This window comes from Nonomuraea sp. NPDC005692 (assembly GCF_040631115.1).
Lineage (GTDB): Bacteria > Actinomycetota > Actinomycetes > Streptosporangiales > Streptosporangiaceae > Nonomuraea.
Map to the genome: position 1 here is coordinate 1 of NZ_JBEXYU010000019.1, position 54,656 is coordinate 54,656.

The 54,656-nt window shown below is 70.7% G+C and carries 57 protein-coding genes, 1 tRNA gene and 1 pseudogene (1 of these 59 running past the window's edge); 34 read left to right on the forward strand and 25 right to left on the reverse strand.

From position 1 onward, the window contains the following. Positions 1-317: 317 nt before the first annotated feature. A pseudogene (locus ABZ459_RS31680) lies at positions 318-563 on the forward strand (site-specific integrase); the annotation flags it as partial. A gap of 919 nt (positions 564-1,482) precedes the next feature. Then, on the forward strand, positions 1,483-1,653 hold the full coding sequence (locus tag ABZ459_RS31685; RefSeq protein WP_357978669.1) for a hypothetical protein: 171 nt from the start codon (positions 1,483-1,485) through the stop codon (positions 1,651-1,653). A 494-nt stretch (positions 1,654-2,147) separates the two neighbouring features. Here the strand turns inward: ABZ459_RS31685 and ABZ459_RS31690 are convergent, their stop codons facing one another. Next, a complete protein-coding gene (locus tag ABZ459_RS31690) occupies positions 2,148-2,402 on the reverse strand; it encodes a hypothetical protein (RefSeq protein ID WP_357978144.1) in 255 nt (84 codons plus the stop codon). A 219-nt stretch (positions 2,403-2,621) separates the two neighbouring features. Here ABZ459_RS31690 and ABZ459_RS31695 point away from each other — a divergent pair, with 219 nt between their 5' ends. From ABZ459_RS31695 to ABZ459_RS31705, 3 genes are all read left to right on the forward strand, one after another. Continuing rightward, positions 2,622-2,888 (forward strand): hypothetical protein, encoded by a 267-nt coding sequence (locus ABZ459_RS31695; RefSeq protein WP_357978147.1) that lies wholly within the window; start codon positions 2,622-2,624, stop codon positions 2,886-2,888. A 213-nt stretch (positions 2,889-3,101) separates the two neighbouring features. After that, a complete protein-coding gene (locus ABZ459_RS31700; RefSeq protein ID WP_357978150.1) occupies positions 3,102-3,413 on the forward strand; it encodes an immunity 53 family protein in 312 nt (103 codons plus the stop codon). Positions 3,414-3,852: 439 nt separating this feature from the next. After that, entirely contained in the window at positions 3,853-4,047 is a 195-nt protein-coding gene (locus ABZ459_RS31705; protein ID WP_357978153.1) for a hypothetical protein, read from the forward strand. Between the two features lie 380 nt (positions 4,048-4,427). Here ABZ459_RS31705 and ABZ459_RS31710 read toward each other — a convergent pair whose 3' ends face one another. Next, a complete protein-coding gene (locus tag ABZ459_RS31710) occupies positions 4,428-5,717 on the reverse strand; it encodes a hypothetical protein (RefSeq protein ID WP_357978156.1) in 1,290 nt (429 codons plus the stop codon). A 345-nt stretch (positions 5,718-6,062) separates the two neighbouring features. Between ABZ459_RS31710 and ABZ459_RS31715 the strand changes: the two genes are divergently transcribed. Together ABZ459_RS31715 and ABZ459_RS31720 are read left to right on the forward strand one after the other, a co-directional pair. Then, positions 6,063-6,347 carry a hypothetical protein gene (locus tag ABZ459_RS31715; protein WP_357978159.1) on the forward strand — a complete coding sequence of 95 codons (285 nt, stop codon included), beginning with the start codon at positions 6,063-6,065 and terminating at the stop codon, positions 6,345-6,347. A gap of 287 nt (positions 6,348-6,634) precedes the next feature. Next, positions 6,635-7,327, forward strand: a complete 693-nt coding sequence (locus ABZ459_RS31720; protein ID WP_357978162.1) for a GntR family transcriptional regulator — start codon at positions 6,635-6,637, stop codon at positions 7,325-7,327. On the opposite strand, the gene ABZ459_RS31725 is transcribed toward ABZ459_RS31720, so the two are convergent. After that, positions 7,324-7,713, reverse strand: a complete 390-nt coding sequence (locus ABZ459_RS31725) for a hypothetical protein (protein WP_357978165.1) — start codon at positions 7,711-7,713, stop codon at positions 7,324-7,326. The genes ABZ459_RS31720 and ABZ459_RS31725 overlap by 4 nt on opposite strands. A gap of 164 nt (positions 7,714-7,877) precedes the next feature. Here ABZ459_RS31725 and ABZ459_RS31730 point away from each other — a divergent pair, with 164 nt between their 5' ends. From ABZ459_RS31730 to ABZ459_RS31765, 8 genes are all read left to right on the forward strand, one after another. After that, a complete protein-coding gene (locus ABZ459_RS31730) occupies positions 7,878-8,300 on the forward strand; it encodes a plasmid replication, integration and excision activator (protein WP_357978168.1) in 423 nt (140 codons plus the stop codon). After that, a complete protein-coding gene (locus ABZ459_RS31735) occupies positions 8,301-8,567 on the forward strand; it encodes a hypothetical protein (protein WP_357978171.1) in 267 nt (88 codons plus the stop codon). It abuts the gene before it with no gap. Beyond that, positions 8,564-8,875: a hypothetical protein gene (locus ABZ459_RS31740; RefSeq protein ID WP_357978174.1), complete on the forward strand. Its 312-nt coding sequence runs from the start codon at positions 8,564-8,566 to the stop codon at positions 8,873-8,875. Before ABZ459_RS31735 ends, ABZ459_RS31740 begins: the two co-directional genes overlap by 4 nt. 84 nt (positions 8,876-8,959) lie before the next feature. Continuing rightward, positions 8,960-10,378: an FtsK/SpoIIIE domain-containing protein gene (locus ABZ459_RS31745; RefSeq protein ID WP_357978177.1), complete on the forward strand. Its 1,419-nt coding sequence runs from the start codon at positions 8,960-8,962 to the stop codon at positions 10,376-10,378. Then, entirely contained in the window at positions 10,375-10,530 is a 156-nt protein-coding gene (locus tag ABZ459_RS31750; protein ID WP_357978180.1) for a hypothetical protein, read from the forward strand. Before ABZ459_RS31745 ends, ABZ459_RS31750 begins: the two co-directional genes overlap by 4 nt. After that, positions 10,527-12,140 carry a replication initiator gene (locus ABZ459_RS31755; protein ID WP_357978183.1) on the forward strand — a complete coding sequence of 538 codons (1,614 nt, stop codon included), beginning with the start codon at positions 10,527-10,529 and terminating at the stop codon, positions 12,138-12,140. The genes ABZ459_RS31750 and ABZ459_RS31755 overlap by 4 nt, the downstream gene beginning before the upstream one ends. Continuing rightward, entirely contained in the window at positions 12,137-12,328 is a 192-nt protein-coding gene (locus ABZ459_RS31760) for a helix-turn-helix domain-containing protein (RefSeq protein ID WP_357629188.1), read from the forward strand. Before ABZ459_RS31755 ends, ABZ459_RS31760 begins: the two co-directional genes overlap by 4 nt. Next, on the forward strand, positions 12,325-13,707 hold the full coding sequence (locus ABZ459_RS31765) for a tyrosine-type recombinase/integrase (protein WP_357978186.1): 1,383 nt from the start codon (positions 12,325-12,327) through the stop codon (positions 13,705-13,707). Before ABZ459_RS31760 ends, ABZ459_RS31765 begins: the two co-directional genes overlap by 4 nt. A gap of 222 nt (positions 13,708-13,929) precedes the next feature. On the opposite strand, the gene ABZ459_RS31770 is transcribed toward ABZ459_RS31765, so the two are convergent. Both ABZ459_RS31770 and ABZ459_RS31775 read right to left on the reverse strand, forming a co-directional pair. Continuing rightward, positions 13,930-14,003 (reverse strand) — tRNA-Arg (locus ABZ459_RS31770). 54 nt (positions 14,004-14,057) lie between these two features. Next, positions 14,058-14,792, reverse strand: a complete 735-nt coding sequence (locus tag ABZ459_RS31775; protein WP_357978189.1) for a ZIP family metal transporter — start codon at positions 14,790-14,792, stop codon at positions 14,058-14,060. Positions 14,793-15,288: 496 nt separating this feature from the next. On the opposite strand from ABZ459_RS31775, the gene ABZ459_RS31780 reads away from it, so the two are divergent. Together ABZ459_RS31780 and ABZ459_RS31785 are read left to right on the forward strand one after the other, a co-directional pair. Next, positions 15,289-16,089: a phosphotransferase gene (locus ABZ459_RS31780; protein WP_357978191.1), complete on the forward strand. Its 801-nt coding sequence runs from the start codon at positions 15,289-15,291 to the stop codon at positions 16,087-16,089. Then, positions 16,073-17,008: a cobalamin biosynthesis protein gene (locus ABZ459_RS31785; RefSeq protein ID WP_357978194.1), complete on the forward strand. Its 936-nt coding sequence runs from the start codon at positions 16,073-16,075 to the stop codon at positions 17,006-17,008. Before ABZ459_RS31780 ends, ABZ459_RS31785 begins: the two co-directional genes overlap by 17 nt. A 23-nt stretch (positions 17,009-17,031) precedes the next feature. On the opposite strand, the gene ABZ459_RS31790 is transcribed toward ABZ459_RS31785, so the two are convergent. The 4 genes from ABZ459_RS31790 to ABZ459_RS31805 form a co-directional block, all read right to left on the reverse strand. Beyond that, positions 17,032-17,268 (reverse strand): hypothetical protein, encoded by a 237-nt coding sequence (locus ABZ459_RS31790; protein WP_357978197.1) that lies wholly within the window; start codon positions 17,266-17,268, stop codon positions 17,032-17,034. 88 nt (positions 17,269-17,356) lie between these two features. Beyond that, a complete protein-coding gene (locus ABZ459_RS31795; RefSeq protein ID WP_357978200.1) occupies positions 17,357-18,157 on the reverse strand; it encodes an exodeoxyribonuclease III in 801 nt (266 codons plus the stop codon). Between the two features lie 37 nt (positions 18,158-18,194). After that, on the reverse strand, positions 18,195-19,166 hold the full coding sequence (locus tag ABZ459_RS31800; protein WP_357978203.1) for an inositol-3-phosphate synthase: 972 nt from the start codon (positions 19,164-19,166) through the stop codon (positions 18,195-18,197). 8 nt (positions 19,167-19,174) lie between these two features. Next, the gene (locus ABZ459_RS31805) at positions 19,175-21,661 is read right to left on the reverse strand and encodes an AAA family ATPase (RefSeq protein ID WP_357978206.1); all 2,487 of its coding nucleotides are present in this window, start codon (positions 21,659-21,661) and stop codon (positions 19,175-19,177) included. Positions 21,662-21,735: 74 nt separating this feature from the next. On the opposite strand from ABZ459_RS31805, the gene ABZ459_RS31810 reads away from it, so the two are divergent. After that, a complete protein-coding gene (locus ABZ459_RS31810; protein ID WP_357978209.1) occupies positions 21,736-22,839 on the forward strand; it encodes an MFS transporter in 1,104 nt (367 codons plus the stop codon). On the opposite strand, the gene ABZ459_RS31815 is transcribed toward ABZ459_RS31810, so the two are convergent. Then, complete coding sequence (locus ABZ459_RS31815) at positions 22,808-23,431, reverse strand: hypothetical protein (RefSeq protein WP_357978671.1); 624 nt, start codon at positions 23,429-23,431, stop codon at positions 22,808-22,810. The genes ABZ459_RS31810 and ABZ459_RS31815 overlap by 32 nt on opposite strands. A gap of 20 nt (positions 23,432-23,451) precedes the next feature. On the opposite strand from ABZ459_RS31815, the gene ABZ459_RS31820 reads away from it, so the two are divergent. After that, a complete protein-coding gene (locus ABZ459_RS31820) occupies positions 23,452-23,631 on the forward strand; it encodes a hypothetical protein (protein ID WP_357978675.1) in 180 nt (59 codons plus the stop codon). On the opposite strand, the gene ABZ459_RS31825 is transcribed toward ABZ459_RS31820, so the two are convergent. Further along, positions 23,607-25,166, reverse strand: a complete 1,560-nt coding sequence (locus tag ABZ459_RS31825) for an ABC transporter substrate-binding protein (RefSeq protein WP_357978212.1) — start codon at positions 25,164-25,166, stop codon at positions 23,607-23,609. The two genes, ABZ459_RS31820 and ABZ459_RS31825, sit on opposite strands and share 25 nt — an antisense overlap. Before the next feature lie 208 nt (positions 25,167-25,374). Here ABZ459_RS31825 and ABZ459_RS31830 point away from each other — a divergent pair, with 208 nt between their 5' ends. Both ABZ459_RS31830 and ABZ459_RS31835 read left to right on the forward strand, forming a co-directional pair. Next, the gene (locus tag ABZ459_RS31830) at positions 25,375-27,219 is read left to right on the forward strand and encodes a nitrate- and nitrite sensing domain-containing protein (RefSeq protein WP_357978215.1); all 1,845 of its coding nucleotides are present in this window, start codon (positions 25,375-25,377) and stop codon (positions 27,217-27,219) included. Beyond that, entirely contained in the window at positions 27,212-27,568 is a 357-nt protein-coding gene (locus ABZ459_RS31835) for a DUF742 domain-containing protein (RefSeq protein WP_352328721.1), read from the forward strand. The genes ABZ459_RS31830 and ABZ459_RS31835 overlap by 8 nt, the downstream gene beginning before the upstream one ends. On the opposite strand, the gene ABZ459_RS31840 is transcribed toward ABZ459_RS31835, so the two are convergent. Then, on the reverse strand, positions 27,546-28,952 hold the full coding sequence (locus ABZ459_RS31840) for an MFS transporter (RefSeq protein WP_357978218.1): 1,407 nt from the start codon (positions 28,950-28,952) through the stop codon (positions 27,546-27,548). The two genes, ABZ459_RS31835 and ABZ459_RS31840, sit on opposite strands and share 23 nt — an antisense overlap. Before the next feature lie 73 nt (positions 28,953-29,025). Between ABZ459_RS31840 and ABZ459_RS31845 the strand changes: the two genes are divergently transcribed. The 6 genes from ABZ459_RS31845 (at position 29,026) to ABZ459_RS31870 (ending at position 35,351) form a co-directional block, all read left to right on the forward strand. Then, positions 29,026-29,487, forward strand: a complete 462-nt coding sequence (locus tag ABZ459_RS31845; RefSeq protein WP_357978221.1) for a MarR family transcriptional regulator — start codon at positions 29,026-29,028, stop codon at positions 29,485-29,487. A 120-nt stretch (positions 29,488-29,607) separates the two neighbouring features. Next, positions 29,608-30,042 (forward strand): RpiB/LacA/LacB family sugar-phosphate isomerase, encoded by a 435-nt coding sequence (locus ABZ459_RS31850; RefSeq protein WP_357978224.1) that lies wholly within the window; start codon positions 29,608-29,610, stop codon positions 30,040-30,042. A gap of 10 nt (positions 30,043-30,052) precedes the next feature. Further along, entirely contained in the window at positions 30,053-30,277 is a 225-nt protein-coding gene (locus ABZ459_RS31855) for a hypothetical protein (protein WP_357978227.1), read from the forward strand. Positions 30,278-30,360: 83 nt separating this feature from the next. Continuing rightward, positions 30,361-31,524, forward strand: a complete 1,164-nt coding sequence (locus ABZ459_RS31860) for an amidohydrolase (protein WP_357978230.1) — start codon at positions 30,361-30,363, stop codon at positions 31,522-31,524. A gap of 27 nt (positions 31,525-31,551) precedes the next feature. Further along, on the forward strand, positions 31,552-34,104 hold the full coding sequence (locus ABZ459_RS31865; RefSeq protein ID WP_357978233.1) for a Tex family protein: 2,553 nt from the start codon (positions 31,552-31,554) through the stop codon (positions 34,102-34,104). Between the two features lie 557 nt (positions 34,105-34,661). Further along, positions 34,662-35,351: a hypothetical protein gene (locus ABZ459_RS31870; protein WP_357978236.1), complete on the forward strand. Its 690-nt coding sequence runs from the start codon at positions 34,662-34,664 to the stop codon at positions 35,349-35,351. A 1,101-nt stretch (positions 35,352-36,452) separates the two neighbouring features. On the opposite strand, the gene ABZ459_RS31875 is transcribed toward ABZ459_RS31870, so the two are convergent. The 8 genes from ABZ459_RS31875 to ABZ459_RS31910 all read right to left on the reverse strand — a co-directional run bounded on the left by ABZ459_RS31875 (position 36,453) and on the right by ABZ459_RS31910 (position 43,549). After that, positions 36,453-37,346, reverse strand: coding sequence for a sigma-70 family RNA polymerase sigma factor (locus ABZ459_RS31875; RefSeq protein WP_357978239.1), 894 nt, complete (start codon positions 37,344-37,346; stop codon positions 36,453-36,455). Positions 37,347-37,356: 10 nt separating this feature from the next. After that, the gene (locus ABZ459_RS31880) at positions 37,357-37,743 is read right to left on the reverse strand and encodes an STAS domain-containing protein (protein ID WP_352327166.1); all 387 of its coding nucleotides are present in this window, start codon (positions 37,741-37,743) and stop codon (positions 37,357-37,359) included. 52 nt (positions 37,744-37,795) lie between these two features. Next, positions 37,796-38,773 carry a phosphotriesterase-related protein gene (locus tag ABZ459_RS31885; protein WP_357978242.1) on the reverse strand — a complete coding sequence of 326 codons (978 nt, stop codon included), beginning with the start codon at positions 38,771-38,773 and terminating at the stop codon, positions 37,796-37,798. Between the two features lie 109 nt (positions 38,774-38,882). Then, the gene (locus ABZ459_RS31890) at positions 38,883-40,280 is read right to left on the reverse strand and encodes a methionine--tRNA ligase (protein WP_357978245.1); all 1,398 of its coding nucleotides are present in this window, start codon (positions 40,278-40,280) and stop codon (positions 38,883-38,885) included. Between the two features lie 135 nt (positions 40,281-40,415). Beyond that, positions 40,416-40,817 carry a TrmH family RNA methyltransferase gene (locus tag ABZ459_RS31895; protein WP_357978673.1) on the reverse strand — a complete coding sequence of 134 codons (402 nt, stop codon included), beginning with the start codon at positions 40,815-40,817 and terminating at the stop codon, positions 40,416-40,418. Positions 40,818-41,011: 194 nt separating this feature from the next. After that, the gene (locus ABZ459_RS31900; protein ID WP_357978248.1) at positions 41,012-42,259 is read right to left on the reverse strand and encodes an APC family permease; all 1,248 of its coding nucleotides are present in this window, start codon (positions 42,257-42,259) and stop codon (positions 41,012-41,014) included. A 103-nt stretch (positions 42,260-42,362) separates the two neighbouring features. Continuing rightward, the gene (locus ABZ459_RS31905) at positions 42,363-42,821 is read right to left on the reverse strand and encodes a universal stress protein (RefSeq protein WP_357699338.1); all 459 of its coding nucleotides are present in this window, start codon (positions 42,819-42,821) and stop codon (positions 42,363-42,365) included. A 110-nt stretch (positions 42,822-42,931) separates the two neighbouring features. Next, positions 42,932-43,549 (reverse strand): DUF998 domain-containing protein, encoded by a 618-nt coding sequence (locus ABZ459_RS31910; RefSeq protein ID WP_357978250.1) that lies wholly within the window; start codon positions 43,547-43,549, stop codon positions 42,932-42,934. 216 nt (positions 43,550-43,765) lie between these two features. Between ABZ459_RS31910 and ABZ459_RS31915 the strand changes: the two genes are divergently transcribed. Both ABZ459_RS31915 and ABZ459_RS31920 read left to right on the forward strand, forming a co-directional pair. Next, the gene (locus ABZ459_RS31915; RefSeq protein WP_357978253.1) at positions 43,766-44,116 is read left to right on the forward strand and encodes a MerR family transcriptional regulator; all 351 of its coding nucleotides are present in this window, start codon (positions 43,766-43,768) and stop codon (positions 44,114-44,116) included. After that, complete coding sequence (locus ABZ459_RS31920; RefSeq protein ID WP_357978256.1) at positions 44,113-45,087, forward strand: aldo/keto reductase; 975 nt, start codon at positions 44,113-44,115, stop codon at positions 45,085-45,087. The genes ABZ459_RS31915 and ABZ459_RS31920 overlap by 4 nt, the downstream gene beginning before the upstream one ends. On the opposite strand, the gene ABZ459_RS31925 is transcribed toward ABZ459_RS31920, so the two are convergent. After that, a complete protein-coding gene (locus ABZ459_RS31925) occupies positions 45,084-46,223 on the reverse strand; it encodes a low temperature requirement protein A (protein ID WP_357978259.1) in 1,140 nt (379 codons plus the stop codon). The two genes, ABZ459_RS31920 and ABZ459_RS31925, sit on opposite strands and share 4 nt — an antisense overlap. A 10-nt stretch (positions 46,224-46,233) precedes the next feature. After that, positions 46,234-47,166 (reverse strand): anti-sigma factor RsbA family regulatory protein, encoded by a 933-nt coding sequence (locus ABZ459_RS31930; protein WP_357978261.1) that lies wholly within the window; start codon positions 47,164-47,166, stop codon positions 46,234-46,236. Between the two features lie 179 nt (positions 47,167-47,345). Here ABZ459_RS31930 and ABZ459_RS31935 point away from each other — a divergent pair, with 179 nt between their 5' ends. Continuing rightward, complete coding sequence (locus tag ABZ459_RS31935) at positions 47,346-47,900, forward strand: DUF1707 domain-containing protein (protein ID WP_357978264.1); 555 nt, start codon at positions 47,346-47,348, stop codon at positions 47,898-47,900. Here the strand turns inward: ABZ459_RS31935 and ABZ459_RS31940 are convergent. Next, positions 47,870-48,982: an aromatic ring-hydroxylating dioxygenase subunit alpha gene (locus ABZ459_RS31940; protein WP_357978267.1), complete on the reverse strand. Its 1,113-nt coding sequence runs from the start codon at positions 48,980-48,982 to the stop codon at positions 47,870-47,872. The genes ABZ459_RS31935 and ABZ459_RS31940 overlap by 31 nt on opposite strands. Positions 48,983-49,045: 63 nt before the next feature. Continuing rightward, positions 49,046-50,140: an NAD(P)/FAD-dependent oxidoreductase gene (locus ABZ459_RS31945; RefSeq protein ID WP_357978270.1), complete on the reverse strand. Its 1,095-nt coding sequence runs from the start codon at positions 50,138-50,140 to the stop codon at positions 49,046-49,048. A gap of 50 nt (positions 50,141-50,190) precedes the next feature. Between ABZ459_RS31945 and ABZ459_RS31950 the strand changes: the two genes are divergently transcribed. The 4 genes from ABZ459_RS31950 to ABZ459_RS31965 all read left to right on the forward strand — a co-directional run bounded on the left by ABZ459_RS31950 (position 50,191) and on the right by ABZ459_RS31965 (position 53,617). Then, positions 50,191-50,754: a TetR/AcrR family transcriptional regulator gene (locus ABZ459_RS31950; protein WP_357978273.1), complete on the forward strand. Its 564-nt coding sequence runs from the start codon at positions 50,191-50,193 to the stop codon at positions 50,752-50,754. 89 nt (positions 50,755-50,843) lie between these two features. Then, positions 50,844-51,215, forward strand: coding sequence for a hypothetical protein (locus tag ABZ459_RS31955; protein ID WP_357978278.1), 372 nt, complete (start codon positions 50,844-50,846; stop codon positions 51,213-51,215). A 115-nt stretch (positions 51,216-51,330) separates the two neighbouring features. After that, on the forward strand, positions 51,331-52,794 hold the full coding sequence (locus tag ABZ459_RS31960) for a DUF2079 domain-containing protein (protein ID WP_357978281.1): 1,464 nt from the start codon (positions 51,331-51,333) through the stop codon (positions 52,792-52,794). 31 nt (positions 52,795-52,825) lie between these two features. Beyond that, on the forward strand, positions 52,826-53,617 hold the full coding sequence (locus tag ABZ459_RS31965; RefSeq protein WP_357978284.1) for an NAD(P)-dependent oxidoreductase: 792 nt from the start codon (positions 52,826-52,828) through the stop codon (positions 53,615-53,617). Here the strand turns inward: ABZ459_RS31965 and ABZ459_RS31970 are convergent. Continuing rightward, positions 53,614-54,656: the 3' portion of a glycosyltransferase gene (locus tag ABZ459_RS31970; RefSeq protein WP_357978286.1), read on the reverse strand. 40 nt of this gene lie beyond the right edge of the window; only the last 1,043 of its 1,083 coding nucleotides appear in the window; the start codon falls outside the window, past its right edge; the stop codon is at positions 53,614-53,616. The genes ABZ459_RS31965 and ABZ459_RS31970 overlap by 4 nt on opposite strands.

Sequence of the window (54,656 nt, forward strand, 5' to 3'; positions counted from 1 at the left end):
TGCTACTCGAAGGATCACGCGATGGCCGTCTTCATTTCACGGCCGCCACGCTTGTGACCAGGTCAAACTCGTACACCACTCCCGTGGACGCAACCGAGGGACGTACGTTCAAACGCTGCTCCTGCCGTGACAATGATGGCAAGGCGTTCGGGCAGAAATGCCCCAAGCTGCGCCGTCCCGGCGGAGGGTGGAGCTACCGGCACGGCATCTGGAACTACCAGATCGAACTCCCACCTACCGCGGACGGTAAGCGGCGCGGGCCGCTGCGCCGTGGCGGCTTCGCCTCGCAAGATGCCGCCGAGGTCGAGCTTGGTCAGGTGCGTGACCTGCTGGCGCTGGCCGATCCGAGCGAGCCCGCCACTCGCACCCAGATCGCCGACCTGATCAAGCGGACGCTGGCCGAGACCGACACGCTTCCGACTCTGGAGACGGTCCGCCGCAAGGTCAAGACCGGGCAGCATCTGACCCAGGAGATCACCGTTGAGCAGTGGCTGACCGAGTTCCTGCACCGTAAGCGAAGGATCGAGGAGACCACCCGCCGTTCCTACGAAAGCCACATCCGCCTCTACCTCACCCCGTACCTGGGGCGGTTGCGGTTGGATCAGCTCAAGGTCAGCGACATCGCGTTGATGTTCGAGCAGATCGAGGAGTTCAACAACACCATCGCCGAACGCCGCACCGACCCCGACCCGCAGGTGCGTCAGAGCGTCAAGTTCCGGCGGCCGATCAGCATCGCCACCATGCACCGCATCCGCGCCACCCTCCGCCACGCGCTAAACATGGCGATGCGCCAGGACCGGCTGATCGACTTCAACCCCGCCGCCGTGCTGGAGATGCCCACGCATGTCCGGCCCAAGCCATTGGTGTGGATCGAGGACCGGGTGCGTGCGTGGCAAGCCGACTTCGCCCAGCACCGGGAGGCGGAAAAGCAGCGCCGGAGCGGGCAGCGAGTGAACCCGATCGACGCCTACACCAGCGCTCCGCGCCCCTCTCATGTCATGGTGTGGACGCCCGCTCAGACCCGTGTGTTCCTCGACCATGCCCGCCGCCACCGCCTGTTCGCCCTGTATCAGCTGATCGCGCTGCGCGGGCTACGCCGGGGCGAGGCGTGCGGGCTACGGTGGAAGGAGGTCGACCTCGACGGCCACAGTCTGACGGTGAACTGGCAGCTGGTGCAGCTGGCTTGGCAGGTCCACGAGGGCACCCCGAAGACCGACGCCTCGGTACGTACCATCGCGCTGGACACCGACACCGCCCAGGTCCTGCGCGCCCACCGACAGCAGCAACTGCAGGAACGCCTGGCCGTGGGCGAGGCATGGGTCGACACCGGGTTCGTTTTCACCCAGCCTGACGGCACTCGCCTGCACCCCCAGCACGTCTCCGACCAGTTCCTGTGGCTGGCCTACCTGGCCGGCCTGGCCCATCCGGCTGCACGACCTCCGGCATGGCGCGGCCTCGCTGATGCTGGCGGCCGGGGTGGAGATGAAGGTGGTGCAGGAAACGCTGGGCCACACCTCCAGCGCGTTCACCGCCGACACCTACACCTCCGTCTACCCGCAGGTGGCCACCGCGGCAGCCGAGAAGACCGCGGCCCTGCTGTTCGGCAAGGGAGAGCAGAGCGAGACCGGGAGAGTCGTCTCATTGAGGAGCTGACAGTCGGATTAAGCATCCGGCCCCCCGCATGCGCCGCCTGCTCGCGGCCAGGCGGGGCCGCTACTCTTCCCGGGCCGGCCCGGGGTGGCGGATGATCATGGTGTGTGCAGGGTTGGTGCAACCGAGCACGCACGGAGCACGCAACCGCTAGACGAAAATTCTAGAACGCATCCGATCCCGCATAGCCGTAGGTCAGGCCATGATCAAAGCGCGCCCTGCAGGATTCGAACCTGCGACCGTCGGATTAGAAGTGGAGCGACAGTTCAAGGGAACATCTGGCTCTGACCTCGCACGATGAGCGTTGCATGGTTCAGCCAGGAGAAGATCGTTCCGCATATAGTCCGGATCTCGGTAGCTTCCTCAAATCTGCGCCACCGAAATGCCGACGGTTTACAGGAGGCCGACATTGCTACCCAGACCAGGTCCCTGACCTCTGTATACGGCTCCCGCTCCTCCTCCATCAGAGGAGATCACCCGCGCATATCCCGTAGGGCCTATTGATCGGCCTCGGCGTGATCGGTGCGTTCCCGCAACCGACGTAGACGCCGGTCATACTGACCTGCGTACGACCGCTCAGCCTTGTCGACCAACCGGATCTGCGGGTCTGAGAAGCGCTCGTAAAGCTCGGTCTCGAACGGATCGCTGTCGTACTCGATCAGCCGGGCCAGCGTCTTGCGGTCCTGTTCGACAGAACCGCGACTCCGAACTTGAGCGCGCCACCCTTCGGCGCTCGTCATGGCCTCGTCCACACCTGACCCTAACCGCAATGCCAGGCGATAGAGCACCAACCAAAACCGCATTTAGCAGCTCGGAGCGTGATCGTCCTAGGGCGTTCAACCTGGACCGCTGTGTCTGGGTGGTCGTCCTGGAGCCTGCTGATACGGCTTGGAACTGCAACCCAAACTGCAACCCATGGCGATCAAATCCAGGAGCCTTCGAGGCGGCAGGGATGACCATATGATCATTTTGTGTCCGATCTCACGCTTCCTGAAATTATCGGCCTAGTTGTCCCTGGACTGTTCGTCTGCGTCCTCGTCTTGTGGGCGGTGGGCGTGATCCGGATCTTCAGACAGCGTCGCGTACTCCGATGGACCGACCGGTTCAGAGCCGAGGAGCTCACCGGGCGTGTCCGTCAGCTCAAGGTCCGCGGGTACGAGGAACAAGCAATCCAACTCGTTCAGCACGAACTCGGGATGCCAGCGAGGAAGGCCCGCTCCTGGGTGAAGTCCATCTGAGGCGACCAGGGCATGGCGATCTGGGCATCACGCGCGTCCGCCGTTACTTGACCCAAGCTACCGACATCTTGCTTGCAAAGACACATGCCGATCTTTCTCCACCAGCGAAGACGCAGCTCACGACGCTGATCGTATTCCCCGTGACTCCCCGCTGTTCCCCCTCGCCTCCCACCTCATCGGGCACGCGACGGGCACGGCTGCCAGACTCACCATGTGATCACGGATGCACTCATCTTCCTTCAGTCTTGGTACGCCTCCTGCTGCAATGACGAGTGGGAGCACAGCTACGGCGTGACAATCGACACCTTGGACAATCCGGGATGGCGCGTGAAGATCGACCTCGTCGACACACCTCTTACCGGGGTCTTGCTGGACCTCTCAATGGTGGAACGTACCGATGACGACTGGGTACAGGTCTGGAGCAACGGGATCCGCTTCGAAGGAGCATGTGGGCCCGAGAACCTCGGGGAGCTGTTGGAAGCATTTCGAGACTTCGTCGGTAATGCCGTCTCACTCGCTGACTGATGCTCTCACCTGGGGACCTGAGGGCTGGCTGCCCCAGGAAGCCTAGCGACGACATCCAGCAGAGCCGACGGTTTTACAGCGGGTCGACGTTCCTGGCCGCATCAGGCCCCTGACCTCCGGATACGAGTCTCGTCTTCCCCTTTACATGGGAGACCATCCCGTATAAATCCCGCGAGCAGAGCCAGCCACCGATCCCCCGAAGTCTGTCCATCAAGGCCGCTCGGTCAACCTGCGAGACACCGGCAACCAACCCGGCTTTTCTGCAGATCTGGGCTGTCCTAGTATGTAGGTGCCTCGTCCATGAGACGAGCAGCGCGACTACTGCAGTCGCACGCTGAAGCGCCTTCTCGGCGCCCGCTTTGAAACTCCCCAGGCGGAGCTATGTCCTGATCGAGGCGGTCAAGGGCTCCTGGGTAGTCAGAGCCGAGAAGAGGAAAGCGTGACCGACATTTCCCGCAGGGCGCTTCTGATCTTTATTGCCGCGCTTGTCGGCATCATCGTCGGAGAGACTACGGGCATCCTGGTCGCTATCGACGGCGGAAGCATCTCCCAGTGCTTCATGGCGGGAGGCGGCGCCTTCGCAGGATCTGTAGCCCTGTTCCTTGCCGTGTTCCACGCGCTGAAGGTGCTCTGATCCTCGCGCTGTCGCCCAGCCCTACAGGGTTTCCACTACGACGATAAGCCACCCCACTCAGTGAGCCAGGGTGAGGAACGAACCCTGGATCGTCGATCGCCCCCAACCACTTACGGAGGCCGGCCATGCAGGGGCGATCGTAGGGCTGCATCTGTGCGGCGGCGCGGCAACCCGGGTCGGCGCGTTCGGTCCGTACGGCGGGGCCGGCGTGCGGTGCCCGGCCCGGTGTCCCGCCGCCGTCCGGGACCGGCCCCCAGGCCGCACGCCCGGACGGCGGGCGGGCGGAGGGCCGGAGGTACGGCGGCGCGCCGCGCCGCCGCTTGATACCTAAGAGAACAACTCGGCAATTCGGCAGCCCCACGTGAACGACCTCGTTGCGCTCAGTCGAGTAGGTCAGGACGGCGGCTGGTCAGGGCTCTGCGGGCGGTTACGAAGCGTTCGTGGAACTCTTCGGCAAGCGCTTCGCGTCGGTAGCGCTGTCGCAGTACGCGGTCAAGGTCTCCGGCGCGGTTCACGAGGTCCGTGAGGGATCGGCGGTCAATGTCGAACGCGGCGATGCCTTCCTCAACCGCTGCGTCGAGTTCACCTCGGCGGGCGTGGACGATACCAAGGTCTATGTGTGCGTCGGCGACACGCATGGGGGCGTTAGAGGTGCCGTCCGGGCGGGTGTGCATCTGGATGGTTTCGCGGGCGTGTTCTTCGGCGCGGTCGTCGTCGGCGAGCCAGGTGTAGCAGGTGGCGGCGTAGAAGACCCACTTGGCGTGGTCGAAGACGAAGTGGTGGTCTGGGTGATCGGGCATGGGGAGGCTGCTGAGGACTTCGGCTCCGCGCGTCAGGGCGCGGTCGGCTTCGCGGCGGTCGCCGATTCGAGCTAGGCCGCGGGCTTCTTGGAGGGTGAGTTGCACCATGGCGCTGCTGGTGCCGGCGACGGCTTGGCCCATGCGGGCAGAGGTGACGACGTCTTCGTAGCGGCCTTCGACGAGGGCGAACCATGCGGACATCTCGTGTGCCCAGCCCATGAGTTCGCCGTGTCCGACCTGGCGGCCCATCTCGAAGGCGGCGCGTCGGGCGGTCTCGGCCTCCTCCCTCTCCCCCAGGTCGTAGTGGACGCATCCCAGCAGAGCGGTGAGCCATCCCGTGATCACGAGCAGTTCGCGATGCTGATCAAGGGTGAGGCGTCCGGCGAGCAGGCGGTTGATCTGCGCCAGGCGCTTCTGGGTGCGGTCCCTAAGCGTGCTCGCGGGCACGACGGGATAGGCGCGGCACAACAGATCGACGGCCTCGGCGAGGGCTTCCAAGGTGCCGGTTCCGACGTCGGACGCCTGGAGTTGCTGGGCGAGTTCCATCGTCCCGTAGAGGTCGGCTTCGGCTTGTAGCGCGTCGGCTGGGATGATGCGAGCTTCGATGAGGCGGCTGTCGTTCTGCCTTCCCTGGTAGAACCCAAGCGCCTCCGGTTCCAGGCCAGTCAGTTGTGTCAGGGCGAGCCGGTACGGCGTGCGGGGCCATCGGACTTCGCCGGCCTCCCAGCGTCGGACGCGTTCCTCGTCGCAGGCCAAGCGTTCGGCGATGCCGATGGGGGTGGCGTTGATCTGGTCGGCCATCTGGACGCGAGACAGGTGCTTTTCGTTGCGCCAGGCGCGAAGTCGCACGTTCGGGATGTAGGCGGACATCTGCGGGTCTTCCTCCCGGCTGGGGGCTCGAAAGGGGGAACAAGGGGGCCGTTCAGGGGTCCTGCAGAAACGCGGTTGCCGGTGGACTTGTCATCAAGCAACCACGGTACGTCACGCGGCCTCCCGCCACAGGGAACGCCGGATGAACGAGGAGATGGCGACGGTGACCCGGCCAGACGAGACAAGCAAGACGTCGTGCTGCCCCGCCTGCCGGGGACGCGGGATCAAGCTGCGTGACTCACGCCGTGCGCTCCTCATCGGCGACGACGACGGAGATCAGACCTTGAGTGGGGAGCGGGAGTGTCTCGACTGCCTCGGAAGCGGCCGGGCCGAAGGGAGCGTGAAATGAATTCGATCATTCAGGCGGTGGAGGCGGGTTTCCCGCAGCGCGAGGCCGAGGGCATCATGCTCGTCCGGCTGCGTGACCGGCTCACGGGCCTCGGCGTCAATGCCGAGCTGCGCGACAACAACAGCGTGCTTCTAGTGCACAGGCCGGCGGGAGGGTTGCCGGTGTGGGTGTTCGTCGGGTACGGCGGCGCCTATTACTCCTGGCAGAACGCCGAGAAGCGGCATCCGACCAGCGACCCGGAAGGCGCGGCAAACGTCCTGGCTGAGTACGTCGCCAGGTGATGACGGGCACGGCAAGGCAGAGGTGATCCCTTCCAAAGGGGGGTGAGGGTCATCGTCTGGTCTCGCCGTGCCTCCCCGGCAGGCAGTCGCAGTGGCGTCCCCCGCGGCACCCTTCCCAGCCCGGTCGCTGCGCTGCCTGCCGGTTCTTCATGTACGGCTCCCGCTTCGGCGAACCACGTGGACAGTCGGCGGCAAGCCGGTTACGCTCAAACTTGGTAAAACAACCTGTCGGCTGTTGGACGGTCATGATGTCGCTAGAGTCCGTGCCGCCTAAGTATGCGCAGCTTGTGCAGACTCTCCAAAGGCGCATCGAGTCGGGAGAGTACCCGCCTGGCACGCTCCTGCCGAGCGAGAACCAGCTCATCCAGGAGTTCAGCGTCTCCCGTCCTACCGTTGTCGCCGCCCTGCGGGTGCTGCGCGAGCAGGGATGGATCGAGTCCCAGCAGGGCAAGGGCCGCTTCGTGCGCGGTCGTCCGGCGATGGCCTCTGTGGAGCAGAAGCGGCCTGGGCAGGCGTACCTGACCAAGCCGGAGACCGACTCCGCGGGTGAGGTCGTCGAATTGGGCGCGCTGACCGCCCCCAATCGGATCAGCGCTCTGCTCGACCTCCAGCCCAAGAGCAAGACGTTCGTACGGCGGCGTCTGATCACACGCGATGGTGAGCCGACCGAGTTGGTGTCGCTCTGGCTGCCGTTGGAGCTCTCCGAGGGAACAGATCTCACCAGCGGGGAACCCCTGAGGCAGGGCTTCCGGGAACACCTCCAGGCGCGCAAGGGCGTCCGTTTCGATCACATCGTGGAGCAGATCACCGCTCGCATGCCCTCCGCTGACGAGGCCAAGCAGCTCGCGATGCCGAAGAACCAGCCACTCCTGGCCGTCTTCGGCGCCGTCCGCGACGCCTCTGGCCGGCCCATGATGGTCGTGGAGGTCCTGCTCCCGGCGGACAGGCATGAACTAGAGGACGCCTACCCCGTCTCCTAGCATCCGGGCACTCCCTGTGCCCTTTCCGGGGGTGCCGTGCAGACCGGCGGATCTTCCTTATAAATATGGTTGCTGCGGCTCTTGTACTGATACGCGGCGAAGATGACGAAGAGCACCATGGCGAGCACGACAAGCCCGTAGAACCAGGTGCCGCCCTTGTTGTTCAGCAGCCTGGCGGCGATCAGTCCCACGACGGGTGCCCCGCCTCCCAGCCCGAGCGCCACATAGATCAGCATCTGGGCCAGATCGCCGTCTCTCGACGGCCCCATGAAGGCCATCCCGTAGTAGAGGCCCATGTATCCCAGGACTAGCGTGCCGAAGAACCAGACGAGGCCAAGCAGGGTGAGCGCCAGGCTGCCTCTCGATTTGCTGTGTTCCGGCTCCATGATCGAAAGTATTCGTCCCGGATTGTCCGGGAAGCAGCACGGCTGGTTCACGATTCCGCACCGAACATTCTCTTAGGCACTTGACCTAGCAAGTTTGAGCTGCGTAATCTCGGAGCATCAACTTGATAGGTTAAGTGCCTGTCAGTCAAGAGAGGAAAGCTGTCATGGCTCTGCAAGGCCCCATCCCCGTCACCTTCGCCATGGTCTTCCCGCACGGCTGCTACATCGTCGGCGAGGTCGAGCCCGTCAAGGACTTCGACGCCTCATCCAACGGCCGGTTCGTGCAGGCCCGCGACAAGCAGACCCAAGAGCTGGTCTGGCAGGTCGCGGTCATGGACGGTGACCCGACCCTCAAGCCCGCCCAGAAGACGGTCGCGGTCAAGATCCTCGCGCCGGTCCAGCCGGTGCCGCCGCAGCCGATGCCAGGGCTGCCGTTCACGCCCGTCGAGTTCGACGGCATGTCCGTCACGCCCTACGTCAACGGCAACGGACGCCTGGCCTACTCGATCAAGGTCCAGCAGATGCACGCGCCCCGCCAGAACGCCCAGCCCGCCCCGACGACCAAGACCGGAAAGGAAGCCGCCTAAATGACCCGACGCCGTACGCCGCGCAACAGCGTGATCCGGCTGACCACCGGGCACGCCGCCCGCACTATGAACCCCCCGTTCGCCCGCCGTGAGCCCGTCCTGGCGCTCGACTTCGGCGCTACCTCCGTCCTGGTCACCACAAACGGACCGGTCACGGCGGAGGACCTGGAGTTCGCCCGCCAGCTCGCTCACGCAGCCAACCGCTTCGCCCGATCCGTCGAGCGCAACTTCTACGGCGTGCCCGACGGCAAGGGGATCGCGGCATGAGTGACCGCCCGTACACCTACGTCACCCTGTCCATGGAACCGGAGGCCACGCCGCACGTCGGCGTCTCCTTCCACATGCCCAGCCTCAAGGTCCGCGCCGGGCTCCTACTCAGCAGCCCGCGCCCGTACCTGGAGCTCTACTCCCACGAGGCGAACGTGCATATCTCCACCACGGGGGCCGGGCCGGTCACCGACGCCGACCTGAACATCGCCCGCGAGATCTTCACCGCCGCTGCCCGCTACCTGGCCGACTGCGAGCAGTTGCACGCCGAACAGGCCGACAAGGACGCCACCGACCCGGCGGCCTGACATGAGGCGGGGCCGCTGGAAGCGGCAACTTCCGGCGGCCCCTCGGTTCTCCCCTGACTCCACATCACGAGAGGTTCCCAGCTTATGTTCAAGCGGCTGCCTGGCGACGAGGCGCGCAACCTCGTCTCCACCACGCCCGACACGGCCGTCGTTTTCCGACCGGCGGTACTCAAGACTCCCGCCGTCGTCACCTTCCTCGTGTACGGCTGGCGTTTCCTGTCCGCCCTCGTCCGCACGACCTGGCGGCACCCGATCGCCGTTGCCCTGCCGGTCGCCCTCGGCGTCTTCTGGCACTGGTACGGCTGGCCCGCCACCGCATCCATGCTCGGCTTCGCCGTCCTGTCCCTGCTCGCCTGGGCCTTCACCGAACCCGACTCCTTCTCCCGCCTCGTCGGGTTCCGCCTGCTGGCCTGGTGGAGGCTGATGTCGGTCTACCGCCGACACTGGCAATCAGTCATGGACGTCTCCGGCCTGGCCAGACGCGTCAACGGCCGCGTCTACATGCCACGTCTGCTGCGCGTCACCTGCGACGGCTGGGCCGACCGCGTCATCGTCGGGATGCTCTCCGGTCAGGCGGCCAAGGACTGGTCCGACCGCACCGACAACCTCGCCCATGGCTTCGGCACCACCTCGTGCCGGGTCGCGCTCGTCAAGGGCGGCCGACTGCTCCTGACGTTTCCGCGCAGCGATCCACTGGCCGCGCCCATGCCCGCCCTTCCCATCCCGGACGAACCATCCGTCGGCCCAGTCGAGATCGGCAAGCAGGAGGACGGCCGGCCTCTCCGACTCAAGGTCCACGGAACCCACGTCCTGATCGCCGGAGCGACCGGGGCCGGCAAGGGCTCCTTCCTGTGGGCCACCATCCGCGGCCTGCTCCCGGCCATGCGCGCGGGCCTGGCCGAAGTCTGGGCACTCGACCCCAAACTGATGGAACTGTCCTACGGCCAAGAGCTCTTCCAAGGCCGATACGCCGCCGACCCATCCGACTGCGCCGACCTACTGGACGAGGCCGTCAGCGTCATGCAGAAACGCGCGTCCCGCTTCGCCGGTCTCCAGCGCTCCCACACGCCGACCATCGAGGACCCGTTCGTCCTGGTGCTCGTTGACGAGGTGGCGTTCCTGACCGCCTACCAGCCCGACAAGCACCTCCGGCAGCGCATCTCCGCTGCTCTGGCCACGCTGGCGACCCAAGGCCGCTCGGTCGGCGTCGGCGTCATGGCCGCCCTCCAAGACCCACGCAAGGAAGTCATGAACATCCGCAATCTGTTCCCCGACAAGATCGCTCTCCGCCTGGACGAGTCCGAACAGGTGGACATGGTCCTCGGCGACGGCGCACGCGACCGGGGCGCACTCGCCGACCACATCTCACCGATTCCCGAACTGGGCGCAGGTGTGGCGTACATGCGGTTGGAGACCTCACCCGAACCGATCCGAGTCCGCGCCGCCTACGTCTCCGACGCCGACATCCGCGACATGGTCGCCTACTACCGGCAGGCCGCATGACGCTCTCTCACCTGCTCGACGGTCTTCGCTGCGCCACCTGTCTCACCCTGAACGTTCTCCGCCTCGACCCGGTCCGCGCCTTGGTCGAGTGCACCGAGTGCGGCCAGACCGCGCTCACCGTCCCCGACCCCGACGAGGGGAGGACCGCATGACCCATGCGCAAGACCGCGCACTCCCCCGAGTCATCCGCCAAGCCATGCCGATGGCCCGCGACGTACTGGTAGAAGTCGCCAAGCAACACGGCGTCTGCATCCGCCCTATCCCGCTCAAGCGCCTCGACATCGTCACCGGCAAGTCCGAGATCATCGACGTACCGTGCGGGGCCACCCTCGACAGCGAGTGCCCGCCCTGCGCCAAGCGCAACAAGCAGCTCCGCAAGGCTCAGTGCCGCGAGGGCTGGCACCTGGAGACCGAACCCACCATCACACCTGACAAGCCCAACGAGGAACAGCGCTGGCTGGTGGAGTTCCGCGCCGACTACCAAGCCCAGCGCGACGCCGCCGAAAAGGCCGGCGACGACACCACCGAACTCGACGCGATCATCACCGGCCTCGACGAGGAGATCAAGGCCGCAGGAATGCGCGGCAACATCCTCGGCCGTACGACCACCAAGCGCTCCCGCTCCACCAGACGCCGCCAGGACGCGCCCGACCTGCCCAAGCGCAGGATGACCAACACCGCCCTGGGACGCACTTTCCAAGCACCGGACGGCAAGACCTACCGCCCGTCTCTGTTCGTCACGCTCACCTTGCCCTCGTACGGCAAGGTCCGCGACGGCGCACCCATCGACCCCGACACCTACGACTACCGCCGCGCCGCACGCGACGCCCTGCACTTCTCCAAGCTCGTCGATCGCTTCGTCCAGAACCTTCGCCGCGTCGCAGGCTACGACGTGCAGTACTTCGCCTCGGTCGAGCCTCAGAAGCGGCTCGCCCCGCACCTGCACATGGCCATCCGTGGAACGCTCCCACGCGCCGAGATCAAGCAGATAGCCGCCGCCACCTACCACCAGGTCTGGTGGCCACAGGCCGATGAAGTCATCTTCGACGGCGACCACCTACCGGTCTGGGAAGACGGCACCGGCTACCTCAACCCGGCCACCGGAGAGGTCCTGCCCACTTGGGACGAAGCCCTCGACACCCTCGACGAGGACGCCGAACCCCTCCACGTCATCCGCTTCGGCGGCCAAGTAGACGTCCAAGGCGTGCTCGCCGGCACCCCGGACGCCGACCAGTGCATCCGCTACCTGTCCAAGTACCTCACCAAGTCCATCGGCGACGCCCTCGACGGCGGCCAGGCCCAGCAACAGCACGCCACCCGCATGCTGGACGCCCTCCGCTACGAACCCTGCTCACCCACCTGCCCGAACTGGCTCCGCTACGGTGTCCAGCCCAAGGGCGCCAAGCCCGGCATGCTCCCCGGCCGATGCCGTGGCAAGGCCCACAAGCCCGAACACCTCGGCTACGCCGGACGCCGCATCCTCGTCTCCCGCAAGTGGAGCAACAAGACCCTGGCCGAACACAAGCAGGACCGCCGTACCTGGGTCCTGGAAGCCCTCGGCCAGACCGATCAGCCCACCGACCCGCACCGCTACGTCTGGCGCCCCGTCCCGGCCGGAGACGCCAACGTCCCGCCACCCGCCGTCCGGCTCCTTCGAGCCGTGGCTGAACGCCAACGCTGGCGAGCCCACCTCCGCGAACTGGAAGCCAGAGCAGCCGGACAAGACCTTTCGGCAACCGAGGACACCGGGAGGGCGGCATGAGCAGGCGAGACGAACTTCTCACCGTCGCCCAGGTCCTCGACGAACTCGGCGGAGTCTCCCGCCGCACCTTCTACCGCTGGCGCGAGATCGGCAAGGCACCGAAGGGCATCCGCCTGCCCAACGGCGAACTGCGCATCTACCGCAGCGACCTCGACGCCTGGCTCGAATCCCTCAGGAGTGCAGCATGACTACCTCCTACAAGGTCAAGTTCTGGGACATCCGTACCAACACCAGAGCGGACAAGCCTGGCAAGAAACCTCGGATCGTCTCCCACACCGTGCGCTGGACGGTCGGCCACCGTGAGAAGTCGCAAACGTTCAAGACGAAGGGCCTGGCCGAGAGCTTCCTGTCCGACCTACGGCAGGCGGCCAAGAAGGGCGAAGCCTTCGACGTGGACAGCGGTCTTCCCGCTTCGATGGTCAAGGCCAAGGATGCCCGGACCTGGTACACCTTCGCCGTCGCGTACGTCCACGCGTGGTGGCCTCACGCGGCGGCGAAGTCTCGTGAAGGCATGACCGACACTCTCGCCACCGTCACTCGCGTTCTGGTCGGCGACGTACCTGGCCGCCCGTCTGACGAGATCATCCGGCGGGCACTGCGCGAGCACTCCTTCCTGCCCGAGGACCGCCGGCGGGAGCCGACACCGGAAATCGCCCGCGCTGTCCGCTGGTTGGAAGGTGCTTCGCTCCCGCTCAGCGCTCTGGAAGAGACCAAGCACGCCCGTGCAGCGCTGGAAGCCCTCGCGCTGTGCCTGGACGGCACGCCTGCGGCCACCTCGACGTACCGCCGCAAGCGGGCCGTCTTCCATCACGCGCTTGAGTACGCCGTGGAGCTGGAGGAGCTGTCGGCGAATCCGCTGCATAAGGTCAAGTTCCGCAAGGCCAAGGTGAGCGGCGAGATCGATCGGCGCTCGGTGGTCAGCCCAAGGCAGGCGCGTGAACTGCTCACCGCGGTGACTTACGTGGGGCGGTCGCGAGGGCCGATGCTGGCCGCCATGTTCGCCTGTATGTACTTCGGCGGCCTTCGCCCGGCAGAAGCGGCGGGACTGCGGCAGAAGGACTGTCAGCTCCCGGAGAAGGGCTGGGGGCTGCTGACGCTGGAGAAGACCAGGCCGCAGAGCAACAGGCGGTTCACCGACTCCGGGCAAGCCCACGACGAGCGCGGCCTGAAGCATCGGGATGTTAAGCACACGCGCACCGTGCCCGTCCCGCCTGAGCTGGTGGCCATCCTGCGGGATCACATCGCGGCGTTCGGAGTCGGCAAAGACGGCCGGCTCTTCCGTACGCGCACGGGCGGCGTGATCTCGGGCTCGGCGTACGCGAAGGTCTGGCAGGAGGCCCGGACGTACGCTTTCACACCTGACCAGGTCGCCTCTCCCCTGGCAGGCAGGCCGTACGACCTACGGCACGCGGCGGTGTCGCTCTGGCTCAACGCGGGCGTGCACGCCCCGGAAGCGGCCGAGAGAGCGGGGCACGGTGTGGACGTGATGCTCCGCGTGTACGCCAAGTGCATCGACGGCCAACGGGAGATCGCCAACCAGCGCATCTTGGAAGCGCTCGCGGCGTGACACAGGAGCTACGGCAGGACCCCGAGACACCTCGGGGTCCTTTCGCCGTTCCGGGCCTCGAAACTCCCCCGCCGACCTGGGGAAACGTGGCTGCGGGCATTCCGCGTATGTTCCGCGAAGAGTGGCACAGGGCTGCTTCGGGCCGCCTCCCGCTGCCTACGGGGCAACCGGGGCAATTAGGCAAAAGACCAGGTCAACCCACAGATCGCCTGGTCCTGGTTGCGCGCCCTGCAGGATTCGAACCTGCGACCGTCGGATTAGAAGTCCGGTGCTCTATCCAGCTGAGCTAAGGGCGCTCCTGCCTTATTGTGCATGATCCGGCGACTTGTCACGCACACGTTCTGGTCGTGTCAGGCCGACAGGGCGATCACCAGCCACATGAACAGGGTTCCCGTGACCGTGGCGGCCAGGGTCCAGCCGGTGGCGCGTCTGGTTGTGTGGGCCTCCGGGAGGATGTCGGAGATGGCCAGGTAGAGGAGGAATCCGGCGAAAAGGCCCAGGTAGGCGGTCAGGATGTGGGCCGGGATGGCGATGAGGAACGTCAGGGTGGCGCCGAGCACGGGGGCGACGGCGTCCAGGGCCAGGAGGGTGAGGGCGCGGCGGCGGGCGTTTCCGTACAGCGACGTGATCGTGTACGTGTTGAAGCCGTCGGTGAAGTCGTGGGCGATGACGCCGATGGCCACGGCGACGGCGAGCGAGGCGTCCGTCTGGTAGGAGGCTCCGATGGCGGCGCCGTCCAGGAGGCTGTGGATGACCAGGGCTGATCCCGCCGTGACGCCTACGCCGGCTCGGGCGTGGCGATGGGCGGCGTAGTCGCCTTCGTGCGCGTCGTGCATGCCCATGGAGCGTTCGACGATGTGGATGCCGAGGAACGCCAGGGCGAACATGAGCATCGGGAGCGGGACGCCGAGCACGTCGACGACGTCCCGGGTGAGGGCTTCGGGGAGGAGGTCGAAGGCCACCACGCCGAGCATCACGCCCGCGGCGGCGCCGAGCACGAGGTGGCGGTTGTTCTTGACGCGGTCGGCGACCAGCCCGCCCAGCAGCGTCATGAGGAAGGCCGCCAAGGAGAGCAGGATGGGCACGGTTCCTCAGGCTAGGGGGTGGCTGGGGGGCGGGGGCGGTACGACACTCGGCCGCGGGATGCGAGGGGCACCGCGCCTTCGGGGACAGGCTCGCGAGGGGCACGGGTTCGGGGACAGGCTCGCGAGAACAACGGGCTCGGAGACAGGCTCGCCAGAGGCACGGCGGGTCCGGGGACACGCTCGCCAGACGCGCTGCATCGGGGACAGGTTCGGGAATCTTGCGCGGCGAGGCGTCCGTCGGTCGCGAAGGCGCCGAGGTGCCGGGTTCGGGACAGGTCGAAGGGGATGATCCCGGTACAGGGGGCCAGGACGGCCCGCCGTACCGGGAGAAGGACGTCCCGAAAGCAGGGCAAGGACGGCCCGAAAGTAGGGGGAGGGCGGCCCGGAATCGGGAGAAGGGCGGCCAGGTGGCAGGGGAAGGGGAGGACGGCGGGGCGGGAGGGGGTGGGGTAAAGGGCAGGCGGCGGTGGGGCAAATGGGGCTAAGCTGTTGTGGCATGGTCGCGACGCTCCTGCATGAGATTCCCCTGCAGGGCGGGGACGTGACAGACGGGGTGGTGCGCGTCGGTGACACGGTGCGCAGGCCGGTCGGTCCGGCCACGCCCGCCGTGCACGCCCTGCTCAGACACCTTGAGGCAGCCGGGTTCGGGGGTGCGCCGCGGGTCCTGGGAACGGACGGCTTAGGGCGCGAGATCATCACGTACGTCCCTGGGCGGAGCGGGTTGTGCCGGGCCGGTTCGACGGACGGGTTCCTGGTCGACCTGGCGCGACTGGTCAGGGAGTTCCACGACGCGACCGCCGGGTTCCCGCTCGACGCCGGCGGATGGGAAGGCGGGTCGAACGACGACCGCGCGCCGGAGGTCATCGGGCATTGCGACCTGACGCCGGACAACGTGATCTTCCGTCACGACACCGGCACCGGCGCGGCCACCCCCGTCGCGCTGATCGACTTCGACCTGGCCCGGCCCACCACCCGGCTGTTCGACATCGTCACCACCCTCCGCCACTGGGCCCCGATCGCCGACCCCGTCGACCGTCACCCTCTCCAGCGCGACGCCGACGTGGGAGCCAGGATCCGCCTGTTCTGCGACGCCTACGGCCTCGCGCCCCGCGAACGCCGGCGGTTGCTCGAACTGTCCAGGCTCCGCTTCCACCGGTCCTACGACGTCATGCGCACCCGCGCCCGGGCCGGCGGTAACTGGGCCAGGATGTGGACCGGCGGCGCCGGGGAACGCATCCGCCGGGCGGCAGCCTGGCTGGATGTGCACGAAGATGAGCTTCATGCCCATTTGGTATGACCCGCTAGGTCTCGCGCTCGGTGTCGCACTCGACCAGGTTCTCGGTGATCCGCGCAGCTCAGCCCACCCCGTCGCCCTGTTCGGACGGGCGGCGGCGAAGCTGGAGGAGTCGTCGTACGGCGACACGAGGTGGCGTGGGGTGGTCCATGTCGGGATCTGCGTCGGAGGCGCGGCCGCCCTGGGCGTGCTGGCCCAGAGGAGCGGCGACCGGGCCGTCCGTACGGCGGTGACGGCGTTCGCCACGTGGGCCGTGCTCGGCGGCACGACCCTCGCCCGCGAAGGCGTGCACATGGCCGAGGCCCTGGAGCAGGACGATCTCCGGCGGGCCCGGGCCAGGCTCCCCCACCTGTGCGGCCGCGACCCCGCGGGGCTGGAGGCGCCCGAGCTGGCCAGGGCGACCGTGGAGTCGCTGGCGGAGAACACCTCCGACGCCGTGGTCGCCCCGCTGTTCTGGGGCGCGGTGGCGGGCGTGCCGGGGCTGCTGGCCTACCGGGCGGTCAACACGCTGGACGCCATGATCGGCCACCACTCCCCCCGCTACGAACGGTTCGGCTGGGCCGCGGCCCGGCTCGACGACGTGGCGAACTACGTACCGGCACGCGTGACGGGACTGCTGACGGCGGCGCTGGCCGACGACCCCGTCCGGGCGCTGCGGGTGCTACGTAGGGACGGCCACCGCCACCCCAGCCCGAACGCGGGCAGGTGCGAGGCCGCCTTCGCCGGCGCGCTCGGCGTCACCCTCGGCGGCACGAACGTGTACGGCGGCAGGACGGAACACCGCCCCACGATGGGCGACGGCCCCAAGCCGGACGTCAAGGACATCCGGCGCGCCGCCCGGCTCACCCGCGCGGTCGGAGTGGCGGCGGCGGGGCTGGCCGTGCTCACCGCATGGGGCCTGCGCCGCCGCCATTCCGGATAATCGCGGTAATCAGTTGACGGCGGTCAACTCATTATCCGATTGAGATTGATCGCGAGCCAGATGACGAATGCCGCGACGGCGGTGACGGCGACCAGACCCTTCACCGCGTGGTGCGCGGTCTCCCGCCGCACCGTCACCTGCCGCTGCGTCTGCTTCCAGACCTGCCTGAGCATGATCATGTTCTGGAAGCGGCGTCCGAGCGCGAACAGGGCAAGCCCGATGAGGACGAACAGGATGACACGACCATCGGCAGGTTCCACGACACGGCCCCCTTTTTCGGTCTTGAAGAAGAAGCGTGCCCCCGCACATTTGGTTACTCACGATACTCGTCTGGCAGCTGTTTGTTGATTAATTTATCGGGGCGAGATCCACCACGATGGGAGCGTGATCCGAGGGGCCCTTCCCCTTGCGCGCCTCGCGGTCGACGTACGCCGCCCGCACCCGTTCGGCGACGTCGGCGCTGGCGTAGACCAGGTCGATCCGCATGCCCTTGTTCTGGTGGAACATCCCGGCCCGGTAGTCCCAGTACGTGTACGGGTGCGGCCCCTTCATCGGCGTCGGCACCACGTCGCGCAGGCCGAGGTCGAGCAGCTCGGCGAGCGCGCGGCGTTCGGCGGGGGTGACGTGCGTGGAGCCGGCGAACAGCGCGGGGTCCCAGACGTCGGCGTCGGTCGGCGCGACGTTGTAGTCGCCGCAGGCCACCAGCGGCGAGCCCGCCTCCTCGGCCAGCGCGTCCCGCAGCGCGGCGAACCACTGCAGCTTGTAGGCGTAGTGCGGCGAGTCGAGCGCGCGGCCGTTCGGCGCGTACAGGGACCAGACCCGCAGGCCGCCGCAGGTCGCGCCCAGCGCGCGGGCCTCGGGACGGGCGGCGCCCACCCCGTCGAGCTCGGCGAAGCCCGGTTCGCCGGGGAAGCTCCGCGTCACCTCCTCCAGCCCGACCCTGGACAGCACGGCGACGCCGTTCCACCGGCCGTCGCCGTGGGCGGCGGCGGCGTAGCCGAGCTCGCCCACCTCCGCCACGGGGAACGACTCCGCGGGACACTTGGTCTCCTGCAGGCAGACGATGTCGGGCTCGGTCGCGGCCAGCCAGTCGAGCAGGCGCGGCAGCCGTGCCTTGACCGAGTTCACGTTCCAGGTCGCCAGGCGCATCCTCCTAGCCTGCCACGGCCGGGCCCGGCACCCGAGGTCAGACCGCCTTCATGAGGGCGGCCGAGGTCTCCCGCAGGAAGCCGCCCGTGCCCGCGTCGAGCGCGGCCTTGGCCTGGCGCACGGCGTCGAGGACGTTCCCCGCCGCGCTCGGCGAGTCCTCCACCACCATGCGCAGCTCGATCTCCAGCGGGGAGCCGCCGAACCCCTCGCCCTCCAGCCGGATGAACGCGATCTTGCGGTCGTCGAGGAAGGGCAGGTACTGGGCGCCGACGTGGGTGGAGGTGCCGGCGCCGGTCGCCTTGGTGGCCCGCTTGCCGGCCATCCTGGCCGGGTCCTGGAGGTTGACGAAGTCCATGTTGCCCCCGGCCAGGAGCTGGTGGCCGTCGCGCAGCCGCACCCCGCTCGCGGTCAGGGCGTCGACCAGCGCCCGGTGCACGAGCGTGGCGCCGAAGGAGCTCTTCAGGTCGTCGCCGAGCAGCGGCAGCCCGGCAGCGGCGAATCGGTCGCGCCAGCGCTCGGAGCGGGCGAGCACGGCGGGCATGCAGTTGACGAACGCGCAGCCGGCCTCGATCGCGGCCTCGGCGTACAGCTCGGCGGCGCGCTGGGCGCCGGTGGGCAGGAAGTTCACCACGACCTGGGAGCCGGTCTCACGCAGGTGGGCGGCCACGTCGGCGACGGTCGCGGCGCCGCTCGGCTCGACCAGCTCGGCCGAGCCCTCCCCCACGCCGTCGGCCAGGATGCCCTCGCGCACGGGCACGTCCAGGTGGGGCACGTCGGCGAAGCGGCGGGAGTTGTTCGGCCGCGCCCAGATCGCCTGCGACAGGTCCAGGCCGAGCTTGGCCCGGCCGACGTCGAAGGCGGCGGTGAACCGCACGTCGGAGACGGCGTATCCGGCGCACACGGGGTTGAGCAGGCCGGGAGCCTCGCCGTCGCGGTAGTACTCGACGCCCTGCACGAGGGACGACACGCAGTTGCCCACGCCGATGAGGGCGACGTTCACGGTGGTCATGCCGGAGTTCATATCAGGCCGGTCCGGCGGGCGACGGCGGCGGCCTCCACGCGGGAGGCGGCGCCGAGCTTGGCCATGATGTTCGACACGTGCACGCCGGAGGTCCTGGCCGAGATGTACAGCCGCTCGGCGATCTGCCTGTTGCTCAGGCCCTCGGCGACCAGGCCGAGCACCTCCAGCTCGCGGGCCGACAGCCCCGGCGTCGCCGACAGCGTCACCCGGGCGGTGGCCGCCGCCGCCTCCGCCTGCCGGCGCAGCGGCTCCGCGCCGAGCGCGGCGGCGATGGCCAGGGCCTCGCGCAGCGGCTCGCGGGCCCGCGCCGGGTCCCGCTCGGCCGCGCCGACCAGCGCCCGCCCCAGCCCGTACGGCTGCCCCACGGCCCGCCAGGCGGCCACCGCGTCCGCCCACGAGCCGCCGAGCTCGGCCTCGAAGGTGGCCCGGTACGCCTCCTGCAGCCGCCCGACGGTGGGCAGGCCGGCCGGCGCGGCGCGCACCCGTCCGATGCGGGCCGCGAGGGCCAGCAGCGGCCAGGCGTAGCGGCGGCTGCGGGTCAGGTCGTGCTCCGACAGCACGTGGTCGACCAGCCGGCGCGCCCGGTCCAGGTCTCCCCCGGCCTCGGCGAGGCGGCATTCGAGCAGGTCGGGCTCCAGGCAGGAGTCGTAGCCGCGCGAACGCCCGCGCATGAGCGGTCTGACCTGCGCGAGCAGCGCGCCGGCCGTGGACAGCGAGCCCTCCCACACTTCGACCGTGCCGAGCACGAGCAGGATCCAGGCGCGGTAGATCGGCGGCGGGTCGAGCGCGAGCGCGGGGGCGGCGACCTCGCGGGCCTCCTTCCAGCGGCCCAGCGAGGCGAGCGGCTCGGCCAGGTTGGCGGCCAGGTGGGCGCCGCGCGAGCGGGCCAGGCCCAGCCGGGCGGCCTCGGCTATGCCGCGCCGCGCGACCGCCTCGGCCCTGGCGTGCTCGCCGGCGGCCTCCAGCGCGTCGGCCTCGCCGGCGTAGGAGACGAGCAGCGTGTCGTCGTCGGGCGCGCTGATCCGGGCGCGGGCGTACAGGGCGGAGGCGGTGGCGAGGTCGCCGTCGAGCGCGGCGAGCGCGGCCAGGGTGACCAGCGACCTGGCGTCGCCCAGCGCGTACGCCTCCTCGGCGCGGGCGCGGGCCTCGTCGTCCTGGCCGTGCCAGGCCAGCGTGCAGGCCAGGGCGCCGAGCAGCCTGGACTCGCGGGGGGCCAGCCGGACGGCCTCGCGCAGGTCGTCCAGGCCCTCCTCGCCGTGCAGGTCGCGGATGGCGACGCGCAGCTCCAGCAGGTGGGCCGCGCGCAGCGGGTCGGCGACCTCGGCGAGCGCCCGGCCGGCCAGGTCGTCGGCGCGGTGGGCGTCGCCGTCGCGCAGGGCGTCCCTGGCGGCGTCCTCGAGCACCTGGGCGTGGTCCTGGCCGTCCGCGTGCGCCCACAGCTCCAGCACCAGGTCCCATCTGCGGGCCCGCCAGGCGGCCTCGAAGGCGCGCGGCCCGTCGCCGGCGGCGTGCCAGTGGTCGGCGGCCAGCTCGGGCTGGGCCGGGGCGCAGCGGGCGTGCAGGCGGCGGCGTTCGCCGGGGAGCAGGTCGTCGTAGACGGCCTCGCGGATGAGCGCGTGCCGGAAGACGTAGGCGTCGCCGTCCACGAGCAGCAGCCGAGCCCGTACGACCGGCCGCAGCGCCTCGTCGAGCGCGAGGTCGTCGAGCCCGGCGACCTGGCGCAGCACCTCGTGGGGCGTCCTGCGCCCGGCCACGGCGGCGATCCGCAGCACGTCGAGACCGGGCCCCGGCAGCTTCTCGGCCCCGGCGAGCAGCAGCTCGCGCAGCGAGGCGGGGGTCGTGTCACCCGCCTCGGCCAGCGCCTCGGCGAACAGCGGGTTGCCCTCGCTGCGCGCCACGATCACGTCGACGTCGTCGCGGCCGAGCAGGCGGGCCACCTCGTCGCGGCCGAGCGGCGGCACCCTGACCACCTCGGCGCCGGGCAGCCGCAGCGGCTCGCGCGAGGTCGCGACGACCATCGCGCCGGGCCGCGTCAGGTTGCGCAGCAGGTACGCCAGCAGGTCGCGGGCGGCCTGGTCGGCCCAGTGCAGATCCTCCAGCACGATCACCAGCGGACGGCGCTCGGCGGCCCGCTCGACCAGCAGCAGCACCTCCTCGAACAGCCGGGCCCGGCCCAGGTCGGGCGTGTCGTCCAGCTCCCCCAGCTCGGGCAGCAGGCACGCCAGCCCCTTGCGTCCGCCGCCCGGCACGAGCCCGGCGCCGTACTCCCTGACCAGGCGGCGCAGCACGGGCACGAACGGCGCGTACGCCGGCCCGCCCGGATCGGCCCCGCCCTCGGCCACCAGCGCGTCCACCTCGCCGGCGAACCGCCCGACCAGTCTGGTCTTGCCGATCCCAGCCTCGCCCACGACCAGCACCGCACTCGGGGTACGGGCCCACGCGGCGGTCAGCCGGCCCAGCTCGGCCTCACGTCCCACGAACACACCCCTCATTATGAAGAGGCGGCTACGCATCATGCCCGATCCCGTCCAAGGCGGGATTCGTCATCGTCGAAGGCATGATGTCGCGTTCGTTGAGCCTGATGATGGCCGCCTCGGTGACCGGGATGCTCGGTTTCTTCCTGCTGTTCTCCACCGTCCCCCTGTACGCGGCGACCGGCGGCTCCGGCGCGTCCGGCGCGGGCCTGGCGACCGGCGCGATGATGGCGTCCACCGTCCTCGCCGAGCTGGCCGTCCCCTGGCTGCTGTCGCGGCACGGCTACCGCGCGGCGATGGCGCTCGGCCTGGTCCTGCTCGGCCTGCCCGCCCTGCTGCTCCCGCTGTCGGCGGAGCTGCCCGTGGTGCTGGCCGTGTCGCTGCTGCGCGGCGCGGGCCTCGGCGTGCTCGTGGTCGCCGGCACCGCGCTCACCGCCGACCTGGTGCCCGCCGAGCGCCGCGGCGAGGGGCTCGGACTGTACGGCCTGGCCGTCGGCGTGCCCTCGGTCGCCGGGCTGCCGCTGGGCCTGTGGGCGGCCGACGTGCTCGGGTTCGCGCCCGTCCTCGTGGTCGCCGGGCTGCTGCCCCTGGCCGGGCTCGTGGCGGTGACGGGCCTGCCCGCGGGCAGGCCCGCCACGGCCGGCGCGGGCGGCCGGACGGGCGGGCTGGCCGCGCCGATGCTGGTCTTCGCCTCGGTCACGGTCTCCGTCGGCGTCCTGGTGACGTTCCTGCCGCTGGCGGGCTCGCCAGGACTGGCCTCGGCGGCCCTGCTCGCCCAGTCGCTCGCCACGCCGGCGGCCCGCTGGTGGGCGGGCCGGTTCGGCGACCGGCACGGCCCGGCCGGACTGCTCGTGCCGGGCCTGCTCGCCGCCGCCGCGGGCACCGCGCTGCAGGCGTGGACGACCGCTCCCGTAGCGGTCGTGGCCGGGATGGCGCTGTTCGGGGCGGGGTTCGGGGTGCTGCAGAACGCGACGCTGACGATGATGCTCCAGCGCGGCGAGCCGGCCCGCGTCAGCGCCCTGTGGAACCTGGCCTACGACGCGGGGATGGGCGTGGGCGCGACGGGGTTCGGGCTGGTGCTCGGGCACACCGGCTACCGGCTGGGGTTCGTGCTGGTGGCCGCGCTCGTCGTGGTGACGATCCCGCTGGCCAGGGTCAGGCCCGCGTACGCGGCACTCCCACGGTGATCTCGTGGCCGAGGCGGCGGCCGGCCAGCAGCTCCAGGTCGTCGCCGCTCCAGAACCTGCCCGGGTCGTACCAGTTGGGACGCCGGCCGCCGGGCAGCAGGCCCATCTCCTCGTAGGTGACGGCCACGACCTCCGCGCAGTACGCGCTCTCCAGCGTGGCCTCCTTCCTGGCCCGCCGCGGGACCCGGCCCCTGGCCCAGCGGGCGGCCAGCCGGGCGGTGGACGGGAACGGGGTGCCGTCGAGCCGGGCGACCACCCGCAGCGCGGCGTCCTCCATCTCGGGCGTGGCCTGCGGTTCGAGCTGGCGCAGCCAGGGACGCTGGCCGTAGCGGTCGGCCCAGACGGTGACCGCGTCGCGCAGGTCGTGCAGCTGGACCCCGCGCTGGTGGGTGCCCGCCCACAGGTCGAGCAGCGACTTGCCCAGCTCGGCGTGCCACATCATGGGCGGCAGGTCCTCGATCACGATCGCCATGCCCACGTGGTTGACCGGGCTGTTGGTCATCGTCTGGATGGCCCGGTCGGGCACGGACCTCCCGCGGAAGATCCACAGATCGCCGGTTCTGGTCACCTTGACGGCCTCGTCGAGAGTCAACACATCGCTAGCCTAGGCACATGCGCTGGTGGAAGATGCTCGGTCTGGCGGGAATCGCGGGGGTCGCGGCCACGGGGGTGGTGATCGCGCGCGCCGAACGTCGCCGGCGGGCGTACACGCCCGAGGAGATCAGGACGCGGCTGCGTGAGCGGGTCGAGGCGGCGTCGGAGGCGGCTCAGCCGGACGGGCGCAGCTCGTAGGCGAAGACCACGTCGGGGTAGGCCGGGTTGTCGTCGTAGCCCTGGACGCCGCCCAGGTAGGCCCGCTGGTACCGCACCACCCAGGGCAGCGCCGCGGCGGCCCGCACGTCGAGCACGCGTCCGGTGGCCTGCTCGTACGCCGCCTGCGCGGCCTCCTTGTCGGTCACGCTGAGCTCGGGCAGCCCTTCGAGCAGCTCGTCCAGGGTCCTGTCACGCAGGTAGGCCAGGTTGAACACCGGCGGGTTGCCGCTGCGGAAGACGTTGCCGAACCACGAGTAGCCGTCGGGGTAGTCGGGCCACCAGTACATGACGAAGATGTCCTGGCCGCGTTTCCTGCCCTGCTGCCACTGGGCGTTCCAGGGCATGGCGCGGGCGTCGAGCGTGACGTTCAGCGGCTTCAGCTCCGCCGCCAGGCTGGTGGCCAGCAGCCGCTGGTCGTGGTCTCCCTGCGCGTAGGTGAGCCGCAGCCGCAGCGGCCGGCCCGCGGGCCCGTACCCGGCGCGGCCCAGCAGGGCCGCCGCGCCCGCCAGGTCCTGCCGGGGCGCGCGGCCGGCGACGTGGCCGGTCAGCCCCTCCGGGACGATTCCGGCGGCCGGCGCGACCGCGCCCCGCAGCGCCCTGACCAGGCCGCGGTAGTCGACGGCCTTCTGCACCGCGCGGCGCACCCGCACGTCCTTCATCGGGCCGCTCGCGGTGTTGAACAGCAGCATGGCCGTCTGGTACGAGTCCCGCTCGCTGGTGCGCACCCCGGGCGTGACCGCGGCCCTGGCGAACAGCCGGGGGCTGAGCCGGTCCACGAAGCTCACCTCGCCGCGGGCCAGCATCCGCCACGCGCGGTCGGGGTCGGGCACGACGCGGTACTTGACCGTGCTGTAGTGCGGCTTGTCCCATCCGCCCCAGTATTTGGGGTACGCCTTGAGCGTCAGCTCCTCCTCCTGGCCCGGATGCCAGGCCGCCACCGTGTACGGCCCCGACCCGGCGTCCCTGCCCGCGCCGAGCCATGAACGCAGGTCGGGCGCCGCCTGCGTGTCGTAGATGTAGGCCGCGTACCCGGAGGAGGCCACCAGGTCGAGCGGCACGGCGTACTTCAGGGCGAACGTGACCGTGCTCGCGTCCTCGGCCTTGACGGAGGAGACGGCGTCCCAGATGTAGGACGCGCCCGCGCCGGTCTTCATCGTGCGCTCGATCGACGCCTTGACCGCCGCGGCGTCCACCGGCCGGCCGGTGTGGAAGGTCGCGCCCTGGCGCAGCGTGAACGTCCAGGTGCGGCCGTCGGGCGTCGAGCGCCAGGAGGTGGCCAGGCGGGGGGCCGACTTCTTGGTGAAGGGGTTCCAGAGGGTCAGGGTCTCGTAGACGTTCTGGAAGGCGATGAGCTCGTTGGAGTAGGAGCTCGCGGGGTCCCAGTCGGAGATGACGTCCAGGTTCTGCGCGTACACGAAGACCGACTCGGCGGCGGGGGGCCGGGGGACCTCCGTGGGCCCGGAACAGGCCGACAGAAGCGCCAGCGCGGCGGCCGCTGTGAGACGACGGCGCAACGCAGCTCCCTCTGTAACCGATTTGGGGGAAACCTACTGCAAGATCACGGACACATGTCCAAAAGTCCCGAAAAATTGGGCAATTGGGTGATCGAATTGCTATCCTCTGGGCTTGTCCCGTCCGGGGTTGCCAGCAGGGGACCGACCGGAGTGAGGTGCCATGGGTCGTAGCCGGACGATCCGCATGAAGATCATCGGACTACTACTCGTGCCTCTGACCTCCATGGTCGTGTTGTGGGGCGTGATCACCGCCGTCACCGCCGGCGAGAGCCTGGAGCTGCGTCAGTACAAGACACTCTGGACGAACCTCCGCCATCCGGCGTACAAGTTGATCAGCGAGCTCCAGCACGAGCGTCTCTCCTCGGCCAAGCTGCTGCGCCGGGCCGCCTCCCAGAAGGACGTGGCCGACCAGCGCACCCGCACCGACGCCGCCAGGGACGAGTTCAGAAAGCTCTCCAGCAACTCCAAGGACCGATCGGAAGAGATCCGTACGCAGGTGGACGCGGTGTACACGCAGCTCGGCAGGCTCGACGCGATCAGGGGTGAGATCGACGACGGCCTGTCCGACCGTCTGCTCGCCGGCGAGGCGTACAACACCGTGATCGACTCCCTCTACGGCCTGCACCGGCGCGTCGCGCTCATCGACGACATCCCGATCTACGAGCAGTCCCGCGTGATCATCGAGCTGGGCTACGCCAAGGAGCTGCTGACCAGGGAGCAGGCCATCGCGCTCGGGCCGGTCACGCCGTCCGAACGCCGGCAGTTCACCCAGATCGTCGGCAACCGGCGCTTCCTCATCGACCAGGGGCTCGGCGAGCTGGACGCGAGCCTGCGCGACACCCAGGTCTCCCTCGTCACCTCCCCCGTCTACCAGCGCATGCGGCTGATGGAGGACCGGATCATCGCCGGCGCCACGCCGCCGCGCGGCTGGCTGAGCACCACCGAGTCGATCTCCAAGACGTACGGGGAGTCGCTCATGCGGGCCAGCAAGCTGCTCAACGCGCGCGCCGACCCCGTGGCCGACCAGGTGCTGTCGCGGGCGTTCATCCTGGCCGGCACGTGTTTCCTGCTGGTCATCGTGTCGATCGTGTTCTCGCTGCGGATGGGCAACCGGCTGTCGAAGGAGCTGGGCGCGCTCAGGCTCGCCGCGCTGGAGGTGGCCCAGGAGCGGCTGCCGCACGTGGTGGCCAAGCTGCGCAAGGGCGAGAGGGTGGAGATGCCGGAGTTGTCGGTGGCCACCAGCACGGTCGAGATCGGCGACGTCGGCCAGGCCTTCTCCACCGTCCAGCAGACCGCCGTCGAGGCCGCGATCGGCCAGGCGCAGCTCAGCGAGGGCGTCGGGCACGTCTTCCGCAACCTGGCCAGGCGTTCCCAGGCCCTGCTGCACCGCCAGCGCATCCAGCTGGAGGACATGCAGCACCGCGCCACCGACCCGGAGGCCCTGGACGACCTGTTCCGCCTCGACCACCTGACCACCCGCATGCGCCGCCACGCCGAGGGCCTGATCATCCTGTCGGGCGCCACCCCGGGCCGCGGCTGGAGCAAGCCGGTGCCGCTGCTCGACGTGGCCCGCGGCGCGACGGCCGAGGTGGAGGACTACCGCCGGGTCACCGTCGAGCCGATGTCCGGCCAGCGCCTGGCCGGGCCGGTGGTCGGCGACGTGATCCACCTGGTCGCCGAGCTCATCGAGAACGCGACCGTCTACTCGCCGCCGCACACGCAGGTCATCGTGCGCGGCGAGGAGACCGCCCGCGGCTTCGCCTTCGAGGTCGAGGACCGCGGGCTCGGGCTGAGCGCCCAGGAGCTGGCCGAACTCAACGAGCGGCTGGCCAGCCCCCCCGAGTTCGACCTGGCCGACAGCGACAAGCTGGGGCTTTTCGTCGTCTCCCGCCTGGCCGCCAGGCACGACATCCGCGTGACGCTACGCGGTTCACCATATGGAGGGACCACCGCGATCGTGTTGATCCCGGCTGAGCACGTCGCCGATCCGGAACCGGAGGCCGACGTGAAGGAGCCCGCCCGTCCTGTGATGCGGGTGGTGCCAAGTGAGTGACGAGCGCTGGCTGGACGAGGACGCCGGTCCGATCGTCCCGGCCTATCTGCTGACCAGGGGCCGTACGGTGCCCGCGAGCGAGGCCATCGACCTCATCGCGGTCATCGTCACCGCCGGTGGGCTGACGCCCCCGGTCGGGCTCGGGCCCGAGCACCTGATCATCATGCAGAAGTGCACCAAGCCGACCCGGCTGGTGGACGTGGCCGCCGAGCTGAACCTGCCCATCGGCGTGGTCCGGGTGCTGGTCGGCGACCTGCACGCGCGGCAGCTCGTCCAGGTCGAGCTGCCGCCCCCCGCGCCGGACGCCAAGGTGCTGCTGGAAGTGATCAGTGGGCTGAAGGCGCTGTGACGGCCCGGCTGTTCAACCTTCCGTAGACGGTGGCGAACACCGCCGCGACCAGCCCGGCCGCCGCGGCGGTGCCGAACACCCACTGGAAGCCCACGACGCCGGGGCGCGCGGCCAGGATCGCGGCGATGGCCGCGCCCGCCACGCTGCCGCCGACGATGCGCACCAGCGCGTTGACGCCCGCCGCCAGCGCGGTCCTGGACGGCTCGACGTGCTCGACGGCCATCGTGCCCAGCGCGGCGTAGCCGATGCCGAGGCCGATGCCCATGAGGGAGGAGGCCACGTACAGGGTGGCCGGGCTGCCGTGCTCGAACGCCAGCCACGCCCCCGCGAGCCCGGTCACGCCCGCGCCCGTCGCCACCATGAACGAGGCGGCGAACCGGCGCATGATCCGCCCCGCGAACAACGAGATGACCAGCATGAACAGGGTGCTCGGCAGCAGGAACAGCCCGACCTGGAGGGTGGAGGCGCCGAAGCCGAAGCCGGTCGCCTTCGGGACCTGGGCGAACTGCGACATGCCGGTCAGCATCGTGAAGAACGAGAACCCGAGCAGCATCGAGGAGACCGTCGCGCCGATCGTGCCCCTGTGCACCAGCATCGACATCTCGACCAGCGGCTCGGCCACCCTGCGCTCGACCAGCACCCACACCACGGCCAGCACGGCGGCCCCGGCGAACAATCCGAGCACGCCGGGCGACGTCCAGCCCCACGAGCCGCCCTCGCTGATCGCCAGCAGCAGCGCGACCAGCCAGGCGGTCAGCAGCGCGGCCCCGGCGAGGTCGGGACGGCCCTTGCCGGCCGGCGCCACGTCCCGCACGAGGAAGGCCAGGATCACGACGGCCACCAGCGAGATCCCGCCGGTGATCCAGAACACCAGGTGGTAGTCACCGGCGGCCAGCCCGGCCAGGATCATGCCGCCGCCGCTGCCGAACCCCATCGTCGCGCTCAGCACGCCGATGCCGGTCGCGAGCTGCTGCCTGGGCAGCAGGTCGCGGACCACGCCGATCGACAACGGGACCAGCGCGGACACCGCCCCCTGGAGGATCCGGGCCACGATCAGCCAGGTCAGCGACGTGGCCATCGCCGCCATGACCGAGCCCACCACCAGCAGGCCCAGCGCGCCGAGGATCATCGGGCGCCGGCCGTACATGTCGCCGAAGCGTGACAGCAGCGGCGTGGAGACCGCGGCGACCAAGAGGCTGATGGTGAGCGTCCAGCTCACGGCCGAGAGGGAGGCGTGCAGCTCCCGCTGCAGCACGGGAAGCAACGGGACCACCGCGGTGTTCTGGAGGGCGGCGATGGAGGCCGCGAACGCCAGAGAGACCACCGTGGGCCAGGGGTTGCGCATCGACGTCTCACGCGCCGCGGATACGACGGCTGTCGCCATGTCGGCTCCTTTAGATAACTTAGGTAAGTAACCGAGCAACGATGATACATACGTAAGTTAGGTAAGCAAACAGATGGGCGAAGATCTCAACAGGACGGTGTCGGCCTTCCGGCGGCTGGTCGTCACGCTCAACCGCGCCAAGACCCACGAATGGCTCACCGAGGCGGCCGGCATCCGGCTCGACCGGCCCGACGTGCAGATCATCGTCTATCTGCTCGACGCGGGCGAGCCCCGCAGGATCGGCATGATCGCCGAGGGGCTGCAGGTCGAGAGCCCGCACGTGACCAGGCACGTCGCGGCCCTTGAGCAGCGCGGGCTGGTCGAGCGCGTACGCGACCCCGACGACCGGCGGGCCTGGCGCATCGCGCTCACCGAGGAAGGGGCCGAGGTGGCGAGCAGGTGCCGCCGGGTCACCACCGAGTGGTTCGAGGAGGTGCTGTCCGACTGGCCGGAGCCGGAGCGGGCCGAGCTGTCCCGGCTGATGACCAAGCTGTCGGACGACTTCTGCGAGCGCATGCGCGCCCGGTACATGTAAGGAAAACGCGTTACGGGGCCGGGGGCGCGGGCGGCATGCTCGTGCCCATGGTCATCCAGCTGGTCATCCGGCAAATGCGCATGCCGCACCCGCCACCACAATGCTGGTAGAGATGGGCCCATGCGGATTTCGGTGGCGGCGGACAGCAACGACGGGGTGGCCGGGCGCATTGTGGCCGAGCTGCGCGGGCGTGGTCACGAGGTGCTGACCCACGGCGCACTCGACGACGGCGAGCGCGACGACTGGGCGTGGGCCTGCGAGCTGGCCGCCAGAGACGTCGCGGAGGGCCGGGCCGACCAGGCGGTGGTCTGCTGCTGGACGGGCACGGGCGCCTCCATCGCGGCCAACAAGGTGCCCGGGGTGCGGGCCGCGCTGTGCGCCGACGCCTACACCGCCGACGGGGCGCGCAGGTGGAACGACGCCAACGTGCTGGCCCTCAGCCTCCGCCTGACCTCCGACGTCGTGCTCGGCGAGATCCTCGACGCCTGGTTCGGCGGGCGGCCCAGCACCGATCCGGCCGACGTGGCCAACGTGGCGCACCTCGCGGAGATCTAGGCTCTGCGGCATGGACAACTTACGGTGCACGCATTGCGGCGAGGAGGGGCTCGAACCCGGGTTCGTCGCGGACCAGGGTGAGCACTCCCGGGGGTACGCCCGCTGGGTCGAAGGGGCGCTGTCGCGCGGGATCTTCGGCGGCGCCCGGCTGATGGGCCGTCCCAAGTGGGAGATCGACGCCTACCGCTGCCGCTCCTGCCACCACCTCGAACTGTTCGCCACCCGCCCCGACTAGCCGCCTGCGCCGTCGCGGGCGGCTCACGACCCTCACGTCCGGGGGCACGGAAATCGTCGGTGCCGCCCTTTAGGGTGCTGGGCATGACCGACGTGCTGATCCGCGGCGGGCGGCCCTGGGGGCTCGCGTTCCCGGCCGACCTGCTCGTCCGCGACGGCCGCATCCACCGCGTGGGCCCGTCCCTCGACGCGCCCGGCGCCCTCGTCCTCGACGTCTCGGGTCAGCTCGTCCTGCCCGGTCTCGTCGACGCCCACTGCCACCTCGACAAGACGCTCTACGGAGGTCCCTGGGTCCCCCACTCCGCCGACGACTCGCTGGCCGGCCGCATCGCCAACGACCTGGGCCGCCGCGCCGAGCTGGGGGTGCCGAGCGCCGAGCGCGCCGCCGCGCTGCTGGCCCGGATGAGCGAGGCCGGCACCACACATGTGCGCACCCACACCGACATCGACCCGTCCGTGGGCCTGCGGGGCGTGGAGGCCGTGCGCGAGGCCGCCGCCCGCTCCCCCGTCGACGTGCAGCAGGTCGCCTTCCCCCAACACGGCGTGCTCACCAACCCCGGCACCGCCGACCTGCTGGCCGAGGCGCTCAGAGGCGGCGTCGAGGCGATCGGCGGCCTCGACCCGGCCGGAGGCGACCGCGATCCCGTGCGCCACCTCGACCTGATCTTCGGCCTGGCCGACCGGTTCGGCGCGCGCATCGACATCCACCTGCACGACGGCGGCTCGCTGGGCGGCTGGGAGCTGGAGCTGATCACCGAGCGCACCAAGGCGCTGGGGCTCGGCGGCCGGGTGACGGTCAGCCACGCGTACGCGCTGGGCGAGCTCGGCGACGCCGCCCAGGATCGCCTGATCCAGGGCTTCGTCGACGCGGGTGTGGCCATCGCCACCGCCGCCGTCTACAGCTACCCGGTGCCGCCGGTCAAGAAGCTGCGCGCCGCGGGCGTCACCGTCGCCTGCGGCCACGACGGCATCCGCGACCTGTGGGGCCCCTACGGCTCGGGCGACATGCTGGAGCGCGCGATGCACCTGGCCTACCGCAGCACGTTCCGCCGCGACGAGGACATCGAGCTCGCCCTGGAGGCCGCGACCGTGGGCGGCGCGCTGGCCCTCGGGCTGCCCGACTACGGCGTGGCTCCGGGCGACCGGGCCGACCTCGTCGTGGTGCCCGCGAGCGGCCCCGGAGAGGCCGTGGTCGTTCACCCTCGGCGCACTCTGGTCATGAAAGACGGCGTAGTCCTGCACAATTGACCGGCGGGACCATCGAAAGGCAGGCAAGTGCTCTCTATTCACCAGCGGATCGCGGCAGAGCTCGACGTGCGCGACGGGCAGGTGCAGGCGGCGGTCGATCTGCTCGACGGCGGCGCCACCGTGCCGTTCATCGCGCGCTACCGCAAGGAGGTCACCGGCGCCCTCGACGACGCGCAGCTCCGCACGCTCGAGGAACGGCTGCGCTACCTCCGTGAGCTCGACGAGCGCAGGGCGGCGATCCTGGAGTCGATCGAGTCTCAGGGCAAGCTCGACGACGAGCTGCGCGCGCAGATCATGGCGGCCGAGACCAAGGCCAGGCTCGAAGACATCTACCTGCCCTACAAGCCCAAGCGGCGCACCAAGGCGCAGATCGCCCGCGAGCTCGGCCTGGAGCCGCTGGCCGACAAGCTGCTCGGCGACCCGACGCTCCACCCGGCCACGGTCGCCGCGGAGTTCGTCACCGAGGGCGTGGCCGACGCCGCCGCGGCCCTCGAAGGGGCCAGGGCGATCCTGATCGAGCGGTTCGCCGAAGACGCCGACCTCATCGGCGACCTGCGCGAGCGGCTGTGGAGCCGCGGCCGGCTCGTGTCGAAGGTGCGCGAGGGCAAGCAGGAGGCGGGGGCGAAGTTCTCCGACTACTTCGAGTTCACCGAGCCGTTCACCAAGCTGCCCTCCCACCGCATCCTGGCGATGTTCAGGGGCGAGAAGGAGGAGGTGCTCAACGTCGCGCTCGAGCCCGACGAGACCGCCGACTACGAGCTGCGCATCGGCGCCCGGTTCGACATCTCCGACAAGGGGCGTCCGGCCGACCAGTGGCTGACCGAGACCGTGCGCTGGGCCTGGCGCACCCGCATCCTCGTGCATCTCGGCATCGACCTGCGCATGCGCCTGTGGCAGGCCGCCGAGGACGAAGCGGTGCGCGTCTTCGCCGCCAACCTGCGCGACCTGCTGCTGGCCGCCCCGGCCGGCACCCGCGCGACCATGGGCCTCGACCCCGGCCTGCGCACCGGCGTGAAGGTGGCCGTGGTCGACGCCACGGGCAAGGTCGTCGAGACCGCCACCATCTACCCCCACGAGCCCAAGCGCCAGTGGGACCAGTCGCTGGCCGTGCTCGGCGCGCTGGCCCAGAAGCACGGCGTCGAGCTCATCGCCATCGGCAACGGCACCGCCTCGCGCGAGACCGACAAGCTGGCCGGCGACCTGGTCAAGCTCATGCCGTCGATCACCAAGATCGTGGTGTCGGAGGCGGGCGCCTCGGTCTACTCGGCCTCGGCCTACGCCTCCCAGGAGCTGCCCGACCTCGACGTGTCGCTGCGCGGCGCGGTCTCCATCGCGCGCCGGTTGCAGGACCCGCTCGCCGAGCTGGTCAAGATCGACCCCAAGTCGATCGGCGTCGGCCAGTACCAGCACGACCTGGCCGAGTCCAAGCTCTCCCGCTCGCTCGACGCCGTCGTCGAAGACTGCGTCAACGCGGTCGGGGTCGACGTCAACACGGCGTCCGCGCCCCTGCTCACGCGGGTGTCGGGCATCGGCGCGACGCTGGCCGAGGGCATCGTGCGCCACCGCGACGCCAACGGGCCGTTCCGCACCCGTACGGCGCTGAAGGAGGTCTCGCGGCTCGGGCCCAAGGCGTTCGAGCAGTGCGCCGGCTTCCTGCGCATCCCGGGCGGCGACGACCCGCTCGACGCCTCCAGCGTGCACCCTGAGGCCTACCCGGTGGTCCGGCGCATCCTGAGCTCGGTCCAGACCGACCTCAAGTCGCTGATCGGCAACACCTCGGCCCTGCACACGATCCGGGCACAAGACTTCACCGACGACACCTTCGGCCTGCCGACCGTCACCGACATCCTGCGCGAGCTGGAGAAGCCGGGGCGCGACCCGCGTCCGGCGTTCAAGACGGCGGCCTTCAAGGAGGGCGTGGAGAAGATCTCCGACCTGGTGGCGGGGATGATCCTGGAGGGCGTGGTCACCAACGTGGCCGCCTTCGGCGCGTTCGTCGACATCGGCGTCCACCAGGACGGCCTGGTCCACGTGTCGGCCATGTCCCGCACCTTCGTCAAGGACCCGCGCGACGTGGTCAAGCCGGGTGACATCGTCCGCGTCAAGGTGCTCGAGGTGGACATCCCGCGCAAGCGCATCTCCCTGACCCTCCGCCTGGAGGACGAGGTCACCCAGCCGTCCACCGAGGGCCGCCCGCCCCGCAAGTCGGGCGCCCGTTCGGACGGCTCCCGCAACGAGCCCCGCCGCGACGGCTCCGCCCCCCGTGGCGAGGGCGGCCGCGACGGCGGCTCTCGCGGTGACGGCCGCGACGGCGGCTCTCGCGGTGACGGCCGCGACGGTGGCCGGGGTGACGGTGGCCGGGGTGACGGTGGCCGGGGTGACGGTGGCCGGGGTGACGGCGCTCGCGGTGGTGGCGGTCGTGACGGCGGTCGCGGCCAGGGCGGTCGTGGCGACGGCGGTCGTGGCCAGGGGCGCGGCGACGGACAGCGCGGCGGACAGCGCCGCCAGGACCGTCCGGCTCCCATGGGCGCGATGGCCGAAGCCCTCCGTAAGGCGGGCCTCGGCGGCGACAACCGCTGACCTCAACCCCTGACGGCGGGCCGGCCTCCACAACCGGCCCACCGTCAGGGCTGCCCCCTGCCACCAGCCCACCGTTCAGGCTGGCCCAGTCACCGGCTGGGCGGGGGGTTCTTGGTGGGGGGCGATACGGTCGGAGGGTGAGGACAACTGTGTTTTCCATGGCTGTCGGCCAAGCCCGCGACCTGCTTCGCTGGCGCTCGCCGCTGCGGACCGAGCTCTGGGCGGCCCGGCTCACCGCTGCTCTGGAGCCCGATGAGGTGAGGCCGTTCCTGCGCGAGCTGGCCGAGGACGGGAGCGCTGAGTCTCGTCTCACCCTCGCTGCCCTGGCCGCGGTCGACAGGACCGGATGGCCTGGGGCGGAATCCCATCCGAACGTTGATCAGGAGTCGGCCGAGCCAGTCGAGGCGGAACTGGGGCCGGAATCCGAGTCGGGCGCGGGGGCGGAATCCGCGGCCGCGTCGGAGGCAGGGCCAGGGGCGGGTGTGCTGCGGGTTCTGGGAGTGGAGGTTCCCGGGACGACGGAGGCCGATCTCGGGCTACCCGGTTGGGTGCGCCGCATGGGTCAGGTGACCTGCGAAGGAGCCTGGTACGGCAAGGCCGACCCGTTCGGCGAGCAGACCCTGGCCGTCCTGTCCTTCAGGTACGCGAACGGCAAGGAGCCGCACATCCTCGTCGTCGGCATCGACCAGCCCAACGGCGGCCTCGCGGTGGACGCCGTCGTCGAGGAGGTCAAGTTCCTCGACGACCTGGGCCTGAGCCCGGCCGAGCCGGGGGTGGTGGCCGGGCGGGTGCTGGACGCGTTCGAGCTGGGCGACCGGATCATGGGGGCTCAGGTGGCCGACACGCTGGCCGCCGTCCGTCCGCTGGCCATCGCGCGGGCCCTCGCGGTGCCCGGGCTCGTACGGCAGGCGCCCGACGGCACGATGGCCGACTTCCATGATCTGCCCGATGTGCCGGGGGCGCGGGAGGCGTTCGAGAAGTTGGCGGAGTTCGTGGGTGAGCGTCCGCTTTGGTGGAGTCCGGCGCGGGTGAGCCAGTTCCTGACGTCGTGGTTGCCGAGGGAGGCCATCCTGTCGGACCCGGTGGTGGCGGCGATGCCGGAGGTCGTCCGGGCGTGGAGCCGTTTCAACGGTGCCCATCCCGCCGTACTGCACCAGATCGACGTGGACGCGCCGCGCCTGCCCGCGCTGATGGCCGACGAGTCCCTGGCGGGGCTCGGCAAACGCATCGCCCGCCAGCACCTGTGACTTGGCTCGTCCCCATCGCCCGGCGACGGCTCCTGACCGTGACGAACCCGGCCACCGACTGTGCCACTGACCGCGACGTCTCACCGGGTAAGCCCGGCCGCGCGGTGGCCATTCGCCGGATTCGGCAACAGGGTCGGTGACGTGGGGTGCACCCAGGCGACGGCTGAGCACTGATGGCGTCTGGACCGCTTGGCGACGGCGGGCGACACCGAGCCGTCACGCGCCCACCAGTGCGAGGCCGACTGGCGGCTGCGTGTTGAGCGAAGTCCGTGGATGTCGGCCCTCGCCACGAACGGCCAACGGGCGACCGGGGCTTGAGGCAGGCCGTGGACGGCCGCGAACAGCCGATGGACGAGCTGAGGCTTGAGCAAAGACCGTCCGGGCAGCGGTCGTAGCGGCCAACCGACGGGCGGCTGGACCTTGAGGAAGGCCGTGGAAGGCCGCGAACGACCGATGGTCGAGCTGGGGCTTGAGCGAAGGCCGTGCTGGCAGCCGTCGCAGCGAGCAATCGGCAGACGGTTGCGCCTTGAGGCGGGCCATAGACGGCAGCCGCCACCGCGAACGGCCGACGAGACGACTGCGCCTTGAGGAAAATCCGTGGATGGGAGCCGCCGCCGTGAACGGTGGGCAGACGGTCGGGCCTTGGGGAGGGGTATCGGGGGCGTCGGCTGGGATGTGGGTGGATCGAGTCGGGGGTGGGGGCGGCTATGCTGCGCAGTGACGTATAGCGGTGCCCCACTTGGGCGTTTCGAGGGAGACTTGCGCGATGTACAAGGAGTTCGCTGTCGAGGCCGTCATGTGGCTCGTCCCGGTTGCGGTGCTGATCGGGGTCGCGCTCCTCGTCACCGCCTGACCCGAAGACCCGAGGAGAACGGGGGCCGAGCACGCGCTCGGCCCCCGTCCGCTGTCCGGGACCGACCAGGTGACTGCGCTACGACGTCCACCTTCCGCAGCCGATGGGCGACCGGGCAACGACGCCCGCCGTCCGGGGCGGCGGGTGAAAAGGCGGGGTAAGGGGCCACGGGTGACAGGGGCCCGCCGGTCGGTGACCGGAAGGTCATGAAGCCTAGGGAACAGGGGCGGCGGGCGGTGGCTGGGGGGTCAGGAGGCCCAGGCCAGGAGGGGGCTGTACTGGCGGAGGCGTTTCAGTGCCTGCTTCTCCAGCTGCCTGATGCGTTCCCTGGTGAGCCCGAGCCGGTCCGCGATCTCGCTGTAGCTCTCCGCCTTCTGCCCGGTGAGCCCGTACCGGAGCTTGATGACGAACGCCTCGCGCGGCGGCAGCGACGTGACCACGTCCCGGACGTCGGCGCTCATGGCGCGGCGTTCGGCGACCTCCTGCACCCCCACCCCGTCCTCGTCGGCGATCATGTCGGCGATGCGGCTCTCGCCGGACTCGCCGACCGGGAGGTCCAGGCTGACCACCTCCTGGCCGAGCCTGCGTAACGCGGCGACCTGGCCGGCGGTGAGCGACGCCGACGCGGCGAGCTCGCCGTCCGTCGGCTCGCGGCCCAGGTCGGTGGCGAGCTGCCGCTCGACCCTGAGCAGCCGCGACAGGTCCTCGGCCACGTGGATGGGCAGCCGTACGGTGCGGCTCTTGTCGTGGATGCCGCGTTCGATGGCCTGGCGGATCCACCACATCCCGTACGTCGAGAACTTGTACCCGCGGGTGTAGTCGAACTTCTCCACGGCCCTGATCAGCCCGAGGTTGCCCTCCTGGATGACGTCGAGCAGCGGCAGCCCGCGGAAGGCGTACCGCCTGGCGGCGGCGACGACCAGGCGGAGGTTGGACCTGATCAGCTTGTCCTTGGCCCGCCGCCCGTCGCGCACGACGGCTTCGAGCTCCGGTGTCGCGGCGCCGCGCTCGATCAGGTGGCCCGCGTACAGTCCTGCCTCGATCCGCCGGGCGAGGTCGACTTCGTCCGCGGCGGAGAGCAGGGGGTTCTTTCCGATCTGCTCCAGGTACATGCCGAGCAGGTCGGGCTCTGCGGCCGACATGTACCGGCAACTACCCGGTAAACGGCGGCGAATTCCCGGCTTCGTTGAGTTCGGCGATGGCCAGCTCGGCTGTGCTGCGGATGTCGAAGAACTTGTCCAGCGCGGTGATCGCGAACAGGTGCTTGCACCGGCCGTTCAGACCGGACAGCAGCAGCTTGCCGCCGGAGGCGGTGACGGCCTTGTGCAGGTAGACCAGCACGGACAGGCCGGAGGAGTCGCAGACGCTGACGGCCTGCATGTCGATGACGAGGAGCGGCGGCTGGGTGAGGTCGAGCGCCTTGGTGACCCGGTCGCGCACCTCGGCCGCGGACCCGAAGTCGAAATCCCCGGTCAGCCGTGCGATGACGCAGGGGCCCTGGAGTCCGAGGCTGATCGACAAAGCCTGCTCCGAAGTCACCCAGCTCCACCTACCCGCGTTGTTTCCCACTTGTCGTCACTTCTCGACCACTTTACGAGAAGTAGCGTCTCGGGTTGAACACCAGCATCTGTTCGATCTGGTCATCGGTGACACCAGAGCCGAGCAGTGCGGCCAGAACGTCATCGTGAATGTGATCGTAGCGCCAGTTCGGCGCGAGCGCGTTTCTGGCTTCGTCCCATGCGCCGCCGAAGTAGTCCATGAAGCAGGCGGTGTCGTGGCTGAGGACCATGCGGTCGGCGTAGCCGCGCCGGCACAGGGCCGCGATCGTGGCCACGCGCTGCTCGGTCGGGTTGTAGACGTCGAGACCGAACCGGTCCATGCCCAGCGTCGCGCCGGTGTCGGCCAGGCGCATCAGGTAGTCGAGGTCGTTGCTGTCGCCCGCGTGCCCGACGACCACTTTCTCCAGGTTCACCCCTTCCTTGGCGAACAGGTCCAGCGCGAGCAGCCCGCTCTGGGTGAAGGCGTTCGTGTGGACGGTGATCGGCGCCCCGGTCAGTACGTGGGCCCGCGCGACGGCCCGGCAGATGCGCTCGACGCCGGGTGTCAGCCCCTTGTGCTCCACCACGCACTTCAGCAACGCGGCCTTCACCCCGGTGTCGGCGATGCCTTCGGTGAGGTCGCGGACGAAGTCGTCGATCATCGGGTCGGGGACGTCGAGGAACAGGCCGGGGCCGCGGTGCTCGTACTGGTGGGGCAGTTCCTCGAAGGCGTACAGGCCGGTGGCGACGACGATGTTCAGGCCGGGCACCTCGGCGGCCACGCGCTGGATGCGCGGGATGTGGCGGCCGAGGCCCCACACCGTCGGGTCGACGATCGTCCGCACGCCCTTGGCCGCCACCGCGCCGAGCTTGGCGATGGCGTCGGCGACCCGGAACTCCTCGTCCCACCAGGAGCCTTTGCCGTAGTTGTCCACGTGCTCGGCGGCCACCACGAACACGTGCTCGTGCATCAGCGTCTGGCCGAGCTGTTCGACGTCGATCGGGCCCCGGACGGTGTCGACGGTGGGCATGGGACCTCCATACCAACTGGTCAGTAGGTGCGCCCAACGTAGGCCGCCCCTGCCGCACCGTCAACCGTCCAGGGCGAGCCCCGATCGGCGCGTCGGTACATGTCGGGATTCACCGGGCCAGGCGCGGGAACAGGGGTGCCGGCCGCGGCAGGCGCTCCCCCGACACCGCCGCCGCCACCCGCGCCGCCGCCGTCGGCAGGAACGGATCGAGCTGGACGGCCAGCGTCCGGCACGCCCCCACCAGCACGCCCAGCGACGCCTCCCGATCGCCGGCGGCCTGCTGCCACGGACGGACGCGTTCGACGTACCTGTTCGCCTCCTCCACCAGCCGCCACACCGCTCCGGCGGCCCGGCGGAAGTCGAAGTCCCGCAGCGCGCCGTGCACGTCGCCCGGCCCGAACTCCTCGCGCACCTCCGGCACGTCGCCGTCCAGGAACCGGTGGACCATGGTGGCCACCCGGTTGACCAGGTTGCCCACGCCGTTGGCCAGGTCCTCGTCGGCCCTGGCGATCAGGCGTTCCTCGGTGAAGTCGGCGTCGCCCACGCGCGGCACCTCGCGCAGCAGCCACCACCGCACCGCGTCCACGCCGTACGCGTCCACCAGGGCCACCGGGTCGACGGCCGTCCCGGACGACTTGCTGATCTTGCGGCCGTTCACGGTGAGGTAGTCGTGCACGAAGATCTGCGACGGCAGCGGCTCGCCGGCGGCCAGCAGCATCGCCGGCCAGTAGACCGCGTGGAAGCGGATCACCCCCTTGCCGACCAGGTGTACCTTGTCCGGCTCGGTCACCCACCAGCGCTCGTGGTCCGCGCCCTCCAGGGCGGTGACGTAGTTGGCGAGGGCGTCCCACCACACGTACACGACCTGGGAGGGATCCCCCGGCACGGGGATGCCCCAGCCGCGGGCGCGCGCCGCCGACCGCGAGACGCTGATGTCGGCCAGCCCCGCCTCGACGAACGCCAGCACCTCGTTGCGCCGGGCGGCCGGCTCGATGCGCAGGCCGCCGCCGCGGATGAGGTCGAGCAGGGCGTCCTGGTAGCGGGAGAGCCGGAAGAACCAGTTCCGCTCCGAGACCACCTGCAAGGGCCCCTCGTGCCCTTCCGGACAAGGCTCTTCGGGGTAGAACTGCTCGCAGCCGACGCAGTAGAGCCCTTCGTAGTGCCGCTGGTAGAGGTCGCGTTCGACGGCCTTCCAGATGCGTTCGACCCCGGCGCGGTGCGCGGGGTGACTGCTCGTCCTGACGAACGCGTCGAAGGACAGGTCCAGCGGTTCGCGCAGCCCTTCGAACGCGGCCGCGTTGCGGTCCACGAACTCCCGCACCGGCAGCCCTTCGGCCTCGGCGGCCAGCACGTTCTTCAGCGAGTTGTCGTCGGTCCCGGTCTGGAACCGCACGGGTTCGCCGCGTCGCCGGTGGTGCCTGGCCAGCACGTCCGCCTGGACGAGCTCCAGCGCGTGCCCGAGGTGCGGGCGGGCGTTGACGTAGGGGATGGTCGTCGTGATGTACATCGGTCGCCTCCCGAAAGGGGCCCCGACACGACGAGAGGCCCCGGGTCGCAGGGCCTCAACAGGACGTCGTCGGTGAAACCCCCTACGGGGTCATCATCACCGTGCTGATCGTCATGTTCGGCATCGTACCTGGCCTCAGGCCAGCCCGGCCAGCTTGTAAAGCACCAGCGACCCGGCCACCGCCACGTTGAGGCTGGCCCCGGTGCCGATCATCGGGATCTCCACGACGGCGTCGAGCAGGTCGAGCGCCTCGCCGGGGATGCCGGTGGCCTCGTGGCCGAGCACGACGACGGTCGGCTCGCGGGCCATGGGCAGGTCGGCCAGCCTGATGGCGTTCTCGGCCAGCTCGACGCCCAGCACGCGGTCGCGCCGGGAGGCCAGCCAGGGCAGCGGATCGACCCAATGGACGCATGCTCCGGCCCTGAGGGTGTTCCCTCTGGCCAGCGCCTCGGGGACCCAGGGCAGGCGGGGCACGGCCAGGCACGCCCCGGCCGCGTCGCAGGTACGCAGCAGAGTGCCGAGGTTGACGCCGTGCATGGGCCACAAAGGGGCGACGGTGAGATGGCCGAGACATCGGGGCCGCCTGCGCCGCCGCTGGGCCCGGAGCTCTCTGGGGGTGCGCACCCGGATGCCGCTCATGCGGCCGGGCGGAGGTTCCTTACGCGGACGTTCACGAGAAGGGCGCTTTCGTCGGCACGCCCGGGCCATCGTCGAGAGGAATCACGCCCAGTCTACGCCCGTGAGCCGCTCGCGCGGTGGCGTACGGCCCAGACGGCCAGCCCCACGGCGAAGACGGCCACCCCCGCGAGCACGGAGGCGAGCGGCAGCGTGAACGCCAGCACCAGGCACAACACCAGCCCGAGCACCGGCACGGCCTTGGCCGGCGCCCCCTCCGCGCGGGAGAGGGTCAGCGCGCAGGCGTTGGCGATCGCGTAGTAGACCAGCACGCCGAACGAGGAGAACCCGATCGCGCCGCGCAGGTCGGCCACCAGCAGCAGCACGACCACCGCGGCCCCGACCGCCGCCTCGGCCCGGCGCGGGACGCGGCGCTCCGGGTCGACCGCGGCCAGCACGCCCGGCAGATCACGCTCCCTGGCCATCGCGAGCACGGTACGGGAGACGCCGAGCAGCAGCGCGAGCAGCGCCCCGAGCGAGGCCACCGCCGCCCCCGCCCCGACGACCGGGACCAGCCACTCCGCCCCCGCCCGGCGCACGACGTCGGCCAGCGGCGCCGCGGACCCGGCCAGCCCGGACGCCCCGAGCGTGCGCAGCGCGGCCACCGCCACCAGCGTGTAGACGACGAGCGTGACGCCGAGGGCGATGCCGATCGCTCTCGGGATGGCACGGGCCGGATCGCGCACCTCCTCCCCCAGCGTGGCGATCCTGGCGTAGCCGGCGAACGCGAAGAACAGCAGCCCGGCTCCCTGGAGCACGCCCCACGGGCCGGCCCCGGACAGCCCCGCACCCGGCATTCCGGACGGCCGCTCCCCCGTCAGCCCGGCGACGATCACCGCGGCCAGCACGGCGAGCACGAGCACGACGATCACCCGGGCGACCGCGGCCGAACGCTGGACACCGAACAGGTTGAGCAGGGTGAGCGCGACGACCGCCGCGACGGCCAGCGGCCGGGCCGCGCCCGGGGCGACGTACGAGCCGAAGGTGAGGGCCATCGCGGCGCACGAGGCCGTCTTGCCGACGGTGAAGCCCCAGCCCGCCAGGTAGCCCCACAAGGGGCCGAGCCGCCGCCTGCCATAGACGTAGGTGCCGCCGGACTCGGGGTGGAGGGCGGCCAGGCGGGCCGATGAGGTGGCGTTGCAGTAGGCCACGACGGCGGCGAGCGCGAGGGCGGCGAGCAGTGAGCCGCCCGCCGCGGCGGCGGCCGGGGCGAAGGCGGCGAACACGCCCGCGCCGATCATCGCGCTCAGCCCGACGACGACCGCGTCGCCGGTGCCCAGCCGCCGCGCCAGGCCCTCGGCCATGCCGCCCCCTCCCCCGGCCTACACCCTTGATCGGGTCACCGGTCAGGAGATCCCGAGGCCCCCACTCTGCCGCACGCCACCGACATCCTCGCCGCCGGGTCCGTCAGGAGGTCGCCTCGGGGCCGGGGACCACCAGCACGGGACGCCTGGCGTGGTGCAGGACGCGGTCCGAGGTGCTGCCGAGCAGCAGCGATCGCACGCCGCCCAGTCCCCGCGTCCCGGTGACGATGAGGGTGGCGTCGATCTCGTCGGCCACGTCCACGATGGTCGACCACACCGCCACCGAGTCCAGGTCGCACCGCGGCGTCGCGTCGAGGCCGGCCTCGCGGGCCAGTTCGGCGCCGTGCCCGGCCAGCTCGGTCATCGCCTGGCCGATCGCCTCGTCCTCGGCCGCGGTGTTGTCGAGGGTCATCATGAGCCCGGCCGAGGCGCGGGCCGAGGTCATCGCCAGCCGCTCCCACACGGTCAGCACGACGGCGGATCTGTCCTGCACGGCCCGCCCGGCGAACGCGATGGCGGCCTTGGAGTCGTCCGAACCGTCGTAGGCGATCAAAATGGTCATCTTCACAGCTCCTTGGGCGAGGTCAGAGCCTTACCTCTTTCCAGGAGCAGGCCGTTCTCACGCGAAAAGGGACGGGAAGATCATCCCGCCCCTCGCGAACCTGCCAGGCGTCACGCCAGCGCGGCCGACACCCGCCGCGCCGCCGGCCTGAGCATCGACAGGCCCGCCAGTGCCAGCACCCCGATCTCGGTCACGACCACGACCCGCTGGGTCAGGCCCGCCGGGATGTCGTCGTTGCTCAGGGGGATGCCGAACATGCGCACCACGTACGGGACCACGACCAGCAACAGCGCCCCGAGGGCCACGCCGCTCAGCACGCGCATCGTCCTGGCGTACCGGATCCTGGCCTTGGCCAGCAGGAATCCCGCGGCGGGCATCACCAGGAAGGCGGCGAAGGCGGCGTAGCGGTGGATGCCTCCGGACAACGAGAGCGGCACCCCGGGACGGTCGGTCGGGAACGCACCGATCAGGAACATGCTCGCCCCCCACGCCACCAGCAGCGCGACGACCCAGCGGTTGGCGCCCGAGCGGCGCAGCGCCTCGGCGATCAGCCCGGACCCCACGGCGAACAGCGTCAGCGAGGCCGGCAGCAGCCATCCGGACGCCTGGAAGGCGTACTCGCTGATCACGCTGTGCAACGGGTCGAGACCCGATTCGGCGTGCAAGGTGAGCATCGCGCCGGCTCCGGTGCCGATGGCCGTGAACCCGCTGACAAGCAATCCCTTCATGCCTTAAAGCTCGCGTAAGGCGGCCTTGACCGACATCGGAGATGAGCCCCCAGCGGGCCCTGATCCGTCCCCTAATACCTTGGTCGGCAGAGTTCGGGGACGGGCCCGTGACCTGTGGAAAGACGACCCTGGGTAGGGCCTCCCTCCTCAGGGTGGGTGCAGTCGGCGGCACCCCTGATTTGACTTGGAGTGCACTCGAAGGGTGACTCTGGATACATGACGATCCAAGAGGCCGCCCAGCGTTCGGGTCTCAGCGCCCACACCTTGCGCTACTACGAGCGCATCGGGCTCATCCACTCGGTCGGTCGCAACGTCAGCGGGCATCGCGACTACGCGGAGGCGGATCTCCGCTGGCTGGACTTCCTCACCAAGCTGCGGACCACCGGCATGCCCATCGCCGACATGTGCCGCTACGCGGAGCTGCGCCGGATGGGCGAGCACACCTCCGCCGAGCGCCTGGCCATGCTGGAGCTGCACCGCGAGCGCGTCCGGGCCAGGATCGCCGAATTGAGCGCGGACATGAGCGTCCTCGACCACAAGATCGACACCTACCGGGAGCGGATATGAAGACACGTGTTCTCGGGACCGGCGGCCCGCGGGTGTCGGCCCTCGGCCTGGGCTGCATGGGCATGTCGGAGTTCTACGGCCAAGGCGACGAGAAGGAGTCGATTGCCGTCATCCACCGCGCCCTCGACCTTGGCATGAATTTTCTGGACACAGCCGACATGTACGGACGCGGCCACAACGAGGAACTGGTCGGCCGGGCCGTCAGGGACCGCCGCGACGAGGTCGTCCTGGCGACCAAGTTCGGCATCAACCGCCAGGGCGGCACCCGCACGGTCGAGAACAGCCCCGAGTACATCAGGGCGGCCTGCGACGCCTCGCTCCGGCGGCTCGGCGTCGACCACATCGACGTCTACTACATGCACCGCCGTAACCCCGACGTGCCGATCGAGGAGTCGGTCGGCGCCATGGCCGAGCTGGTCCAGCAGGGCAAGGTGGGCCATCTCGGGCTGTCGGAGGTGAGCGCCGACACGCTGCGCAGGGCCGCCGCCGTGCACCCGATCGCCGCGCTGCAGAGCGAGTACTCGCTGTTCACGCGGGGTCTGGAGGCCGAGATCCGGCCCGCGGCCAGGGAGCTGGGCACCGCGCTGGTGGCGTACTCGCCGATCAGCCGGGGCCTGCTCGGCGGCGCGCTGCCGAGCGCCGACCAGCTTCCCGACGACGACTTCCGCAGGCACCTGCCCCGCATGTCCGGCGAGCACGCCGAGCACAACGCCCGCCTGGTCGAGCGGGTGCGCGAGATCGCCGCGGCGGCCGGGATCACCCCCGCCCAGCTCTCGCTGGCCTGGCTGCTGGCCCAGGGCGACGACGTGGTGCCGATCCCCGGCACGAAACGCCTGACGTACCTGGAGGAGAACGCCGCCGCGGCCGACGTCACGCTGACCGCCGACCAGCTCGACGCCCTGGCCAGGGCCGTGCCCGCGGACGCCGTCCGGGGCGCCCGCTACCCGAACATGGCGGAGGTCGAACGCTAGGCCGCGCGCCTGGTCGCGCCGGTCACGACCACCAGCGCGACCAGGATGCCCGCCGTCAGCGGGATCGGCGCCGGCGTCAGCGCCGACAGCAGCACGAGCACGGCCGCGCCCAGGAAGGCCGCGCTGTCGGCAAGGCCGTAGCGGTGGGGCCGCACATGCAGCAGCCAGACCATCGACAGGAACACCGCGACGGGCACCGACACGGCCAGCGCCGCCCCGGTGGCGGACAGGTGGGACGTGCCCGACGCGTGGTCGATGCTCACCTCGACCCCGGCGCTGAACGCCCCGACCGCCGCGAAGATCGCGTAGTGGCCGTACCCCCAGAGGAGGGCGTGCCTGGTGGAGTCGAGGATCTCGGCGGTCGGCGGGTCGAAGTAGAGCCACCACATGGCGAAGGCGATCACCAGCGCGCCCAGGGCCAGCACGATCAGCTCGGGCCGCAGGCCGGCGGTACGCGCCTCGGTCTGGAAGGCGACCGTGGCGGCCAGCACGTTCTCGCCCATCATGATGATCGTGAACAGGCCGTACCGCTCGGCGATGTGGTGCGGGTGCCAGGCGGTCGGGCTGCCCCGCTCGGCCCACACGGGCACCGCGAGCTCCAGCAGCACGCCGAGCGCGAACGCCGCCAGGTACCACTCCCCCGGCACGACCAGCAGCGGGATCCAGCCGACCTGCGCGACGCAGATGCCGATGGCGTACCGCACGGCCGTCCGCCGGCCCGGACGGTCGCCGCAGGCCGCCCGCAGCCAGTGGGCGGCCATGGCCAGGCGCATGATCACGTATCCGGCGTAGACCACGCGGAAGTCGTGCTCCTGGAACGCCCTGGGCACCCCGGCGGCCAGCACCAGCACGCCCGACATCTGGACGAGCGTGATCACCCGGAACAGCCAGTCGTCGTTGTCGTAGGCGGAGGCGAACCACGTGTAGTTCATCCACGCCCACCAGATGGCGAAGAACGTCGTCAGGTAGCCGAGGACGCCCTCGGCCAGGTGCCCTTCGCTGAGCGCGTGGTGGAGCTGGGAGCCGGCGAACGAGACCGCGACGACGAAGCACAGGTCGAAGAAGAGTTCCAGGTTGGTGGCGACGCGGTGGGACTCGCCCGCGTCGCGCGCCCGCATGGGCCGCAGCCGGATCATCCTCCGATGTCTACACCAGAGAGACCGGCAGGTCGAAGTAGGCGCGGACCGCGGTCGCGCCGGGGCGGCTGTGGACGCGTACGAGGTCGGCGAGCAGGTTGACGATGAGCAGGCCGCGCGAGCCGGAGCGGCGTGCCTCGACGGGCAGGCGCCCGGCCAGCGGATCGGTGATGTGGCCGCCGTCGGCGACCTCGCAGACCAGCCGCGCGTCCTCGATCCAGACCCTGATCAGGCCGGCGCCGCCGCCGTAGTCGAGGCTGTTGGCGCCGAGTTCGGCCACCACGAGCCGGATGTCGTCGAGCCGGTCGTCCCCGAAGCCCGCCGCCTCGGCCTGGCCGGCCGCCAGGGTGCGGGCCGAGGCCAGGTTGGTGTGGTCGAAGCGCAGCGAGACGCACGCGGCCGGCTCGGCGAGCGGCTGGTTGTGCCGCGCGACGACCTCGTCGGGCGCGTAGCGGGGGCTGGGCCGCTCACCGGAGGCGTCGAGCAGCACGGGGTGGGTGCGCTCGGCCTCGCGCAGCACCTCGGGCGTCAGCCCCTCCAGGTCGTACGGGCACAGGATCGTGACGCGCCGCCCCGCGAACGACAGGTTGATCAGCGCCTCGTGCTGGGCGCAGGCCGGGTACTCGGTCGCCGAGCGGCCGGGCCAGATCGGCTCGCCGATGATCCGTACGTGCTCGCCGGGATGCCTGTCGGCAAAGGCCCGCAGCACGGCCGGGATGATCCGCCCCGGATTGCGGCCCGCCACGCCCATGTCGAGCAGGGTCACCCGGGCCGCGTCGGCGCCCAGCCCCGCCTCGATCTTGGCGAGGTTCGCGGCGGGCACGGCCACCGCCACGGGCTCCCCGGCGGCCAGCCCCTCGCGCACGAAACCCGTGGTGGCAGCCACATAATCCGGGTCACCTCGGTAGAAGAGGGCCGGATGCACGAAAGGGTCCGCCGACATCAGGCACACGGTACCTCCGCATGAGGACTCTTAGACAATCAAATGGGTATTTACAGGGCGTGAAGCGACTTCAGCTCGTGCGCAGGCCCCCGCGGGGGCGCCGGTACTCCCACCTCGATCTGCGGACCCCTTCGGGGCGACGCCTCCCGTTCTGACCGCCGCGAACCTATGCTCGGGACATGTCGGAAATGCAGATGCGGGTCTCCGACGAGGACCGGGAACGCGCGGCGGAGCGGCTCCAGCACGCCTTCGCCGAGGGCCGCCTGACGCGTCCCGAGCTGGAGGACCGGCTCGGGCTGGCGCTCACCGCCAGGACCTACGGGGACCTGCTCGACCTGATCACCGATCTGCCCGCCGCGGCGGCCCCGGCCGACGACGTGGTGGAGCTGGAGTCCAAGAGCGGCCACGTGCGCCGTTCAGGCGACTGGGCCGTCCCGCGACGGCTGCGGATCTCCTCCAAGTACGGCGGCGTCGACCTCGACCTGTCCCAGGCCGTCATCCCCCACCCCGTCGTCGACCTCGAACTCGACCTCACGTACGGCTCCGCCAGGATCACCGTCCCCGAGGGCGCCGTCGTGAACGTGGACGCCTTCCGCACCGACTGGGGCCAGACCGTCGTCGGCGACGTGCCGGGCAGGCGGCGGCCCGGCGTCCTCTACCTGGTGGTCGGCGGCCGGGCCAAGTACGGCGGCCTGCGGGTGCGCTATCCGCGCAGGCGCTGGTTCACCCACTGATGGAAGACCGAGATGTGGTGCTCGCTCGGCACCAGCACGCCGCCCTCCCGGTAGGCGCGTGATCCCATGCCGAGCTGGGTCCGCTCGCAGGCGTCGAAGTCCTGCTCGTTGACCCGGTGGAACAGCTCGACCGACGGCGTCAGGTCGGCCCCCGAGGCCACCACGTCGGGGTGGTAGAGCCAGTCGCACTCGACGACTGTGCGGTCGGCTGCCATGGGGAACATCCGGTGCAGGATCACGTGGTCGGGCACCAGGTTGACGAACACCTGCGGCTTGACGGTGATCGCGTAGTAGCGTCGGTCCTGCTCCGGGGCCACGTCGGGGAGCCGGCCGAAGCCCGCGCCGCCGTCCACGGTGAAGCCCTCGGCGCGCTCGGCGAACTCCGCGCCGTGGCCCACGTAGTACTGGGCGGCGTACCCGCCGGCGAACTCGGGCAGCACGGCCACCAGCTCGGGGTGGATCGTGGCGCAGTGGTAGCACTCCATGAAGTTCTCGACGACCAGCTTCCAGTTGGCCTTGACGTCGTAGACCACGCGGCGGCCCAGGGCCAGCCGGTCGACGTGGTAGTTCTCGATGGCGGCGGGGTCGCCCAGGCGCTCGGTGGCCGCGTAGGTGACGGTGTCCTCGAAGGAGGGCGGCTCGTCGGCCAGGCAGACCCAGGCGTACCCGAGCCATTCGCGCAGGCCGACCGGGACCAGGCCGTACTCGACGCGGTCGACGTCGGGCATCTTCGCCAGGTTGGGGGCGGCGGCCAGCCTGCCGTCCAGGTCGTAGGACCACGCGTGGTAGGCGCACCTGATCGTCCTTCTGACCTCGCCCCGCTCCTCCACGCACAGCCGCGCGCCGCGGTGGCGGCAGACGTTGAGGAAGGCGCGCAGCAGCCCGTCGCGCCCGCGGACCACGATCACGCTCTCCGTGCCCACCTGGACGGTCCGGAACGCGCCTGGTTTCGGCAGGTCGCCGGCGCGCACGGCGCAGAACCACATGCTCTCGAAGATCTTGGCCTGTTCCTCGGCGAACAGGTCGGGGTCGGTGTAGGAGCGGCCGGGAAGCGTGGAGATCAAGCTCGACGTGGTGGTCAACCGACACCCCTTGTTGCGTATTACGCACCGAGTTGCTCTATATGCGACATCGTCCGGCGGCCTTCACGAGGCTGTCAAGAGGTAGGTGCTGAACCGGCGCAGCGACGCCGTGTGCATCCTGGTCGCCATCCAGTCGGGGACCAGGCCCGCGAACGAGCGCTGCCTGTTGGTCACCTCGGTACCGGCGATCATGGCGGGACGCCGCGCGATCCGTGCCCTGGCCCGCTCGTACGCGCGCAGGTCGCCGCCGGCCGAGCGGGTCAGCAGCCAGGCGTCCTCCAGGGCCTGGTTGGCGCCCTGGGCCATGGTGGGCGGCATGGTGTGGGCCGCGTCCCCGGCCAGCGTGGTCGGGCCCCTGCCCCAGACCCGGGGGATCGCCTGCCGGTGGTGCGGGAAGAAGCCGATGTCCTCCATCGTCTCCAGCACGGTGGGCACCGGGTCGGCCCAGCCGCCGAACCGCTCGCGCAGCCGCGGCACGATGTCGGGGTCGTCCTGCCAGAACGGCCCGCCGGGCGACGCCTGGACGTCGAACCACCACAACAACCGGCCCGCGCCCGCCGGGATCAGCCCGCACAGCTCCCGCCGTCCGGCGATCATCACGGCCCGGCGGGAGCGCGTCAACGAGGTCGGCGCGGTGGTGAAGCCCTGCCAGGTGACCCAGCCGCTCAACACGGCCGGATCCTCCCCCCACAGGGCACGGCGCACCGCCGACCTGCGGCCGTCGGCCCCCACCAGCACGTCGCCGCGCACGGTGCGGCCGCCGGCCAGCCGCGCCAGCGCCCGTTCCGGCTCGGCGTGCTCGACGCCCGCGCCGTAGACGACGGGCAGGCCCGCCGACAGCGCCTCGACCAGCTCGTGCCGGGCCACATGCACGCACGGATGCCCGTAGCGCCGCTCGGCCGCGGTGAGATCGACGGTGACCAGCCGGCGGCCGTCGTCGGCCCACGACTCCATGGTCTCCAGCCGCCATCCGAGACCGGCGTACCCGACGCCGAGCTCGTCGAGGATGGCCGTGCTGCCGGGCCAGAGGGTCACCGATCCGCCCGCCGTGCGCAGCTCGGGCGCCTGCTCGTACACCTCGACGTCGTGACCGGCGTTCAGCAGCCCGCGCGCCGCCGCGAGCCCCGCCACCCCGGCCCCCGCCACGATTACCCTCATAGAAGCCCCACTTTGAGAGACTGCCAGTATCAGATACTAGGAGTATCACAATGCCCGCGCGCGGCCGCAAGCCCGATCCCACGGTCGACCACCGCATCAGGCAGGCCGCCACCGAGCTGCTGCTCTCCCACGGCCTCGACTTCACCATGGACGACGTCGCCAGAGCGGCAGGCGTGGGCAGAGCGAGCGTGTTCCGGCGCTACGCCACCAAACGCGACATACTGCTCGAATCACTCGGCGGCCTCATGGACACGCACGTCGCCGTCCCCGACACCGGCTCGCTCCGCGGCGACCTGCACGTCGTGGTCTCCGACACCCTCGCCCTGTGGCAGCACCCCGGCGTCGCCCGCCTGACCAGGCAGATGTACGGCGAGGCCGGCCGCGACCCCGCCGTGGCCGAGATCATCCGCACCGGCATGCGCACCCGGATGCGGCGCTCGCAGGTCGTCTACGAGCGCGCGATCGACCGCGGCGAGCTGTCCCCGGACGCCGACCTGGACCTTCTCACGGACCTGTTCGCCGGCCTGGTGAGCTACCGCGGGCTGCTCGACCTGCCCATGCCCGACGCCGAGCAGGTCGTTCACGTGCTGTTGCGCGGCTTTACGCCCACCTGACGGCCGGAATGTTAGCGGCGTGCAAGCGGGGATCAACCAGAGATCGCTAATGTCCTCCTCGTACGGAAAACCAACGAAGGGCACCAAAAATGACTCCCCCTCGCCGACTCGCCCTCGCAGTCGCGACGATCTCCCTTGCCGCTCTGTCCACCGCCTGCGGTGCCGTCGGCCAGGCCGTTGACTGCAACACCGCCGTCAACGAGCTGTCGAAGATCACCACCGAGTGGAGCGGCGCCATCACGAAGAACGCCACGGACACCGCGGCGCTCGGGGACGCCTCCAAGGCCGCCGCCGCCAAGACCAAGGAGCTCGCCGGCAAGTACGACGGCGACGTCGCGGCCGCGCTGAACGACTTCGCCGCCGGCTTCGAGAGCCTGGAGAGCGGCGACATCAGCAAGGCCACCGAGTTCAGCGGCAAGATGAGCGGCTTCACCTCGAAGATCACCGCCGCCTGCTCCTGATCGGCCCGCGGTCGCCGCACCGCCTGCGGGGGGCAGGCCGGCGCGGTGACCGCGTCATCCGGTCCGCCGGAACGGGGAACGGACAGGACCGGATGATCCCCTTACGCTTGCTGCCGTGACGGACGAAACGGTGATCGCACGGCCTCCGGCAGGCACCGCACTCCCCGCCAGAGTGCTCTTCCGCCACCGCGTGCGGGTCGGCGCCCTCGCGCTGCTCGCCGCGGTGGCGTACGCCGTTCTCGGGCTGGTCAAGCTGGCCACCTTCCGGGCGACCACGTTCGACCTGGTGATCGTGGACCAGGCGGTGCGCAACTACGCCCACCTCCGGCCGCCGTACGTGCCCGTGCTCGGCGTCTTCCACGAGCGCGGCACGGAGTACCTCCAGCTCGCCGACCACTTCTCGCCGATCTACGCGCTGCTCGCGCCGTTCTACTGGGTGCACGACGGGCCCGAGTCGCTGGTCGTGGCCCAGGCGCTGCTGTTCGCGGGGGCGATCCCGTTCCTGTGGCTGTTCACCCGGCGCGTGCTGGGTGTCGGGCCCGCCTACCTGGTCGCCGCGGCGTACGCGCTGTCGTGGCCGATCGCCCAGGCCGTCGCCTTCGACGCGCACGAGGTGATGTTCGTCCCGCTGCTCACCGCGATCATGATCGAGCGCTACCACGCCGGACGCGTGCTGCCGGCGTTCCTGGCGATGCTCGGGCTCCTGCTCGTCAAGGAGGACATGGGGCTCCTGGTGATCGGGGCGGGGCTGTACCTGTTCGTCGTCGGCGACCGGCTGCGCGGCGTCATTTGCGCGCTGGTCGGCGCGGGGGCCGTCGTGCTCGTCCGGGGCCTGCTGATCACCTCGTTCGGCGGCGACAGCAAGGACTTCTGGGCCTACGGCCACCTCGGCCCCGACGCGCCCGCCGCGCTGCTCGCGCTGCTGCGCGACCCGCTCGCCGCCCTGCTGCTGCCCTTCAGCGACGAGGCCAAGGTCGACACCCTGTTCCTGCTGGCCTGGCCGACGTTGCTGCTGTGCCTGCTGTCGCCGCTGTCGCTGGCGGCGCTCCCGCACGTGCTCGAACGCCTGCTGTCCGACCGTCCCCAGTGGTGGCAGGCCGACTTCCAGTACAGCGCGTTCACCGTGATGATCCTGTTCTGCGCCGGTGTGGACGGCCTGGCCAGGCTGCTGCGCTGGACCGGCCGCGCCGACGCCAAGGGACTCAGGCTGGCCTGGGCCGCCGCGGCCTGCGCCGTCGCCCTCACCCTGGTGCCCAGGTTCGCGCTCGACCAGCTCTACCATCCCGCCTTCTACAAGGAGGACAAGGCCGCCGCCGCGGCCGAGGCGGTGAGCAGGGTGCCCTCGGGGGTGACGGTCGAGGCGGTCAACTCTGTGGGCCCTGCGCTGTCCTCGCGCACCACCGTCCTGCTGTGGAGCGCGGCCCCGCGCGGCGCGCCGTGGATCGTGGCCGACACCGCCCGCTGGGAGTTCCCCTTCGGCTCCGCCGACGACCAGCGCAACCGGGTCGAGCAGCTCCAGACCGAGGGGTACACGAAGGTGTTCGAACGCGACGGGTACGTCGTGCTCCGGCGGAACTGACCGCATCGGCCCGATGCCGCACAATGTCGGCATGGAGATGATCGTGCTCACCGGCGCAGCCGGCATGGTGGGCGGGGCCGTACGCGAGCGGCTCCGCCGGTCCGCCACCAGGCTCGTCCTGGCCGACCGGGTGCCCATGGAGGCCGGGCCGGGTGAGGAGGCCGTCCGCACCGACCTGTCCGACCTGGCCGAGACCGTGGCGCTGGTCAAGGGCGCCGACGCGATCGTGCACCTGGCCGGGGTGCCGGACGAGGCGCCCCTGCCCGACCTGCTCGACGGCAACGTGCTGACCACCCACCGCGTGCTGGAGGCGGCCCGGCTGGCCGGCGTGCCGCGCGTGGTGCTGGCCGGCAGCAACCGCCTGACCGGCATGTACCCGGCCACCGCCACGATCTCCCCCGACCTGCCGCCGCGCCCCGACGGCCTGTACGGCGTCAGCAAGGCCGCCGTCGAGGCCCTCGGCCGCCTGTACGCCGACAAGTTCGGCCTCGAGGTGGTCTGCCTGCGCATCGGCAGCCTGGAGGCCGAGCCCCAGGACGTCCGCCACCTGGCGACCTGGCTGAGCCCGCGCGACTGCGCCGGGTTCGTGCACGCCGCGGTCACCACGCCCGGCCTGCGCTTCCTGGCCGCCTACGCCGTCTCGGCCAACACCCGCCGCTTCTGGCTGCTCTCCCCCGAGCTCGGCTACGAGCCCGAGGACGACGCCGAGTCGTACGCCGCCCGGGTGACCGGCACGCCTGCCGCCTTCTTCACCGACGGCACCCCGCAGGGCGGCGACTTCGCCGCGCCGGAGTACACGCTGCGCAGGGGCGGGCTGGCCTAACGCGCGATCGCCTGCTCGTAGGCCCGGTCGAACCCCTCCAGCACCCCGGCCCACGAGCCCGCGACGGGCGGCGTCGAGCGGTTGTGAGCGGCGATCTCCCGGCGCAGCCCCGCGTCGGAGCACAACCGCGCCACCGCCCCGGCGAGGTCGTCCAGGGTGCGGCCGAGCAGCCCCTCGGTGCCGTCCTTGACGAAGTCGGCGACGCCGCTCTGGGCCCTGGCCACCACCGGCACGCCGGCCGCCCGCGCCTCCAGCGCCGCGATGCCGAACGACTCCCTGGGCGCCGGGGCGACGAAGACGTCGGCCGACTCCAGCAGCTTGGCGATCTGCTCCCGCGAGTAGCGGCCCGGCAGCGACACCCAGCCGGTCATGCCGTGCTCGGCCAGGAAACGTTCCATGCGAGCGCGCGCGGGGCCGTCGCCGACGATCGTGGCGCGCATCGGGATCCCGGCGGGCACCCGTGCCCGCGCGGCCCGCAGCAGCCTGAGCAGCCGTACGGGCTGCTTGCGCGGCGCCAGCCGGCCGACGGCCACCACGTGCACCTCCGCCCGCGCGGCCGGCACGCCGGGGCCGGGCGCCCAGCCCGACAGGTCGAGCCCGTTGGATACCACCCGCACCGGCACGCCCGGCCCGGCCACCGCCCTGATCGGCGCCGCCGCCGCGGTGCTCACCGTGGTGGCCACCAGCCCCCAGCGCTGCCAGCCGAACGCCAGCCGCAGCAGCCGGTAGAGCGCCCGCGTGACCGGGTCCCACATGCTGTGCACGGTGACCACGCACGGCACCCCCGCCCGCCGCGCCGCCCGCACCCCCATCCAGGCGAACGGCGAGACCGCGCCGGTGTGCACATGCACCACGTCGGGCCGGACCACGGAGATGCCCCGAGTGAGATGCCCCACTCCGAACGGATGGACCGGCAGGTCGAACGGCATCCTGGCGACGACCCTGCGCACGCCCGGCAGCGCCTCGCCCCTGGTCGCCGTGGCCACGACCACGTCGTGCCCGGCCTCGCGCTGCGCCCGCACCAGGTCGGCCACCTGGA

What these genes read in the sequence shown, in the direction of transcription:
- ABZ459_RS31755 (WP_357978183.1), top strand. Translation starts at nt 10,527, where the DNA reads ATGACCCATGCGCAAGACCGCGCACTCCCCCGAGTCATCCGCCAAGCC.
- ABZ459_RS31820 (WP_357978675.1), top strand. Translation starts at nt 23,452, where the DNA reads ATGCGCTGGTGGAAGATGCTCGGTCTGGCGGGAATCGCGGGGGTCGCG.
- ABZ459_RS31760 (WP_357629188.1), top strand. Translation starts at nt 12,137, where the DNA reads ATGAGCAGGCGAGACGAACTTCTCACCGTCGCCCAGGTCCTCGACGAA.
- ABZ459_RS31810 (WP_357978209.1), top strand. Translation starts at nt 21,736, where the DNA reads ATGATGTCGCGTTCGTTGAGCCTGATGATGGCCGCCTCGGTGACCGGG.
- ABZ459_RS31920 (WP_357978256.1), top strand. Translation starts at nt 44,113, where the DNA reads ATGAAGACACGTGTTCTCGGGACCGGCGGCCCGCGGGTGTCGGCCCTC.
- ABZ459_RS31900 (WP_357978248.1), bottom strand. Translation starts at nt 42,259, where the DNA reads ATGGCCGAGGGCCTGGCGCGGCGGCTGGGCACCGGCGACGCGGTCGTC.
- ABZ459_RS31850 (WP_357978224.1), top strand. Translation starts at nt 29,608, where the DNA reads ATGCGGATTTCGGTGGCGGCGGACAGCAACGACGGGGTGGCCGGGCGC.
- ABZ459_RS31745 (WP_357978177.1), top strand. Translation starts at nt 8,960, where the DNA reads ATGTTCAAGCGGCTGCCTGGCGACGAGGCGCGCAACCTCGTCTCCACC.
- ABZ459_RS31925 (WP_357978259.1), bottom strand. Translation starts at nt 46,223, where the DNA reads ATGATCCGGCTGCGGCCCATGCGGGCGCGCGACGCGGGCGAGTCCCAC.
- ABZ459_RS31685 (WP_357978669.1), top strand. Translation starts at nt 1,483, where the DNA reads ATGAAGGTGGTGCAGGAAACGCTGGGCCACACCTCCAGCGCGTTCACC.
- ABZ459_RS31855 (WP_357978227.1), top strand. Translation starts at nt 30,053, where the DNA reads ATGGACAACTTACGGTGCACGCATTGCGGCGAGGAGGGGCTCGAACCC.
- ABZ459_RS31895 (WP_357978673.1), bottom strand. Translation starts at nt 40,817, where the DNA reads ATGCACGGCGTCAACCTCGGCACTCTGCTGCGTACCTGCGACGCGGCC.
- ABZ459_RS31780 (WP_357978191.1), top strand. Translation starts at nt 15,289, where the DNA reads ATGGTCGCGACGCTCCTGCATGAGATTCCCCTGCAGGGCGGGGACGTG.
- ABZ459_RS31965 (WP_357978284.1), top strand. Translation starts at nt 52,826, where the DNA reads ATGGAGATGATCGTGCTCACCGGCGCAGCCGGCATGGTGGGCGGGGCC.
- ABZ459_RS31750 (WP_357978180.1), top strand. Translation starts at nt 10,375, where the DNA reads ATGACGCTCTCTCACCTGCTCGACGGTCTTCGCTGCGCCACCTGTCTC.
- ABZ459_RS31800 (WP_357978203.1), bottom strand. Translation starts at nt 19,166, where the DNA reads ATGACCACCGTGAACGTCGCCCTCATCGGCGTGGGCAACTGCGTGTCG.
- ABZ459_RS31905 (WP_357699338.1), bottom strand. Translation starts at nt 42,821, where the DNA reads ATGACCATTTTGATCGCCTACGACGGTTCGGACGACTCCAAGGCCGCC.
- ABZ459_RS31845 (WP_357978221.1), top strand. Translation starts at nt 29,026, where the DNA reads ATGGGCGAAGATCTCAACAGGACGGTGTCGGCCTTCCGGCGGCTGGTC.
- ABZ459_RS31885 (WP_357978242.1), bottom strand. Translation starts at nt 38,773, where the DNA reads ATGCCCACCGTCGACACCGTCCGGGGCCCGATCGACGTCGAACAGCTC.
- ABZ459_RS31950 (WP_357978273.1), top strand. Translation starts at nt 50,191, where the DNA reads ATGCCCGCGCGCGGCCGCAAGCCCGATCCCACGGTCGACCACCGCATC.
- ABZ459_RS31875 (WP_357978239.1), bottom strand. Translation starts at nt 37,346, where the DNA reads ATGTCGGCCGCAGAGCCCGACCTGCTCGGCATGTACCTGGAGCAGATC.
- ABZ459_RS31740 (WP_357978174.1), top strand. Translation starts at nt 8,564, where the DNA reads ATGAGTGACCGCCCGTACACCTACGTCACCCTGTCCATGGAACCGGAG.
- ABZ459_RS31860 (WP_357978230.1), top strand. Translation starts at nt 30,361, where the DNA reads ATGACCGACGTGCTGATCCGCGGCGGGCGGCCCTGGGGGCTCGCGTTC.
- ABZ459_RS31890 (WP_357978245.1), bottom strand. Translation starts at nt 40,280, where the DNA reads ATGTACATCACGACGACCATCCCCTACGTCAACGCCCGCCCGCACCTC.
- ABZ459_RS31945 (WP_357978270.1), bottom strand. Translation starts at nt 50,140, where the DNA reads ATGAGGGTAATCGTGGCGGGGGCCGGGGTGGCGGGGCTCGCGGCGGCG.
- ABZ459_RS31955 (WP_357978278.1), top strand. Translation starts at nt 50,844, where the DNA reads ATGACTCCCCCTCGCCGACTCGCCCTCGCAGTCGCGACGATCTCCCTT.
- ABZ459_RS31715 (WP_357978159.1), top strand. Translation starts at nt 6,063, where the DNA reads ATGAATTCGATCATTCAGGCGGTGGAGGCGGGTTTCCCGCAGCGCGAG.
- ABZ459_RS31725 (WP_357978165.1), bottom strand. Translation starts at nt 7,713, where the DNA reads ATGGAGCCGGAACACAGCAAATCGAGAGGCAGCCTGGCGCTCACCCTG.
- ABZ459_RS31765 (WP_357978186.1), top strand. Translation starts at nt 12,325, where the DNA reads ATGACTACCTCCTACAAGGTCAAGTTCTGGGACATCCGTACCAACACC.
- ABZ459_RS31795 (WP_357978200.1), bottom strand. Translation starts at nt 18,157, where the DNA reads ATGCGCCTGGCGACCTGGAACGTGAACTCGGTCAAGGCACGGCTGCCG.
- ABZ459_RS31935 (WP_357978264.1), top strand. Translation starts at nt 47,346, where the DNA reads ATGTCGGAAATGCAGATGCGGGTCTCCGACGAGGACCGGGAACGCGCG.
- ABZ459_RS31710 (WP_357978156.1), bottom strand. Translation starts at nt 5,717, where the DNA reads ATGTCCGCCTACATCCCGAACGTGCGACTTCGCGCCTGGCGCAACGAA.
- ABZ459_RS31735 (WP_357978171.1), top strand. Translation starts at nt 8,301, where the DNA reads ATGACCCGACGCCGTACGCCGCGCAACAGCGTGATCCGGCTGACCACC.
- ABZ459_RS31910 (WP_357978250.1), bottom strand. Translation starts at nt 43,549, where the DNA reads ATGAAGGGATTGCTTGTCAGCGGGTTCACGGCCATCGGCACCGGAGCC.
- ABZ459_RS31840 (WP_357978218.1), bottom strand. Translation starts at nt 28,952, where the DNA reads ATGGCGACAGCCGTCGTATCCGCGGCGCGTGAGACGTCGATGCGCAAC.
- ABZ459_RS31930 (WP_357978261.1), bottom strand. Translation starts at nt 47,166, where the DNA reads ATGTCGGCGGACCCTTTCGTGCATCCGGCCCTCTTCTACCGAGGTGAC.
- ABZ459_RS31870 (WP_357978236.1), top strand. Translation starts at nt 34,662, where the DNA reads ATGGGTCAGGTGACCTGCGAAGGAGCCTGGTACGGCAAGGCCGACCCG.
- ABZ459_RS31730 (WP_357978168.1), top strand. Translation starts at nt 7,878, where the DNA reads ATGGCTCTGCAAGGCCCCATCCCCGTCACCTTCGCCATGGTCTTCCCG.
- ABZ459_RS31915 (WP_357978253.1), top strand. Translation starts at nt 43,766, where the DNA reads ATGACGATCCAAGAGGCCGCCCAGCGTTCGGGTCTCAGCGCCCACACC.
- ABZ459_RS31785 (WP_357978194.1), top strand. Translation starts at nt 16,073, where the DNA reads ATGCCCATTTGGTATGACCCGCTAGGTCTCGCGCTCGGTGTCGCACTC.